Annotated in this window: 50 protein-coding genes and 1 riboswitch; of the genes, 13 read left to right on the top strand and 37 right to left on the bottom strand. The window is 58.0% G+C overall.

Translation table 11 applies throughout. The annotated features are described in order from the left end of the window. Window positions 1–200: 200 nt before the first annotated feature. A complete protein-coding gene (locus tag VLY20_01640; GenBank protein ID HUK55343.1) occupies window positions 201–1,298 on the top strand; it encodes an aminomethyltransferase family protein in 1,098 nt (365 codons plus the stop codon). A gap of 24 nt (window positions 1,299–1,322) precedes the next feature. Here the strand turns inward: VLY20_01640 and VLY20_01635 are convergent, their stop codons facing one another. After that, window positions 1,323–1,724 (bottom strand): nuclear transport factor 2 family protein, encoded by a 402-nt coding sequence (locus tag VLY20_01635; GenBank protein HUK55342.1) that lies wholly within the window; start codon window positions 1,722–1,724, stop codon window positions 1,323–1,325. A 205-nt stretch (window positions 1,725–1,929) separates the two neighbouring features. Here VLY20_01635 and VLY20_01630 point away from each other — a divergent pair, with 205 nt between their 5' ends. From VLY20_01630 to VLY20_01620, 3 genes are read left to right on the top strand one after another with little or no spacing between them, the layout of a single operon-like run. Further along, window positions 1,930–3,048: a tRNA-dihydrouridine synthase gene (locus VLY20_01630; GenBank protein ID HUK55341.1), complete on the top strand. Its 1,119-nt coding sequence runs from the start codon at window positions 1,930–1,932 to the stop codon at window positions 3,046–3,048. Further along, window positions 3,039–3,668, top strand: a complete 630-nt coding sequence (locus tag VLY20_01625) for a nucleoside triphosphate pyrophosphatase (GenBank protein ID HUK55340.1) — start codon at window positions 3,039–3,041, stop codon at window positions 3,666–3,668. The genes VLY20_01630 and VLY20_01625 overlap by 10 nt, the downstream gene beginning before the upstream one ends. 25 nt (window positions 3,669–3,693) lie before the next feature. Then, window positions 3,694–4,851, top strand: a complete 1,158-nt coding sequence (locus tag VLY20_01620) for an MFS transporter (GenBank protein HUK55339.1) — start codon at window positions 3,694–3,696, stop codon at window positions 4,849–4,851. Between the two features lie 2 nt (window positions 4,852–4,853). Here the strand turns inward: VLY20_01620 and VLY20_01615 are convergent, their stop codons facing one another. Beyond that, window positions 4,854–5,267 (bottom strand): nuclear transport factor 2 family protein, encoded by a 414-nt coding sequence (locus VLY20_01615; protein ID HUK55338.1) that lies wholly within the window; start codon window positions 5,265–5,267, stop codon window positions 4,854–4,856. Between the two features lie 76 nt (window positions 5,268–5,343). On the opposite strand from VLY20_01615, the gene VLY20_01610 reads away from it, so the two are divergent. From VLY20_01610 to VLY20_01600, 3 genes are read left to right on the top strand one after another with little or no spacing between them, the layout of a single operon-like run. Continuing rightward, window positions 5,344–6,267: a TIGR01212 family radical SAM protein gene (locus VLY20_01610; protein HUK55337.1), complete on the top strand. Its 924-nt coding sequence runs from the start codon at window positions 5,344–5,346 to the stop codon at window positions 6,265–6,267. A 1-nt stretch (window position 6,268) separates the two neighbouring features. Then, window positions 6,269–7,423, top strand: a complete 1,155-nt coding sequence (gene mutY / locus VLY20_01605) for an A/G-specific adenine glycosylase (GenBank protein HUK55336.1) — start codon at window positions 6,269–6,271, stop codon at window positions 7,421–7,423. A 22-nt stretch (window positions 7,424–7,445) separates the two neighbouring features. After that, on the top strand, window positions 7,446–8,288 hold the full coding sequence (locus VLY20_01600) for a DNA-formamidopyrimidine glycosylase family protein (protein HUK55335.1): 843 nt from the start codon (window positions 7,446–7,448) through the stop codon (window positions 8,286–8,288). Window positions 8,289–8,316: 28 nt separating this feature from the next. Here VLY20_01600 and VLY20_01595 read toward each other — a convergent pair whose 3' ends face one another. Next, window positions 8,317–8,985, bottom strand: coding sequence for a lysophospholipid acyltransferase family protein (locus tag VLY20_01595; protein HUK55334.1), 669 nt, complete (start codon window positions 8,983–8,985; stop codon window positions 8,317–8,319). Window positions 8,986–9,075: 90 nt separating this feature from the next. Between VLY20_01595 and VLY20_01590 the strand changes: the two genes are divergently transcribed. After that, window positions 9,076–9,369, top strand: coding sequence for a 4a-hydroxytetrahydrobiopterin dehydratase (locus tag VLY20_01590; GenBank protein HUK55333.1), 294 nt, complete (start codon window positions 9,076–9,078; stop codon window positions 9,367–9,369). Here VLY20_01590 and VLY20_01585 read toward each other — a convergent pair. The 5 genes from VLY20_01585 to VLY20_01565 form a co-directional block, all read right to left on the bottom strand. Next, on the bottom strand, window positions 9,366–9,815 hold the full coding sequence (locus VLY20_01585; GenBank protein HUK55332.1) for a hypothetical protein: 450 nt from the start codon (window positions 9,813–9,815) through the stop codon (window positions 9,366–9,368). The two genes, VLY20_01590 and VLY20_01585, sit on opposite strands and share 4 nt — an antisense overlap. Further along, window positions 9,802–10,593 carry a tetratricopeptide repeat protein gene (locus tag VLY20_01580; GenBank protein ID HUK55331.1) on the bottom strand — a complete coding sequence of 264 codons (792 nt, stop codon included), beginning with the start codon at window positions 10,591–10,593 and terminating at the stop codon, window positions 9,802–9,804. Before VLY20_01580 ends, VLY20_01585 begins: the two co-directional genes overlap by 14 nt. Window positions 10,594–10,637: 44 nt before the next feature. Next, the gene (locus tag VLY20_01575) at window positions 10,638–10,883 is read right to left on the bottom strand and encodes a hypothetical protein (GenBank protein ID HUK55330.1); all 246 of its coding nucleotides are present in this window, start codon (window positions 10,881–10,883) and stop codon (window positions 10,638–10,640) included. A gap of 334 nt (window positions 10,884–11,217) precedes the next feature. Then, a complete protein-coding gene (locus VLY20_01570; GenBank protein HUK55329.1) occupies window positions 11,218–11,610 on the bottom strand; it encodes a DUF393 domain-containing protein in 393 nt (130 codons plus the stop codon). Then, window positions 11,607–11,894: a YciI family protein gene (locus tag VLY20_01565; GenBank protein ID HUK55328.1), complete on the bottom strand. Its 288-nt coding sequence runs from the start codon at window positions 11,892–11,894 to the stop codon at window positions 11,607–11,609. The genes VLY20_01570 and VLY20_01565 overlap by 4 nt, the downstream gene beginning before the upstream one ends. Window positions 11,895–12,076: 182 nt before the next feature. Between VLY20_01565 and VLY20_01560 the strand changes: the two genes are divergently transcribed. Beyond that, window positions 12,077–12,274, top strand: a complete 198-nt coding sequence (locus VLY20_01560; protein HUK55327.1) for a hypothetical protein — start codon at window positions 12,077–12,079, stop codon at window positions 12,272–12,274. A gap of 151 nt (window positions 12,275–12,425) precedes the next feature. On the opposite strand, the gene VLY20_01555 is transcribed toward VLY20_01560, so the two are convergent. From VLY20_01555 to VLY20_01545, 3 genes are read right to left on the bottom strand one after another with little or no spacing between them, the layout of a single operon-like run. Beyond that, window positions 12,426–12,758: a DUF971 domain-containing protein gene (locus VLY20_01555; protein HUK55326.1), complete on the bottom strand. Its 333-nt coding sequence runs from the start codon at window positions 12,756–12,758 to the stop codon at window positions 12,426–12,428. Window positions 12,759–12,763: 5 nt separating this feature from the next. Further along, entirely contained in the window at window positions 12,764–14,131 is a 1,368-nt protein-coding gene (locus tag VLY20_01550; protein HUK55325.1) for a CCA tRNA nucleotidyltransferase, read from the bottom strand. Further along, window positions 14,124–14,363: a cold shock domain-containing protein gene (locus VLY20_01545; GenBank protein ID HUK55324.1), complete on the bottom strand. Its 240-nt coding sequence runs from the start codon at window positions 14,361–14,363 to the stop codon at window positions 14,124–14,126. Before VLY20_01545 ends, VLY20_01550 begins: the two co-directional genes overlap by 8 nt. A 159-nt stretch (window positions 14,364–14,522) precedes the next feature. On the opposite strand from VLY20_01545, the gene VLY20_01540 reads away from it, so the two are divergent. The 3 genes from VLY20_01540 (at window position 14,523) to VLY20_01530 (ending at window position 16,443) form a co-directional block, all read left to right on the top strand. Beyond that, the gene (locus VLY20_01540; protein HUK55323.1) at window positions 14,523–15,113 is read left to right on the top strand and encodes a uracil-DNA glycosylase; all 591 of its coding nucleotides are present in this window, start codon (window positions 14,523–14,525) and stop codon (window positions 15,111–15,113) included. 44 nt (window positions 15,114–15,157) lie between these two features. After that, window positions 15,158–15,838 carry a deoxyribonuclease V gene (gene nfi, locus VLY20_01535; GenBank protein ID HUK55322.1) on the top strand — a complete coding sequence of 227 codons (681 nt, stop codon included), beginning with the start codon at window positions 15,158–15,160 and terminating at the stop codon, window positions 15,836–15,838. Between the two features lie 149 nt (window positions 15,839–15,987). Beyond that, window positions 15,988–16,443, top strand: a complete 456-nt coding sequence (locus VLY20_01530; GenBank protein ID HUK55321.1) for a hypothetical protein — start codon at window positions 15,988–15,990, stop codon at window positions 16,441–16,443. 69 nt (window positions 16,444–16,512) lie between these two features. Here VLY20_01530 and VLY20_01525 read toward each other — a convergent pair whose 3' ends face one another. The 26 genes from VLY20_01525 to VLY20_01400 all read right to left on the bottom strand — a co-directional run bounded on the left by VLY20_01525 (window position 16,513) and on the right by VLY20_01400 (window position 39,505). After that, window positions 16,513–17,538, bottom strand: coding sequence for a hypothetical protein (locus tag VLY20_01525; protein HUK55320.1), 1,026 nt, complete (start codon window positions 17,536–17,538; stop codon window positions 16,513–16,515). A 45-nt stretch (window positions 17,539–17,583) separates the two neighbouring features. Beyond that, a complete protein-coding gene (locus tag VLY20_01520; GenBank protein HUK55319.1) occupies window positions 17,584–18,411 on the bottom strand; it encodes an SDR family NAD(P)-dependent oxidoreductase in 828 nt (275 codons plus the stop codon). Between the two features lie 6 nt (window positions 18,412–18,417). Continuing rightward, window positions 18,418–18,735 (bottom strand): Rieske 2Fe-2S domain-containing protein, encoded by a 318-nt coding sequence (locus VLY20_01515; GenBank protein ID HUK55318.1) that lies wholly within the window; start codon window positions 18,733–18,735, stop codon window positions 18,418–18,420. Between the two features lie 16 nt (window positions 18,736–18,751). Then, a complete protein-coding gene (locus VLY20_01510) occupies window positions 18,752–18,964 on the bottom strand; it encodes a zinc ribbon domain-containing protein (protein ID HUK55317.1) in 213 nt (70 codons plus the stop codon). 101 nt (window positions 18,965–19,065) lie between these two features. Further along, a complete protein-coding gene (locus tag VLY20_01505; GenBank protein ID HUK55316.1) occupies window positions 19,066–19,635 on the bottom strand; it encodes a hypothetical protein in 570 nt (189 codons plus the stop codon). Beyond that, the gene (locus VLY20_01500; GenBank protein ID HUK55315.1) at window positions 19,632–20,579 is read right to left on the bottom strand and encodes a hypothetical protein; all 948 of its coding nucleotides are present in this window, start codon (window positions 20,577–20,579) and stop codon (window positions 19,632–19,634) included. The genes VLY20_01505 and VLY20_01500 overlap by 4 nt, the downstream gene beginning before the upstream one ends. Then, complete coding sequence (locus VLY20_01495; protein ID HUK55314.1) at window positions 20,576–21,478, bottom strand: ParA family protein; 903 nt, start codon at window positions 21,476–21,478, stop codon at window positions 20,576–20,578. Before VLY20_01495 ends, VLY20_01500 begins: the two co-directional genes overlap by 4 nt. Window positions 21,479–21,574: 96 nt before the next feature. Then, on the bottom strand, window positions 21,575–22,069 hold the full coding sequence (locus VLY20_01490; GenBank protein ID HUK55313.1) for a MerR family transcriptional regulator: 495 nt from the start codon (window positions 22,067–22,069) through the stop codon (window positions 21,575–21,577). A 191-nt stretch (window positions 22,070–22,260) separates the two neighbouring features. Further along, a complete protein-coding gene (locus VLY20_01485; protein ID HUK55312.1) occupies window positions 22,261–23,004 on the bottom strand; it encodes an HAD-IA family hydrolase in 744 nt (247 codons plus the stop codon). After that, on the bottom strand, window positions 22,985–23,533 hold the full coding sequence (locus VLY20_01480) for a DJ-1 family glyoxalase III (GenBank protein ID HUK55311.1): 549 nt from the start codon (window positions 23,531–23,533) through the stop codon (window positions 22,985–22,987). Before VLY20_01480 ends, VLY20_01485 begins: the two co-directional genes overlap by 20 nt. A 315-nt stretch (window positions 23,534–23,848) precedes the next feature. Next, entirely contained in the window at window positions 23,849–24,508 is a 660-nt protein-coding gene (locus VLY20_01475; protein HUK55310.1) for an AgmX/PglI C-terminal domain-containing protein, read from the bottom strand. 314 nt (window positions 24,509–24,822) lie between these two features. Beyond that, window positions 24,823–25,179 (bottom strand): hypothetical protein, encoded by a 357-nt coding sequence (locus VLY20_01470; protein ID HUK55309.1) that lies wholly within the window; start codon window positions 25,177–25,179, stop codon window positions 24,823–24,825. Further along, entirely contained in the window at window positions 25,176–25,820 is a 645-nt protein-coding gene (locus tag VLY20_01465) for a tetratricopeptide repeat protein (protein ID HUK55308.1), read from the bottom strand. Before VLY20_01465 ends, VLY20_01470 begins: the two co-directional genes overlap by 4 nt. Next, the gene (locus VLY20_01460) at window positions 25,817–28,624 is read right to left on the bottom strand and encodes a tetratricopeptide repeat protein (GenBank protein HUK55307.1); all 2,808 of its coding nucleotides are present in this window, start codon (window positions 28,622–28,624) and stop codon (window positions 25,817–25,819) included. The genes VLY20_01465 and VLY20_01460 overlap by 4 nt, the downstream gene beginning before the upstream one ends. Further along, on the bottom strand, window positions 28,621–30,519 hold the full coding sequence (locus VLY20_01455) for a tetratricopeptide repeat protein (protein ID HUK55306.1): 1,899 nt from the start codon (window positions 30,517–30,519) through the stop codon (window positions 28,621–28,623). Before VLY20_01455 ends, VLY20_01460 begins: the two co-directional genes overlap by 4 nt. After that, window positions 30,503–30,949: an AraC family transcriptional regulator gene (locus VLY20_01450; GenBank protein ID HUK55305.1), complete on the bottom strand. Its 447-nt coding sequence runs from the start codon at window positions 30,947–30,949 to the stop codon at window positions 30,503–30,505. Before VLY20_01450 ends, VLY20_01455 begins: the two co-directional genes overlap by 17 nt. Window positions 30,950–31,047: 98 nt before the next feature. Beyond that, window positions 31,048–32,079: an FAD:protein FMN transferase gene (locus VLY20_01445; protein HUK55304.1), complete on the bottom strand. Its 1,032-nt coding sequence runs from the start codon at window positions 32,077–32,079 to the stop codon at window positions 31,048–31,050. Next, window positions 32,045–33,208, bottom strand: a complete 1,164-nt coding sequence (locus tag VLY20_01440) for a DUF3570 domain-containing protein (protein ID HUK55303.1) — start codon at window positions 33,206–33,208, stop codon at window positions 32,045–32,047. The genes VLY20_01445 and VLY20_01440 overlap by 35 nt, the downstream gene beginning before the upstream one ends. Then, the gene (locus VLY20_01435; protein HUK55302.1) at window positions 33,205–33,414 is read right to left on the bottom strand and encodes a DUF4266 domain-containing protein; all 210 of its coding nucleotides are present in this window, start codon (window positions 33,412–33,414) and stop codon (window positions 33,205–33,207) included. Before VLY20_01435 ends, VLY20_01440 begins: the two co-directional genes overlap by 4 nt. A gap of 17 nt (window positions 33,415–33,431) precedes the next feature. Further along, window positions 33,432–33,932: a TlpA disulfide reductase family protein gene (locus tag VLY20_01430; GenBank protein HUK55301.1), complete on the bottom strand. Its 501-nt coding sequence runs from the start codon at window positions 33,930–33,932 to the stop codon at window positions 33,432–33,434. Between the two features lie 10 nt (window positions 33,933–33,942). After that, entirely contained in the window at window positions 33,943–34,581 is a 639-nt protein-coding gene (locus VLY20_01425; protein ID HUK55300.1) for an outer membrane beta-barrel domain-containing protein, read from the bottom strand. 11 nt (window positions 34,582–34,592) lie between these two features. Beyond that, window positions 34,593–35,351 carry an SH3 domain-containing protein gene (locus VLY20_01420; GenBank protein ID HUK55299.1) on the bottom strand — a complete coding sequence of 253 codons (759 nt, stop codon included), beginning with the start codon at window positions 35,349–35,351 and terminating at the stop codon, window positions 34,593–34,595. 5 nt (window positions 35,352–35,356) lie between these two features. Continuing rightward, window positions 35,357–35,821: a hypothetical protein gene (locus tag VLY20_01415; protein ID HUK55298.1), complete on the bottom strand. Its 465-nt coding sequence runs from the start codon at window positions 35,819–35,821 to the stop codon at window positions 35,357–35,359. Further along, on the bottom strand, window positions 35,818–38,274 hold the full coding sequence (locus tag VLY20_01410) for a hypothetical protein (GenBank protein ID HUK55297.1): 2,457 nt from the start codon (window positions 38,272–38,274) through the stop codon (window positions 35,818–35,820). The genes VLY20_01415 and VLY20_01410 overlap by 4 nt, the downstream gene beginning before the upstream one ends. A gap of 41 nt (window positions 38,275–38,315) precedes the next feature. Next, window positions 38,316–38,407: riboswitch (cyclic di-GMP riboswitch) on the bottom strand. Between the two features lie 267 nt (window positions 38,408–38,674). Beyond that, window positions 38,675–39,025, bottom strand: a complete 351-nt coding sequence (locus VLY20_01405) for a rhodanese-like domain-containing protein (GenBank protein HUK55296.1) — start codon at window positions 39,023–39,025, stop codon at window positions 38,675–38,677. A gap of 117 nt (window positions 39,026–39,142) precedes the next feature. Then, window positions 39,143–39,505 (bottom strand): hypothetical protein, encoded by a 363-nt coding sequence (locus VLY20_01400; GenBank protein HUK55295.1) that lies wholly within the window; start codon window positions 39,503–39,505, stop codon window positions 39,143–39,145. 890 nt (window positions 39,506–40,395) lie between these two features. Here VLY20_01400 and VLY20_01395 point away from each other — a divergent pair. Further along, window positions 40,396–40,617 (top strand): DUF2283 domain-containing protein, encoded by a 222-nt coding sequence (locus tag VLY20_01395; protein HUK55294.1) that lies wholly within the window; start codon window positions 40,396–40,398, stop codon window positions 40,615–40,617. The last annotated feature ends 468 nt before the right edge of the window (window positions 40,618–41,085 follow it).

Raw genomic sequence — 41,085 nt, 5'->3', positions numbered from 1 at the left:
ACTACGGCGGATTCCCGAGCTGAATCACCTTCCGGTTCTGGGCTACACGAACCACACGCAGGTCCCGAACTGGGAAGAAAAAATAAAAGACAATAAAACAAAAGTGGTACCAAATTCATATATATCGTCAAATATAAACAGCATTGTGGGACTTATAGGTCTATTTTAATGATAGAATATGAGTCATTGTGGGATTATTAATGAAATCGCCATTGCACGAGGCTCAGCAGGCATTGGGTGCCGCTTTTAAGCCGTCGGGTGGGCTGGAAATGGTCCGTTCTTACGGAAATCCGACGCTTGAGCATCAGACCGTCCGGAAACACGCCGGCCTGATCGACCAATCCCATCGCGGAAAACTTCGATTGAAAGGAAAGGACCGCGCCGACTTCCTCCATGGAATGGCTACAAACGATATCAAGAAGCTAACGCCCGGAAGCGGCCTGTACGCGGCCTTCACGAATGATAAAGCCAAGATGCTCTCGGATGCCCGAATCTATTGCTTATCGGATGCGTTCTGGATCGATCTCGAGCCCGAGGCGACGGAAAAGACACAAAAACATCTGGACAAATATACCCTGGCCTCGGACGTGGTCATTGAAAACCAGACCGAGTCCTACGGACTCCTCTCGATCTATGGACCGACATCTCACGCGATCATAACTCATATGATCGAGTCCCAAACCCTGCCGACCATGGAGTATTCGATCGCTTCATTTTCAATGGACGGCGTCCCGGTCCTCGCGGCGCGAAACGAGATCACGGGCGAGCCGGGTTATGACTTATATATTCCGGTCGGAGCGATGGCAGCGGCTTGGAACCGTTTGATGCAGGCCGGCGGACCCCACGGTCTTCGACCGGTCGGGCTGGACGCATTGGACTCGCTCAGGATCGAAGCCGGCATTCCGAGGTACGGGATCGACATGGATGATTCAAATTTTCCGATGGAGGCCGGGCTGGAAAAAAGGGCGATCAGTTACACCAAGGGCTGCTACATCGGACAGGAAACGATCGCGCGGGCGGACGCCCTGGGACGGATGAACAAACGGCTGATGGGACTGGTGCTGACCTCGCCGTCCGTTCCGACGGCCGGACAGCCGATCCTGGCCCCGCCGGCTTCGCCGGGAGCCCCGGATCGCGTGATCGGAGCGGTCACGAGCGCCGTCCTGTCACCCACGCTGCAAAAAGCGATCGCGATGGGCTACCTCCATCGCGATTTCACCGAGCCCGGAAAAGACGTGGTGATTGAGGGAAGACCCGCGAAAGTGGTTTCGCTTCCCTTTTACAATCGACCACACTGAACATGCTTTCGGATCGTTCTCCGGTCACTTTTTAGACGTCACGGGCAGGTTGGCGGTATCGGCATACTCGCGAAAGCGGGCCACTTTGCCGTCGCGCAGCGTAAAGACCATCGCCCATTCGGCCTGAAGCAGGCGGCCGGAGGCTTTCGACTTGCCGCTATAATAACCAAGTGCCACGACCTTGTCCCCCTGCGCAATGAATTCCTTCGGCTCGAATTTCTGGATATCGGTCTCCGCGGCGACTTTCTCAAGAAACCGCGCCACCTGGTCCCGGCCCCGATGCGGCCCCGTGTGAGGAAGCTCCTTGAGACCGAACATCTGCCAATCGATGTCGTCCGTCACGGCGTTCAATATGAACGGGATGTCCCCTCTCCTAAAAGCCTCGTAGATCTTCTGAATAACGGATGTATTCTCTTTTTCGTCCATGCGCCCCCTCTCTCCTTCCGGCCGCTGTCTCCCATGCTTCCTTGCGGAAGACGTCAAGATTAAACACGTCCTTACGGTAGCAAGTCCGAGCGGCTCTGTCAATGCGATGCGCCTGAGGCGAAGGCCCGGCCTCTTTTGACTCGGGAAGGATCCGATGGTATGATGATGGGTTCAAAGGCGGAAGGGTGTGAGGAAGGAACGGTTCATGGACGAAAACTTGTTTTGGAACAATCTCCCCCGGCCGATCGTGGGCCTCGCCCCGATGGACGGCGTGACGGACGCCGCGTTTCGCGCCATCACGGCGCGGCATGGAGGCCCCGATCTCAGTTTCACCGAATTTGTATCGATCGACCGGATCGTTTCGGGCTATGATCCGGATCTGGCCGAGCTCCGCTACGCCGAGATCGAGCGGCCCGCGATCGCGCAGGTTTTCGGTACGGACCCCGAGGCCTTTTACCGCGTCGCGCACCTCATCGGCGAGCTGGGTTTCGACGGCATCGACATCAACATGGGCTGCCCGTCCAAGACGGTCGCACGCGCCGGGGCCGGAGCCGGATTGATCCGCACGCCCGAGCGGGCGCGCGAGATTCTTCGACGGACACGGCAGGGAATACGGGACTGGGCCGCCGGTCAGGCGATCGATCGGATCGGGCTTCCGAACTCCGTCGTGGAGGACGTCCGACGCGCGAAGGCCCGATGGTTCGGACCCTTCGTTGAACCGGCCGTGGAAACTCCACGGCCGGTCCTTCCGGTCTCCGTTAAAACACGCCTGGGATACGGCCAAGTCGTCATTGACGACTGGATCCCTTCCCTTCTTTCGGAGTCCCCGGCCGCAATTACCCTTCACGGTCGAACCCTGGCGCAGAATTATGCCGTCGAAGCCGACTGGGAAGCGATCGCGCGCGCGGCCGAGATCGTCCGGCCCAGCGGCACGCTGATCCTGGGCAACGGCGACGTACGATCCGCCGCAACGGCCGTCCGCCGGATCCGTGAAACCGGCGTCCACGGCGTTTTGGTCGGTCGGGCCGCGTTGGGCAACCCATGGTTCTTCAGAACCGTCGATTCGATACGCTCCGCGGCGCGATCCGGAGAGATTCCCCCGGCCGATCCCGATGTTTCGATCGCCGAGAGAGTCGCCGTGGCGCTCGAGCATGCGGAGCTCTTTGACCGGTATCGGGGCAAGCTGTCGTTCCGAAACGCGCGCAAATACCTGGCCGCCTACTTCTCGGGATTTCCGGGCGCCTCCGAGCTGCGTCGGCGTCTCGTCCGGGTCGAAAGCCTTCGCGAGGTTGAATCCATTCTTCAACCGGTCGCATGCGCCTGATCCTCGCCTCCAGCTCTCCGCGACGAAAAGAGATCTTAGCGTTGCTCGGCCTGCCCTTTGAGGTCGTTTCGCCAGGCCTGACGGAGGTTTTTCAGCCGGGCCGGACCCCTTCCGATGAAGCCGTTTACTGGGCGCTTGAAAAGGCCCGCGCGGTTCATCGGCAGGCTACGGACGCAATCGTGATCGGAAGCGATACCGTGATTGATCTGGATGGCAAAACCATCGGCAAGCCGTCCGATCAAAATGACGCGGTGCGGATTTTATCCCTTCTGGCCGGCCGGACCCATGCGGTCGTTACGGCCGTGGCGGTGGTCTTCCCGGACCGGAATGAGCGCGTCGCGGTCGAAACCACGATGGTGCGGATGCGGCCGGCTTCAAAGGAAGTTCTCGTCCGGTATGCCGCGACCGGCGAACCGTCGGACAAGGCCGGCGCCTATTCGCTTCAGGGCGAAGGCCGGAAACGGATCGCGTCGATCAAGGGCGATTATCTCGCCGCAGTGGGCCTTCCGCTGCGCGCCTTGGCCGGAATATTGAGCGAGGAAGGCATCCCGCCCGCGGCGGACGTGGAACGGATCTATCGCGCGCGAACCGTCATGAACTGGAAGCGCTATGAGGCGTGAGCCATCCCAATTACGGATCTTGGGATTGCCTAAAAACATCTTCTTGCTCGGTCTCACCAGTCTGTTCAACGATTTTTCTTCCGAGATGGTCTTCTCCGTCTTTCCCGCCTTCTTCACGTCGGTTCTGAAGGCCGGCGCCGAATCGCTGGGGCTGGTCGACGGAATTGCGGAAGGATTATCGAATCTATTCAAAATCTATTCCGGAACTCTCTCGGACCGGTTTCAGCGCCGGAAACCGCTCGTCGTATCCGGATACATTCTATCGGTCCTGACACGCCCCTTTTATATTTTCGTCTCCACGGTCGGGGGCGCGCTCGGGTTGCGGGTGCTCGACCGGACCGGGAAGGGCCTGCGGGATTCCCCCCGGGACGCCCTCCTCTCCCTCTCGAGTCCGAGAGAAGAGCTGGGGAGGTCGTTTGGATACCACCGGGCGATGGATACGACCGGGTCCATACTCGGCCCCCTGATTGCGTACCTCATTCTGCGCCGTTTTCCGTCGCGATTCGATTGGGTGTTCATGACCGCCTTCCTTGTCGGGATCGCCGCCGTTTTGTCGCTGATTTTCATCTCCGATGTGATGCCGGCTCTTCCGCGTAAACGCGCGAGCCTCGCTGAATCTTTCAAGCGTTTTTCTCCGCGTTTTAAGCTTTTCCTTCTTTCCATCCTGATTCTCTCAGCCGGCAGTCTTCCCGTTGCGGTGATGCTTTTAAAAACCGAATCGATCGGGTTGGTGATCGCCGATATTCCCCTGTTCTATATGATCTACAGTCTCTCCTACGCGGGGTTTTCGATATCGGCCGGAAGGATGAGTGATCGAGTCGGGGCGAGATCCGTTATTTTTATCGGTTACATCATTCTCATCGCGAGCTATTTCTTGCTGTATGCCGCGCAATCCCTTTGGGCCTTGGCCGGAAGCTTCTTCGTCCTCGGCCTCTTTCCCGCGTTGACGGACGGGGTGCAACGGTCTCTCGCCGCACAACTCTCGGTCGAGGAACGGCGCGGAAGCGCGTTGGGTTTACTGAACGCGGCGGTCGGCATCGGAGCCTTGCTCGCGGGGATCGGCGGGGGCTACTTGTGGCAGGCTTACAGCCCGGGTGCGGCTTTCCGGGTCGCCGGTGCCGTCATCGCCGTCGGCCTGCTTTTATTTCTCTTCTCGTCATGGCGGGAGAAACCCCGGCCCTAGACTCATCCATCGGCCTTCCCGCCGAAGACGGGCGAGCCGTGGTGATGCACCATCAACCACCCCTCCGCACGGCGGAGATAGAGATTCGTCGCCAGGATGCGGCTGAGCTGGGATTCTTCTTCGGTCTCCATCCGTACATTTTCCATGCAGGTCACCCAGGCCAGATCGCCGCTCACGGCGATCTCCACGTCCGTCACCTCGAAGCGGATCCCGGCGGTATGATTGAAAATCAGGACCCAGCTGTCCCGCACGGCCGGCCAGCCGGACCGAATATCCCATCCGGGGTGGATGCACTTGACCGGGCCGTCCATGGCCCAGACCGCTTCCATCTTATGGATGTCGAGACTTTCGAAGGCACGGTAGAACCGCTCGTTCGCCTGTTCGACCTCCAACTCCTGATTCTCCAGAGAAGACATGGCGCAGCTCCCGGACGGTTGCAATCGTCCTTCACCCTTGTGATATAATACCACCGCTTGCATCATCGGACAACCCGTGAAACTCTACTACCGCTCCTACAACAGCTTTCTCAAAGAACATTTCCCAGGAAAGGTGTTTAAAGTTCCGATTGACGCGGGATTCAGCTGTCCCAATATCGACGGAACGGTCGCGTACGGCGGCTGCAGCTACTGCGACAACAAGAGCTTCTCGCCCAACTCCCGCGCCGCTCCCCGGCCGATCCGCGACCAGATCGCCTCCGGGATGGCGTTTTACCGGAGACGCTTCGGCGCCGACAAATTCGTCGTCTATTTCCAGGCCTTCACGAACACGCACGGACCCGTCGACCGCCTGAAGCGTCTCTACGACGAGGCCCTGGCCTTCCCGGACGTGGTCGGCCTTTCGATCGGGACTCGACCGGACTGCGTCCCCGAGCCCGTGCTGGATCTCCTGTCCGATTATCATGCCCGGACGCATCTCTGGGTCGAGTACGGCCTCCAGAGCATCCATGACGACACGATGGCCCCGCTCAACCGCGCCCATTCCTACGCCCAGTTCCTCGACGCGGTCGAACGGACCCGGCGGCGCGGACTTCGGATCTGCGCCCATGTCATCCTCGGCTTGCCGAGCGAAACGCCGGCGATGATGATGCAGACGGCGGACGAGGCCGCCCGACTGAACCTGGACGGGATCAAGATCCATCATCTTTACATTTCCAAGGACACGGCGCTGGCGAAACTCCACGAACGGCGGCCGATCAAAACACTGTCGCCGAAGGAATACATCCCCCTGGTATGCGATTTCCTCGAACGGCTCCCGCCGACGATGGTCGTCGAACGCCTCATGGGCGAACTGAACGAGGAATACGTCATCGCCCCCCGCTGGGGTCTGAGCAAATCGACGATTCTGGACCTCGTCGATCGGGAATTCGAACGCCGCGGAAGTCGCCAAGGAAGCCGCCGCCTCACCCCCGTGACGTGATATGCCGCTCCGACCCGCCCGCCGCGACGTTCAGGAGAAGCTTCGGAAGCGGCTGACGGCCTGGTATCATCGGAGCAAGCGGGACCTTCCGTGGCGCAAGACCCGCGACCCCTACCGGATCCTCGTATCGGAAATCATGCTTCAGCAGACCCAGGTCGCCACGGTGATTTCCTACTACCGTCGTTTCATCAAAACGTTTCCGACGGCGGCATCGCTGGCGCGGGCCCCGCTGCAAAAAGTCCTGAAGCTCTGGGAGGGACTGGGCTACTACCGCCGCGCCCGGAACCTGCACCGGGCCGCACGGGCCATCCATGAACAATGGAACGACCGGGTTCCGTCCGCCGTCGAAAGGCTTTCCTCACTGCCGGGCGTCGGACGCTACACCGCGGGCGCCGTCGCCAGCATCGCGTTCGACGTCAAGGCGCCCGTTCTCGACGGAAACGTCCGCCGCGTGCTCTGCCGGATCTTCGCGATACGTAAAGACCCGCGACAGGCCGCCGTTCAAGACCGGCTCTGGGAACTCGCGGCCGAGCTCCTGCCGGACCGAAACGTCGGCGATTTCAACCAGGCCCTGATGGAGCTGGGCGCCACGGTCTGCCTCCCCCGAACGCCTTCGTGCCCGGTCTGTCCGGTGCGGGAATCCTGCCGGGCCCGTCGATCGGGGCTTCAAGATCGGATCCCGGTCCGGACCGAAAGACGAGCCGTTCCCCACGATAAAATCGCCGTCGCGCTGATCCAAAACCGCCGCGGTCTGCTGATCGGCCCGAGGCCGGAACAAGGACTCCTGCCCGGACTCTGGAGTTTTCCCGAAATAGAGGCGTCGGAAGCGGCGACGACGCGACGGATCGAACGGGAAATCGAGAAGCGCTTCGGACTGAAACCGAAACTGCTCCGGCCGCTCGATCCGGTGGCGCACACGTTTTCGCATAAACGGATCACCTATCACCCTTTTCTGTTCAACGGCGACGCCGCGTTCGAACAGCCCCCGGAGCCGTGGCGATGGATCCCGGCTGAAAAAATAAAAACCTACCCCCTCCCGACCGCGACCCGTAAAATATTCGATCAAATCGCCGTGAATCCCCAAATTGCGAAGCGAGCGACGCCCCTGCCGCTCGCAGCCGAACGGGCGACTGTTTATCGCAAGACGCCGAAATAAGCTTCGTGGAAAGTGAGACCGTATGCCGGAGATTCCCGACTTGGAAGCGATCATGGCCGTGCTGCGGAGACGGATCATCGGCCGCGCGGTGCAGGCCGTGTCCGTTTATAAACCGTTCGTGATCCGCTCCCTCGCGGGAGAAGAGATCCGACAGGCTTTATCGGGCCAAACCATCGCGGCCGTTCATCGCCGGGGAAAGTACCTGATCTTCCGTCTCGATCGTCATTCCCTGGCGATCCATCCCATGCTCGCCGGCCGGTTTCAACTCAGCCAGCCGGAAACCCGACGGTCCTCGGACACGATTTTCATCTTAAGCCTCTCTTCGGGCGAAGAGATCCGCTATCTTGACGACAAAAGCATGGGAATGGTCTATCTCGTCCGCGACGAGGCCACCGACTCGATTCCCCGCTTTTCGGACCAGGGGCCCGACGCGCTGGACCCGGACCTGACCTACGAGACATTTTATACCCGCCTCAAGCGACATCACGGAGAGATCAAGGGCATCCTGACCGACGCCCGCTTCATCGCCGGCATCGGGAACGCCTATGCCGATGAAATTTTGTTCTCGGCCGGGATCTATCCCTTTCGGAAACGGAAAACCCTCACAGAGGACGAGACCCGGAAGCTGTACCGTTCGATCGGAGAAGTCCTTCGGGAAGCGACGGCCATCGTCGAAGCGCGGATGGGCGACGATATCCATCTGAAGATCCGGGATTTTCTGAAGGTGCACGGGAAGGCCGGCTCGGCCTGTCCCCGCTGCGGAGGCCGCATCGCGAGCGTGAAGGCGAAGCAACGCGAGACGAATTTCTGCCGATCCTGCCAGCCCGGCTTGCTGGTCGACCCGCAAGCCCAACTCCGTTTGTAGCCGGGCAGCCGGACGGATCCGCCCGGCGTTAAAGCAACGCGTACAACCCTTCGATCTCGGCCATGACGGCGTCGATGATCCGGTGCGATGTTTCAACGCCGGCGGGTTCGTCATAGAACCGGCGAAGGTCCATCGGCGGACCGTAGGCGATCTTCGCCCGATGTCCGACGCGGGGAACCCAGGAATCCCTCGGGAGGATTCCGTCCGTTCCTTTGACCGCCACCGGAACAATCTTCGCCGGGTGGGCGTCGTAGATCACCTTGCCGACGCCCGAACGGCCCGGGAGCAGCTTCCCCGTCGTGGACCAGGTCCCTTCCGGAAAGACGACGAGCACGTCCGTCCGGAGGGACCCGACCATCCGATCCATGGATTCGACATCGTGCCGCCGCCGCCGGACCGGAAAGGCCCCGACCAAATGCATCACCGCTCTCGAGAACGGCGTGGTGAAAAGCTCCTCCTTCGCGGCGGCGCGCCACCAGACGGGCGAGAAACGCGGCATGGCCGTGATCCCGATCAGGAACGGATCCAGGGCCGAGATATGATTGGACAGGATCAGCACGCCCCGCTCGCCCCGCGCCGGGATGTTTTCACGACCCGAAACCTCGATCCGATTGAGAACCCGGAAAAGAATGCCCAAAAGGCCGATGACCGCAAAATGGATCAGATTGATCAAAAACCCGGGACCGCTTCGTTTCATGATTGCTTTATGTATTCTTCGGGGAATAAAATGTCAACAGACGCGCCGCACGCGTCCGGGATAGGAGACGGCAACCCACGGGGGAAAAGAATGGCCGAACGATTATCGACGACCGAAATCCAAAAAAAACTGAAGGAGCTGGATCTTTGGGAACTGGCCGGGAACGCGATCAAAAAGCAGTATGTCTTTGATTCCTTCATGCCGGCGATCCGGTTCGTGAACCGGGTGGCGGACCTCGCCGAGGCCGCCGACCATCATCCCGATATCACGATCCATTACCGAAAAGTAACGATGGTCCTCTCCACCCATTCCGCCGGCGGACTGACCCCAAAAGACTTCGCGCTGGCCCGGAAGATCGACGGCGCGGCGGGCGGACCGCGCTAAGGGGCCGGCTCCTCCAGCGCCAGAAGGCACCGGGCCACTTTATGCGCGACCTGTTGGGGCGACGACAGGTCCAGGACCGCCTGGAAGACGATGGCGTAGTGATCCGAGGTCGCATCGACGCCCTCCTCCAACCCCTCCCGAAGAAGCGCCGCCCGGTATCGGTCCACGATCGGTTTCAAGTGGTAGCGGGCGACCCGGACCAGCTCGTCGTCCGCCATGTCCTCCGTCTGATCGCCGGTGAGGAGATTTCTCATCTCTTCCATGTCGACGCCGAACTGGCAGGCCAAGCGCCCGTCCCCGAAAAGCTCCACCAGGCAGTCCGCTTCCGGAAGGTTCAACAGCAACGATCCGCCTCCCGGGCCGTCGAGCCGTTCGTAGGACCATCCCGATTTTTTAAAGGCCGCCTCAACGCCGTCCAGAAGCGGGCGTTGTTCAGTACCGGACACGGCTTCCATCCTTTCCCGATTGTCTTAACCGTTCCAGGCGCATCCGGTTTTCGTTCAGCTTGGGGAGACGGTATTTTTCGTCGATTTCCACCACCCGCTCCAGAAGCCCGATCGCCTCTTCGACCCGTCCCATGCGCTCGTATACCCAAACCAGATGGTACCAGGCCGAGGCCATTCCGAGCTCGTCTCCAAGCCGCCGGCTGATCCCCAGGGCCTCTTCGGACTGCCGCAAGGCCTCGTTCAAGCGACCCTGCATGAAATAGGTCTTCCCTAAACTGTTGACGGTTCGGGCCAGCTCCGGACTGTCTCCCAGCTGCCGGAGCCGACGGAAGGCCTTTTCAAAAAGCCCGATCGCCGAAGAGAGATCGCCCTCGTCACGGACCGCAAGAGCCAGGTTTCCGTACAGCATCCCGAGCCCCCGGACATCTCCGGAAGGCTCCAACAGATCGATCGCTTCCAGATAATAGGCCTTGGCCTGTTCGGTCTCGTGCCGATCGGCGTGGAGATTGCCCATGTTCGCCAGCGTGATCCCGACCACCCGGGCGTCCCCCAGCTTGCGTTGAATTCCGAGCACCTCCCGGTAACAGGTCAGCGCCTCTTCATTTTTGCCGATGCTGGCGTAGACGTTGGCCAAATTCCCCAGCGTCGCGGTCAGGTTCCAGGGATTTCCGGTCCGCCGGTCCAGATCCAGCGCCCTCTGATAATAGGAAAGCGCCTCGCCGTACCGCCCCTGCTGAAACAGCCGGTTCCCTTCCTCGTTTAAAGTCGAAGAGGACATAGCATCCCTGCACGGCGTCGGAAGACGGAGGATTCGGTCGTCGGTTACGGTTTGAGTTCCGAGATGGTCTCGCGCACGCGGTCCTCGACCTCGTCATGGATCAAATCGTCCGAAACGAGGTCTACCAAATCGTCTTCGGAGACCGTGATGAACTTGCGGGCCTTTCCTTTGGACAGCGAGATTAAAAACAGACTGTTGCTGGCCGACGTCGGGATGACGACGGCAACCTGGGGATCGACGGCCTTGACCATTTCGATGAATTTTTGTTTGCAATCCTCAAGCTCCGACATCGTCCCCTCCATCTTCGCGCCTTGCTTTTCCCTTTTCAGCCTGCAGTCTATAGGCAGCAGCCCGCATCTGTCAAGTAGTTGCACCCCCAGCAGCAGGTAACCAGCGCGCAAAGCGCGCGACCTGCCTGCCGGCAGGCAGGGGAAGGACCTCGACGAGACTTCGGCGAGCTCGGTCGAGTCGCTCCATCCGGCTTGGCCGGTGCAGCAAGCGAGGGTCCGGCTTCGCCGGTCCGAGCGCGGGGTGTGGGGACATCGGAGGATTCGCAACGGCGAACCGCACGGGCCCCCACATGAGATGCCGGCGACGCGAGCCCCCTATACATCGATCGCCCGCTTAAGGAGTCGGTCCGAATAATCGGTAGCGATTTCGGGCCAGCCAATCATAAAACCGGCCGGCCAGCCACGACACGCCCGGAAAGTAAAACAGCCACGCCAACAGCCGCCCGCCCGCCAGCCGGGGCAGCATCGCGCGGAACGCGTCCAGTCCGATCCGGAGTCGTCCCCCGTCATCGATAAACAGCATGGCCCGGGGCGCTTCGCCGTGCGGCCATACACCGGCCGAATCGTCCCGGTTAAGCTCCGGAAACCATTCCGGAAAGCGGGGGTCTTGAAACGCCAGATACCCGATTCGCCGGCGTCGGTCCCACCGAAGGATAAGACCCTGGGCCCACCGGCACAGCTCGCATTCACGGTCATAAACCAGCGTGTTGGCCGGCCGCGCGTTCACGGTCCTTCATCCCTTTCCGGCAAGACCAAAGTAAACGGCCGGATCTCCACTTTTTCGAACACCCCCTGTTCCACATAGGGATCTTTTTGAATAAAGGCCCGCGCCTCTTCGATCGAGTCGGCCTCGATAATGATCAGGCTGCCGCTCTGGTCCGCAAAAGGACCGGCCAAAACTAATTTTCCTTCCGATTCAAGCCGCTTTAAACGTTCGAGGTGGGCCGGTCGAAGCTTTTTGCGCTTGGCCCGGCCTTCCGGTCCGTCCGTGCCGATAATGACGAATTTCATCCCGCTCGCTCCATTCCCGTTCAGGTATTCCACGGCATAGGCCCAATGGCCCATGGCCCCTGTTCATCTAGGTCTTCTGCAGTCTCGATTCGGGGCTTCCGGCGGATTGTTTAATCCACGGAAGCCGTTTAAAGTGGAACTTACCTGACCCGATATCCCGGGTGTTCAAAAGGAGGTGTCCCATGACATGCCCGCGTTGCGAAGGATTGATGGTGGAAGAGCGGCTGGAGGATCTGCGCGACGATACCGGCCAGATCTTCTTCCACGCCTGGCATTGCATCGCCTGCGGCGAGATCCTGGATCCGGTGATCCTGTCCAACCGGCAACAGAATCCCAAGCCGATCCGCCACGGAAACAGAAACCTGCTGGTCTATAACTAACGCTGAAATTGCAGGGGCGCGTATCGCCCCCTCCATCCGAGCTTGCTCGCCGCACACCCCCGAATCGTGTGTGCGGCGAGACTTTGTACCTTCAATCAAGCCGGATGGAGCCCCCCTCTTCCCCTCGCTGAGTACTCCACGGCGGATTGGATTACGGTCGGACGGCGCGCTCGGCCGCGCATTCCGGACACGGGCAGATCCTGCGAAGGAGATCGAACGCGTAGATCCCCGTGGAATGCCCGTCGCTCCATTCGATATGAATGGCGTACTGCCCCACCGCGCTGATCCGCAGCGGCCGGATGTCCGGCGGGATCATGTCCGGACGGATCATCTTTCTTCCCGACCATTCCTCGATGCAGGCCGCACAGTGGCACTGCTCCCGCAAATACGCCGCGGGATAGATCCCTTCATGGCCGTCGCTCCAGCTCACGCGGATCGATCCGTCCGCCCGCCTTTCAATCTCCACCGGTTGAACCGCACCCATGCGTCTCACCCGCCCTGCGATGATTTTAACGGAAACCGCCGCCGCAACCATCCCAACGCGTCGTCGCGGCTCGTAATCGATCCTTCCAGCTGCGCGTCCTCCAAAAGCGTGAGGATGTTGGTAAAAAGGGGTCCGGGTTGATAACCGATCCGGATCAGATCGTCTCCGGTCAGCAGACGCGCCGGCCGGATCTCTTCCGGACCCAGCTCGGCCAATTGCTTTCTGCAAAATTCCCAGTTCGTCAGATCGCCGTGGCTGGCCAGGCAGTCCAGCCGATGAAGCTCCAGGTGGTCCGAAAAATAGGGCTGCCGGAGAAAACGCTTGAGCGTGCTCTGCTTCATCCGCTGAACGTCCTTGAAGCGGAGATGATCGCGGACCAGGTCGACCACCCGCTCGGTCTGCTCGTTCGAGAGACGGAGCCGGCCGCAGATCGCCTCGGTCATCCGCGCGCCGACCTCGCAATGGTTGTCGAAGCGGATCCGCTCCCGGACCGTAAAGGTCGGGGGCTTGCCGACGTCGTGCAACAGGGCCGCCAGCGCCAGCTCGAACGACGGCCGTTCCAGGTTTTTGAGCAGGAGCATCGTGTGCGTCAACACATCCCCTTCCGGGTGAAATTCCTTCGGCTGCTCCACCCCCGCCATGGCCGCCGCCTCCGGAAGGATCGCGTCCAGCAGGCCGGTTCGGTGAAGAAGCGAGAAACCGCCGGACGGGTTCGGCCCGGTCAGCATCTTTTTGATCTCGTCCCGGATCCGCTCGGCGCTGATCTGCCGAATCTGTCCGGCCAGGTCGCGGATGGCCGCTTCGGTCCCGGGCTCGATGGCGTACCCGAAACGGGCCGCGAACCGGACGGCCCGCAGGAGGCGGAGCTTGTCCTCCTCGAAGCGTTCGCGCGGGTCGCCGATGGCCCGGATCACGCCGGCCGCGATATCCCTCCGGCCGTCCACGTAATCGATGATCTCCTTTTTCAACGGGTCGTAAAACATTCCGTTGATCGTGAAGTCCCGTCGCGCGGCGTCTTCCCGGTCATCGGAGTAATGCACGGCCGCCGGGTGCCGGCCGTCGAGATAACGGCCGTCCGAACGAAAGGTGGTCACCTCGAACTCGAACCCGTTTTCGATCACCTTGACCACCCCGAAGCTGACGCCGACCGGGACGGTCTTGGGAAAGAGCTTCATCACCTGCTCCGGCCGCGCGTCGGTCGCCACGTCGTAATCCTGGGGTTCATGCCCCATCACCAGATCGCGGACCGACCCGCCGGCCCAGTAGGACCGAAAACCCGCTTCCCGGAGGACCTTGACGATCTCTACGGCCTTGTCACCCATCGCGCTCATGATGATATATTCTACTGCAACCGCGACGGGATTGTCACCCATCCCTTTTTCCTCCGCCGGCCGGCCTGACGATCGTCGCGACGGGGGCTTTGGGCGTGGTGGGCCCCCGAAACTCGTCGAATTCGAATTCCACCTCATCGCCCGAACGCAATTTTTCGAAATCCAGCCCTTCCAGACGGCTGCGATGAAAAAAGAAAACCCGGCCGTCCGGGACCTCGATTAAGCCGGACCCGCGACCGGCCTCGATTTTTTTAATTTGGCCTTTCAACCGCATCGGCTGCAAGCCCCGAAAGAAACAACCGAACTACCCGCACAGATCATCCTATACGCCCATAAAAAATATCCGTCAAGACAAAATTATTGACGCAGTGGATGCCCGGGTTGATTTTAGATTCAAGATGCAGTATCCTTACCCGAAATTTTGGATTGCCGGATGACTCCCCTTCAACAATTCAACGAAGAGATTAACGATTGCCGTAAATGCCGGTTATGCGAATCCCGGACGCATGTGGTGTTCGGCGAAGGCAACCCCAAGGCCGAGATCATGTTCGTCGGGGAAGCGCCCGGCGAGAACGAAGACCTCCAGAACCGGCCCTTTGTGGGAGCGGCGGGAAAGCTCCTCACGGACCTCCTCGGCGGCATCGGCCTGAAGCGCGAGGACGTTTATATCGCCAACGTGATTAAATGCCGCCCGCCGGAGAACCGCGACCCTCAAACGGACGAGATCAACGCCTGTCTGCCGTATCTTTGGAAGCAGATCGAGATGATCAAGCCCCGCGTGGTCTGCACCCTTGGAAATTTTGCGGCCCAGGCCCTCCTGGAAAAAAAAGTGTCGATCACCAAAATTCGCGGCCAGCATTTTCAAGTCAAGAACTTCCTGGTTTTTCCCATTCTCCATCCCGCCGCCGTGCTGCACCAGGGGAATCTGCGTCCGGCGCTTTCGGAAGATTTTCAGAATCTGAAAACGTTCCTGGCCAAAGGAGTCCAGCCGACGCCTCAGCCCGAACAAATGGGTTTTTTTTAAAAGAAAAGTAGAGACGTACGACCGTATCCCCTACAAGAGCCTCGTTGAAAACCCGTTCATTACATTCCTGGAACCTCTCTCCGAAAGAAGCGATCGAGATCCAAAAACGACTGGCGGCCCGGGTGATTACCCAAAACCGTCTCGAATCGGTGCGCTTTGTGGCCGGGGCGGACATGGCGCTAACTAAAAACCCGCCGCGGGCATATGCGGGCGTGGTGGTCTTGAGTTTTCCGGACCTGAACGTCGTCGAGGAATGCGGGAGCGTGTCCGACCTGACCTTTCCCTATATTCCCGGTTTGCTGGCCTTTCGCGAGGCCCCGGCCCTTTTGAAAGCCTTCGCTCGGATCCGGCAGGAACCGGACCTGGTGATGATCGACGGCCAGGGCTTGGCCCACCCCCGGGCTTGCGGCATCGCTTGCCACATCGGATTATGGCTTGATAAACCGACGATCGGATGCGCCAAGTCACGCCTTTTCGGAGCATATCAGGCGCCTTCGATAAAACGAGGGAGCTGGACTCCCCTGACCGGCAATCAAGGGGAAGTCATCGGGGCGGCGGTGCGGACCAAGGACAAAACAAACCCCGTATTCGTCTCGGCGGGGCATAAGATCGATCTGTCGTCGGCCATCCATTACGTCCTGGCCTGCTCACAAGGCTACCGGATTCCGGAACCGACCCGACGGGCGGATCACTTCGTCGCGCGTTTGAAGCGGGAGAACCAATGATGACGAGAACCGCAACAAAATAAATCAATTAGACCGCTCAAGGCCCCGCCCGATCACCCCTTCATGGGACTTCATCGCGGCCTAAAATTATTGTTGACAATTATTTTGTAATTGCATACAATTTGCTTCCCATGTGTACGAAACGCCTGATGTTAGCCTTCTTTTTGGCGGCGGTCGTCCGGTCTTCCATCGCTCTGGCCGCCGAGGATGCCCCAAGTACGGCCGACACGTCAAAAGCCGCCGCGGCTCCAAAACTGATCAGCAATCCCGCCATCAAAGTGGACGTGCTCGACTATTCCTGGAAAAAGGGGTACACGTGGGAAAACTTCAACCGAACCGAATGCACATGGTCGGCGAAGGTCAAAAACAACAACCCGGAAGCCCGTCATATCTGCCTCGATTATGAATTTCTGGACGAGGACAACCTGCTCGTTTTTCACAACGGAAAATGTGAAGTCATTCAGGGCAAGTCGGAGGGAATCATCACGAGCAGCATCATGGTCCAGAGCCGCTTGGTCGACGATGTCAAGAAAAGCACGGTGATCCCCCTGGAAGCTCACCCGCTCCATTCGTTCGTCCCCGTCCCGCCTGTTGCTCCTCAGTAAGGAACGCCAAACGACGCAGCCTATCCGTTTCCAGCCATTCGAAATCGCCCGCGATCCTTTGTCTAGATCCTATCTTTGGAGCTCGCGGACCGGCGGAGGGGAGGATTCGGGCATCGGCTTTGAGTCGGTCGGAGCCGTTCCTGCGAAGGAAAACTCCACGTTGTTCTCTTGCAGGGGAATGGGGGACGAGAGGCGCATTTCGATCTTCCCGTTCTTTAAGTCTTGAACGCTCTCAAGCTTGATCGGTTGCAGGTCATGAAGAAGAGAGGCGTTCCCGCGATCTTCCGCCCGCAACAAAGACTGCAGATCGATTTCCATCTTATGAATCAGGGGACGAGTCAGGCCCCCGGATAGATCGACCACCACGAGGTAATCCTCATCCCCGACCCGGTCGCCGAACGCGATCTTCCGGTCCTGATCAAACCAAAAAAACCCGTTCGGAATAATGGCATGCCGTTTGTTTTCGTCCGGCACCCAAACCCGATAGTGCTTCTTGCCGGCATTGTTTTCCGGATAGATGGGATGGCCGACCTCGGTCAAGCGCCCGATGGGATCGTTGCGATAAGCCTCTTCCCCCCGCGCCCGATTCCCGTCCGCGGAATCGGCCAGATCGTAAACCAGGACCAGATCGCTCATGGCGGGAGGCTCGGCCGTCTCCGGCGGATAGAATTTTCGATAACAAAGAAACCGGCCCGTTTGGGATTGCGCGCTTCCAAAACCGATGAACGAATCGATCTCGCCGCGGTTCTTCAGATCCATCAAGGTTGTAATGGGCGAGTGGAGGTTTTCTTCCTCGCCCAGGATAATCAGTTTCCCTTGAAAGATGGAAAGATTGGAAACCGCGGCCGTCACATTATCTAAATACACCGGGTATTGTTGGTGGTTGGCCTTATCGGTGACCGTAAAGGTGAACTTAACCCTGCCGCCCGTCTTCGGATCAAACCAGGGTTCCCCCGCGCCCGCCAAGACCACACGGTAGTCTCCATCCTCAGCCGCGACGGACTTTGGTGGGCCGTCCTCCGCATGCGCGTTGATCGCCGGATAAAACAACAAGACGACCGACAACCCAAACACGATTCGTGAAAGGGAAGACACGATTTCGCCCAAGCCCGGGCCAAAGCCATGATCGCGCGAGATCATTTACGGTTGCGGGACGGATTTTGCAATTAACTCGGCGATTCGGTTGGTGCGTTTCCGGATGATCCAGTCGGCCCATCGGGGCGCCACGCTGTTCAACCGGACGACGAGTTTGGTCGAGAGCGGGAGAATCGACTCGACCCGTTTTTCCGTCACCATTTGGAGCAGATGCGATGCAATTTGATCGGCCGAAAGCGGACGGACTTCCTTCCGGATTCCGGGAAGGTTCAGAAAATCACTCGACATGGGCGTGTCCACGATGCCCGGACAAAGAAGGGAGACACCGACACCCGTGCCGGTCAATTCCACACGCAACGCCTCTGAAAATCCCACCACCGCAAATTTGGACGCGCAGTAGCCGGTCTCCATCGGGAATCCCCTTCGTCCCGCGATCGAGGCGATGTTCACGATGTGACCGCTCCGCCGTTCCAGCATCATCGGCAAAACGGCCCGGATGCAGGCGGCGGTCCCCAAATAATTTACGGACATCATCGCATGCAGTTCCTCGGGGCTCAACTCCAAAAAGGGCTTGAAGGAGATGATCCCCGCACCGTTGATCAAATAATCGATCCGACCGTAATGATCCGTCGCCTTTTGAATCCCCTTCTGAACTTCAACAGGGGAACAGACATCGGCCTCCAGAATAAGGCTCGCCCGATTATACCTGGATTCAATTTCGGCGGCCAGGACGCCCAAACGGGTCCGGTTCCGGGCCAGGAGCGCCAGGCAGGCGCCTCGGCTCGCAAAAGCCAGGGATGTGGCCCGACCGATGCCGCCGGAGGCGCCGGTAATCACCACGATCTTGTTTTTAAATTCTTCCGTCGCTCCCACGCGAGTCTAGTCAATCACCATGCCGATCCGGACCTGCTCCCCTTCAATCTGCACGGGATAGGTTTTAACTTGAATGGCGGGATTAATCGGTGAACAACCCGTCTTGAGATCAAATTGCCATCGGTGCCAGGGACAGGTCAGAACCATCCCCTGGACGGTTCCGGCCACCAGCGGACCCCCTTCATGAGGGCAGAGATTGTCGACGGCGTAAAAAGCCCCTCCAAGGTTAAACAAGGCGATCTCAACACCGTGGACATAAATAACGCGGGCACGACCGGAATCAATCTCGGTTGTTTTGGCCACCGTAAAAAACTTCGTCTTCAAGCGGACCCATCCTTTCTCAGGCGCAACCGCAACCGCCCGATCCGCACCCGTGGGAACCGCCGGCCGGCGCAGGACCGCCGCTCCCTTCAACTTTCGAGGCAAACGTTGAAAAGAGACGCTGAATTTTTTTCGTTCCGCAATGGGGACAAATGGTCTCGCCGGATCGGACATGAACGCTTTGCAAGAGGGTGAACGACTGGTCGCAGCGTTCACACTGATATTCATACATGGGCATGAGGTGAACCTCCTTCTCGCTGTGTGGGATAATTTTAATATGGGTCCGTTGAAATTACAAGACCAAAATCGACGGTGCTTGGAATCAACCCGGATTTAAGTAGGCAGGCTTTTTGGAAAAAACCCTTCAAAAAACTTCCGTTCCGTATCCGTCAACTGGACCTGGGAATGGGGATCCTGAAGCCTCGGCGCAACGGAACCGATCGGTGCGGTTATCTTTCGATCGGGAATCGGTACGGAATCGAAGAGCAGGGCCTGCTCCTGATTCAGTTCCACCGCACGATACTCGTAAAGCTCGATGTCGATCCCGATGAAAGCGAGGGCCTCCCGCAAGGTCGCCGAGAAGGACGGAGCCACAAGGATTGCGCGCGGCGACGGCGCGAACTCCGCCCCCGGTCTGGAAAATATCCGAACCAGCAGCGGATGCTGACGGACGAGCCAGCTCAATTGTCCAAGGGCCTTCAAAAGAATCGCATCGTTTTCAACAAGGGAGGGCACCAACAAAACAAACCGCCGGGCCTTGTCGATCCCGATGCAGATCGAACCCGTTTCGAAATTAAAGTTTTCCTCCAGCAGTTCGATCTGGCCCGGAAAATCGCCGAGCTGGGCCAGCATCAGTTTCTGAAGAATCGCGCTGTCCTGAAGGACAATCCGTTGCAGTTTCATGGTTCCTCCACAATATCCGCGGGACGTTGAAGCCGATCCACAAAGGAATACGGAGCCAGGGGCGGATCGGAGATCGGTCCCTTTTCCTGTTGAAGATTTTGAACGGCGATGGCAAACCCTTCGGAGGCCTTGGAAGTCCGATCAAGCAGGGCCAAGGGAACCTTGGCCGTGAGGGAACGATCAATCAACGGTTCCTCCGGGATGATTCCGTACCATTCCAATGCTTTTCCCAAGAAGCGCTCCGACGCGTCGCTTAACTTATCCATGCATACCGTCAACGTCTCCCGGTCTTCTTTTCCAAACGCAAGAAGTCCGATTCGTAGATCGGGGGCAACCCGATACAAATATTTACAGGCCTGGTAGGTCTGAAGAATCGTATCGGCGTTGAGCTCCGCGGATAGAATGACGCCTTGCCCGAGACTCGCCAGCTTCTCAAAGGAAGGGTTCTCTTCATAAACGGCGTGAATCAGAATCTGCTCGGCTTTCTCTTCCTCTCGCCGTAAAATCTGGGCCAGAATTTCCTGCTCTTCCGCGGCAAACCCTTGGAGTTCGTCCGGCCGCAACCGAAAACTTAAGACCTTGATTCCCATCGGGCCGTCCACGACGATCTGTTTTTGCGGCTGCTCCAACAGATCGTTGAGGGACGGTTGAATCTGGACGGTTCCAAAGACTTTGTCCAGCGAGGGCAACGGCGCGGTTTCGATCAGCAAAACTTGCCGGCCGCAACGCGCCAACTCCACGGCCAGGTTGGCCGTAAAAAAGGCCGACGGCAAGCGGGGAACAAGACTCAAAACCAGCCATGTCCTTGTTTTTAAATTCACGGCCTCCCCGAATTTTCGAGGCGGCAGGTTCATCCGATTCAGCGCCGGAGCGGCCGCGGGAGTCGAGAGAAAAAGATGCGAGACATCCTCGAGACCCTTTCCCAATCTTTTTTTGGAGTTCATCCGTTGGCCCCCGATTTCAAGACGGATCGCTTGGTCTGATCCGGAAGGATTTCTTCGATGAGGATCGGTCCCAAAAATTTCTGCGCTTCGATCTCGGGAATTCTTGGCGCCGCCGCGGTCGCCGCAGCCTCGACGGAGACACCGGCCTCCGGCTGGATCACCTCTTGAGCCAGGGACATGTAATCCGCGGCTCCGATCGCATGAGGATCGTATTCGGTGATCGGCAAACCGTGACTGGTCGCCTCGCGAAGCCTGACATTGTTGCGGATCATCGTTTTAAACGTGCGTTCCATAAAGTGCCGTTTCACTTCGTCCAATATCTCCTGGGTAAATCGCGCGTGACGGTTGACCATGGTCGCCAGGGCCCACACCGCGACCTCGTGGCCCGTATGTCGCGCCACCACATCGACGATCTCGATCAACTTCGCCAGTCCGTGAAGAGAAAAGAAGCCCATATCGACCGGAACAATCGCCTCGTCGCTGGCACGCAACGAGTTGAAGGTCAACAGGCCCAGACTGGGCGGCGAATCGATGATGACGTAATGATAGGACCGCCGGGAAGACTCGATCGCGGAGAGCAACCGCTGTTCCTTCTGTGCGGCCGAAGCCAAAAGCTGTTCCGCCGAACTGAGCGTAATGTTGGCGGGGGCCACGTCCAGATTGGGGCAGATCGATTCATAAACGACGTCATCCAAGCAGGCTCCCTGTGTTAAGACTTCGGTCATCCCTTTTGTCAGGTCCTCCGGTCTGAGGTTCAGGCCGAGAGAAGCATGCCCCTGGGGGTCCAGGTCAATCAATAGCACACGTCGATTCAGTTTTGCAAGAGAGGCGGACAGGTTGATGGCCGTTGTTGTTTTACCGCATCCCCCTTTTTGATTAATGATTGAGATCGTGCGCATATACTCCTCCTTTCAACATCGGTGAACACACCTCTTCCGATGGAAACAGAACCTCAACCGGCGATCGGATTCCCACCGCCGATCGGCAGAAAAGTATTATGACGCCTTATCAATCTGTCGTGTCGAGCCATGACCCTTGTGAATCTTCCGGTACCGGCTAAGCTCCCGGACGCGTTTTTGCCACTTGTCAACGGCCGATTGGACTTCGGACACCTCGACGATCCACTGCTGTCCGGAGATCGCTTCAAATACGGTCCCCTCATAAAACACGACGACCATATCGCCCGTCGCGACAAGCGTCAGTTCGGCCAGCGGCCGTTTGACGGTCGGCAGAAGCTTTAGGAGTTCACCGATGCTTTGACGTATGCGCTGAAGCGAAACGCCGGCGTCCAACAATTTTTTGGCTGTTTTGAAAGCGACGAGATCCTGGAAGGTATAGCGGGAGTGTCCCCCGGCTGTGCGCGAACTCGGTCTGATAAGATCGCTTTGATCCCAGTGCTGGATCTGACGCCGGGTCAGACCGATGATCTCGCCTGCCTCGTGAGAGGTGAAGAAAACTTTCTCATCCTTGCTATTGTTGCTCTTACTCATCCCTACTCATCAAATTCTCAAGGAGCCACCCTTATCTTTATAATACGGCTCAGAAGAAAAGTCAAGAAAAAAGCACATTTTGTTCATAAGATGTGTAAATTTTCCGGGATCGCATGACAACTATTTGATTCACTTAAAATTATATGGAAAAAGATTTGCACAGGATTATGTGAATTTGCTCGAATCGGCGCTTATAGAGGTTTAACCAAAGACAGAATCTCGGTCAGGTTCCCAATCGAAATAACGCCGCCGGGAACATCCGGATGACGACCTCGGCCGAGATAGATCGGTTTGAGCCCCGCGGCGGCGGCTCCTTTGACATCGTCTTCCAAGCTATCGCCGATATGCACCGCTTCACGGGGCAGGAGGTGATGGTGACGCAACGCTTTCAGAAAGATCTGCGGATCCGGCTTAACCGCACCTTCCCGACTCGAGACGCGGATCGAATCCAGATACTCAAAGATTCCCAGATCGGTGCAGACCGTCAGGATTCGTGAATCGAAGTTTGAGATCACTCCCAGAATAAAACCGGCTTTCTTAAGATCATGAAGAGCCTCACGGGTTTCCGGATAGAGTTCCCATCCCCGAATGCCGGCAAAGGCTCGAAAGACCTCATCAAAATACTGATCAAAGTTTCGGATCATTCCGACTTTACGGAAAACCTTGAAAACGATGCCGTACCACCACTCCTTCTCCGACCGTCTGAGAAGACCGGATTGAAGTCTTGAAAAAGCCAGCGGAGGAGCGTTCGAAAAGATTTCCTGAAACGCGTCTTCGATCGCCTCCGGCGTTGTCCGCACCCCATAAGGTCTTGCAATCTCCCAATAGACCTGCCCCACGCCTCCCCGCACCTGGAACAGCGTTCCGACCGCGTCGAAAAAAATAGCCTTCGCATAAATGGGACTGGACATGTCTTTATAAACGGGCCAGGACACCCCGGTTGACTTCCTCCATTTTTGAACGGCCCTCCAAAATCTCCACCAGTTTCATGGCAAATTCCATCGCGGTTCCCGGAGAACGGCTTGTGACAAGATGACCGTCCACAACGACACGATCCTCGCTGTACTTCACCCCCGGCAGATCTTTTTCAACGGACGGGTGACTGGTCACGTTTTTCCCGTCGAGCAGACCGGCGGCCGAGAGCACCATCGGAGCCGCGCAGATGGCCGTGATGTAACGGCCCCGTCGTTCCATTTCCTGAAGAATTTTTTTGACCCTCGGATCCTTCTTTAAATTCTCAGTGCCGTCGGATCCTCCCGGCAGAACGATCATATCGAACGGATGGGCCGTGACGGCATCGAGCGGAACATCCGAAGCCACCCCGATTCCATTCCGGCCCTTAATCTCGCCCGCAACCGTTCCGGCGATCGTCACCTCAATTCCGGCGCGACGAAGGACGTCGATCACGGTCACGGCCTCGATCTCCTCAAACCCCGGAGCCAACGGAACCAATACCTTTTTCATCCTCTCTCCTCTCCCGCGGTGCTATTGTATGAAGCCGGGGGTATCGGTGTCAATCAAAACGAGAGGCCCAAGCTCTCCGAAGAGAACCTGGGCCTTCACGTTGGGCACGCAAGGGTCACGCGGGGTCTACGCGTGAGAGATCCCATCGGATCTCCTTTGTAAAATTACCACGAAATCTCAACTTGTCAATAAGCATAAGCGGCTGATAATAAAAACATTTACACGAAACCCGTCGGCAAAAAACCGTTGGACAGAGCCGCCGCAGCGAAGGGTTTTTCCACCACCATGATCGATGACCCGATGAGCGAAGGTTTCTTACACCGGGAAAAAAACGAAAGGATAGGTCACGACAATGACCCCGTCGTAGAGGTGGGGAAACTTCCACATCTTGATCCGACCGGCCAGCGCATTCTCAAGAGGCGCATAATCCATGGTACTCGTCACGACACGGGTTTCAATGACTTTTCCGCTCCCGTCAATGGAAAACTCCACCGTAATCGTCCCCTTCAAGGTGGGGTTGAGTCGGAGCTCTTTGTTATATAGATAGATGAGGCCGCCCTTGTACTGTTCGACCACGCGCGCGATGGCGTCATAATTAACAGAGGCATTCCCCGTCCCGGAGCCGCCGCCCGTTAGACGGATCGATACCCCGTTTCCGGACCCGTCTCCACCACGACCCGACCCGCCGCCGCCCCCGGGGCCTTCTTGCAAAGGAAGCATCGCAACCTCGTTCCCTTTCTTAAGCTTCACCCGTTCCTCTTCTTTAAGTCCGCCGATACGCGCGATCTTCTGATCGGCAAGGTCCGTCTTTGTCGTCACGACGTTCTTGATCGAAGAGCGCCTTGACCGTGCCGTCGGAGCGGCAATCAGGTTCGCGGCTGAGAGGGCTTGATCTAATTTCCGGTCTTCGACCAGCGCGCTCAATGTCCTTCCGGTTTCTCCCTTGTTCAAAGAACCCAAGAGACCGCTTCTCATGACAATTTGCCTTCTGATGGGAGGAGCCTTGCTTGTCGGTTTGGGTCCGCCTTCTTCGGGGTTTGATTTCTCGGGAGACGTTTTGTCATTCGGTTTAACCACTTCCGGGCTGGGGGGCGGCGGAGCGGGAGATTTCAGAATCAACTTCGCCACACGGCTGGGCAGGTTCTTGAAATCGGGCTTCTCCGCATGAGGGAACGGGATCAGCGTTATGGCCGCCGCGCATGAAAAATAAAAGACGACGCACCGCAACAGGATTTTTCTGAAACGCGCCTCATTCGAATCTTGAAAATAAGACATCCCTTCAATCGTCCTTATTTGGGATTGCGTGAGAAACTTTCCCATTGACGCTGAAACTGCTCCCGGTCCACCGGTTCCAGGATCTCGTTCCTGAAGCTTCGGTGCAGTGGAACCTCTTCTTCCACCCCGGACGGGAGGTCCTTCCAAGGGATAACATATACCACATGAGGTTTTTCAACCGTCCCCTGGATTTCGGTTCCCTGCATGAGCAACTGTTCGACGTCCTTTGATCCTTCCTCCTTAAACTGTCCCGGGGTCTTTTTTTCAGATCCCGCAGCTTCTTTGGAGGGAAGATCGGCCGGGAAGACCGTGGCCCCGATCAGGAAAATTCCGATCAGAGCGCAAACCCGTCTCCATAGAAGCGGTCTCATGGCGACCTCTTCGATTCGTCGGTTCTTTTCTGAAGAGCCGCGATCCAAATCTGAATTTCTTTGGGATCCCCGCCTCCCAATTCCAGAAACCGTTGGTAGTGGCGGATGGCCTCGTTCGGCTCGTTGAGATAGAGGTCATAAAGAACGGCCAGGTTGTAATGAGCATCCATAAAATCCGGAGAGATCGCAAGAGCGGTTTTGTAGGCCTCCTCCGCTTTGCGGAACTCCCCCTGCTCGCGCAGGGCGATGGCCAGATTGTAATAAACCTCCGCGTCGCCTCTTTCAATTTCGAGGGCCCGTTGATAGGAGGCCACGGCCTCCGGAATGAGTCCGAGACGTTTATAGGTCACACCCAGATCTTTATAAATAACACTCATCTTTGGATAGGTATCCCGGAGTTTTTCAAACAAATGCCGCGCTTCGTCGTTCTGTCCGTTCTCGAGAAGCTGCACCCCTTGCTTGAACTGGAGAAGGGGCCCGCCCGGTTCGGTGCGACGGGACAAATCATTCCGAGCTTCCGGAGCCGCCGGTGCAGGAGCTTCCGGACGAGCGACGATCGCGGAAGTCCGCATGCATCCGACGGATGACATCAAAAGGACGAGAAAAAGAAATCCTTTGATCGGACCGAAGCGTCGCATCATCGGGCCTGCACCATTCTCCCGCGGGAGTCTTCAGGGGTTTGAGTCGATAACTGACGTTGATCGACGACGGAGACAATCCGTTCCGTCCTTTCCGGCCGGCGGTACAGCGCGGGCCTCAGCTCGGCCAGGCGGTTGAAACTTTTTTTGATCCATTCGTTGTAAGGACTGTTCTCGTCCCGGATCCGGCGCACGTTGCTGAAATAGGCTTCCACCGCCTTCTCCTCAAAAGGAAAAGCCTTCTCCTCCAGTTGGAAGCGGTACTCCTCCTGCTCGTCCTTGGTCAGGTTTCGAGGGGGTTCCGCATCGAGAAGAGACGACTTGAAATTTTCAAAAATCTCCCCCAGTCGGTAAGAAGAAGCCGTGACCACATCGGAATACCGGGTCTGGATCGCCTTGGTATAGAGGGCGACCGCCCTTTCCATGGCCTTGGCCTTTTTTTTCAGGTTTTTGTTCAAAGGTTCCCGCAACCGTACGGCTTTAAAATTCTGGTAAGCCTCCTCGCCGATCTGAAACAGAGCCTCCGCGGCAAACGGCGTTGCGGGGAATTGCTGCTCCACTTTCTCAAAAAGTTGCAGCGCTTCCCGGGTCTTTTGTTGTTTTTGTCGGGCGTTGGCCATTTTGAAAAGCGCTTCCGCCGCGTCCGGGTTTTGTGGAAACCGCCCGGTGAACCTTGAGAAGGCGTTATAACACTCTTCCCATCGGCCGCTCTTTTCGTAATAGAGACCGGCCGTAAAAAGGAGATGGGAAACAAGGCTCTCATCCCGGATATTTCCGGCGGCGGAGACGTAGGCATCCGCGGATGGGACCCATTCCCCCTCTTGTTCATACAGCAAACCGATCTGCACCTGCGCTTTTCCCGAAAGCGTGGAATCGGGAGAGAGGAGAATCAGCCTCTGATACATTGCGATCGCGTTTTTGATTTGCTTCATTCCCTCACGGATCTGGCCGGCTTCAAAAAGGGCCTGGGGGGCCAGTTCGCTCCGAGGAGCCTCCTCGGCCACATCCTCATAGAGACGGACCGCTTCCTCCGGCCGGTTTTCCCGCTGGCGACTTTCAGCCTGTTTATAAACGGCCGCGGCCAACAGATCGGCGATCTCCTGGCGCCCCTTCGTATCCGACGGGGGAAGCAGGGCCAGCGTCTGACGGTAGGCCTGACGGGCCTCTTCAAAACGTCCCAGCTGCATCAGGCTGTGCGCAACGAGTTTTTGCGCCGTCGTCGCCCCTTCCTCCTTGGGATAACGGCCCGGAAAGTCTTTAAGGACGCCGAGGGTTTCGTCATAGCGCTTCGCCTCAAAGAGAATCTCTCCGGCTTTGAGCAAAAGCGCCGGGGTCTTGGGGTCCTGAGGAAAAATCGCGGCAAAGCGCTTGGAAAGATCGATCACTTTGTCGCTGCCCTTTTCTGTATCGACCTTCTGATAGGCCACGACCGCGTCATAGGCGGCCTTCGAATTCGCGCCTTTCTCCGGATAGCCGTAGGCGGCCGTCTCATATTCCTCTCCGGCTTGGGCGAACTCGCCCAACGCGAAAAGGGTCTCGGCCAGAAAGAGGTGGACATCCCGCGATTCCTTCTGGTGGGGAAACTCGGCGAGAAATTGCCGGTACCATCCCGCCGCCTCACGGTAATCTTCCTGGTTTTTCCCGGCCTGCGCACGGGCATGGGCCGAGAGGGCGAGGCGATAGAGCTCCGACTGCACGATCGGCCGGGAACGGGAGCGGGCCGCTTCATCGTTGGCCCGGTACCATGGGCTCTGCGAGGAATACGTTTCGACCAACTGGACCCTGGCCTTTTCGGCCGACGGCGGGTCCTTTTCCTTCTCATAGACCTCGATGATATACGATAAAAAAATCGGCGCCATCGGATGCAGCGGATGTTGACGGATGAACGTCCGGTACGTGTCGACCGCCGACTGAGGATCTCCGTCCGACAGAGATTGGTTTCCGACCATCAGGTAGAGATCTTTCTCATAGGGAAGAGATCCGTTTTTTTGGAAGTACGCCGAGAGAGGAGCCGCTCCCCCGAGAATCCGAAACGAGGTCGCCACATAGGTCATCGCTTCCCAGACCAAGGAGCCTTGCTCGAAGGGGATGTCCCCTTCCGCCGTCACCTTCTGATTGACCAACCGGAGAAAATGATCAATCGCTCGCGGGTATTGTTTCATGTTGAAGTACGTCCAACCGAGCTTGTACCGCGCCTTGTCGAGGAAAAAGGGGTCTTTCAAGGCCAGGGACTGCTCATAGGCTTCCGCGGCTTTTTCGTATAAACGTTGATCAAAATAATACTCGCCCAAGCGAAACGAGGCCTCCTGTCGATGCCGGTTCCGCGGATAGTCCTTCAGAAGACGTTCGAGCGATCCGACGGCCATCTCCCGGTTTCCGGTCTCGGCATAGGCGCGCGAAAGGGCGTAGAGGACCTCGTCGTTTTCCGGATATCCCGGATCGGAACGAAGAAGCTCTTCGTAGGTCGCGATCGCCTTTCGATCATCCACCAGCGGAGGCGGCCCCTCCGGATGCGCTTCATAGGCTTCCATCGCCTTTTGGAAGCGCTGATTCGAAGTTTCGAGATAGAGATCCCCCAGGCGCTTCAGGGCTTGTGAGGTTAAAGAGGGGTCGACCCGATCATACTGCTTTAGAAAATCCTCGTACGCCTTCACCACGGCTTCCTTCCGAGCGACCAGCGGCTCTTGGCGAAGCGCTTCGATCTCCTTCGTCGTCAACGACGGGGGCGCTTCGGGGCGTCGGGAATCCCGGCCCAGGCTGCAGCCGCCGAGCAATAAAAGGCAAAGCCCGATCGCGATCGGTTTCATGGGCGACTCTTTAGATCCAGGATCTGGATCCGGCTCAGTTTCGCCACGGCGGCCAGATGCTCGATCCGCCCCTGTTGTTTATCAAGGGCCTGCAATAGCAGAACCTGCAAAGGGGGAAGGAGTTTTCTTTGAAGATCGAGCGCCGTTTCTTTTTCTTCCAGCAGGGATTGACGGGCCGTGCGTATTCTTTCGCGAAACCGTTCGAGATCGTTTTCCAGGGTCGGGGCCGAAGCCGTCAATCGCGCCCGCCGCCCGGACAGCGCATCCAAACCTTCCCGGAGTTGTGCCTCGCTTCTTTGAAGATCATCGATCCGACCGGGGGCCTCGGTGACCACCCTCCAGAGGAGTTCGCCTCGAAACAGGGCCAGTCGACGGTTGGCCGCTTCGATCTGTCCCTTCAGCTCCTGGAGATCCGGCGAAGCGGCCCCCATCCGCCCGACCGCTTCCAGCAGCTCCCGCCCTTGCGATTGCGCCCGGGCCAATTGATCGAGTTTCTCCCTCTCTTTGGTCGTTGCGAGGGCCTCCACCCGTTCCGTTCGCGTCGCCTCTTGAAGACGGGCCTGAAGGAGCCGTTCTTGTTCCTGGAGCGCCTTGACCGGATCGTTGTCCAGAAAACCGCGGAGAGTCGGGAGGTGCCCCCGGAAGACCTCTTCCCGGTGATCGACCATGATCTCAAAAACGCCCATATCCGCCGCCTTCCGGTCGAGATAGGCCGCGAGAGAAGAAAGCTCCCGGTACCGGTCGATCCGGAAGCGAAGCAGGTCTTCGTCGAGAAAAGGGATCAAGCGGTCTTCTTGAGGGTCCTCCGGTCGGCCGAGCCAATCGGCCAGCCGTTCCCGGTCCTGGATCAACGTCCTAATCTCATGGATCTCCTTCCCTTTCCGCTCATAAACATCAAGGGCCTTTCCATAACTTTGAAGGGCCTTCGCAAACGCGCCCAGCTTCCGATAACTCCCCCCGATCGTATTCAGTCCTTCCAAAGCGTAGACATGATCCGGATATGCTTCCGACAATTCCTGAAAATAAGGAAGGGCCTCCGAATAACGTCCCGCATCGAAATCGGCCCATCCCGCCCCGAAAAGGGCGTCGGGATAAAACGGACTCGCCGACGGAATGGACGCGAGGACCGGACGGGCCTCCTGAAACCTTCCCAACTCGATCAGGAGCAGCCCCAGGATCAGACGGGTTTTCTCGGCGAAGGCTCCGAGGACGGGATCTCCACGATGATCGGTCGCGATGAGTTTTTTCAGGAGCGCGATCGACTTTTCGAAATCTTTCAGTTGGACATAGGACTGGGCCACGGCCAACTGGGCGAAGGGAAAGTATCCGCTGGATGGCGGAACGGACTCCAGAACGCCGATCCCTTCCGGAACAGAGCCCTGGAGGTAATCGCTCATACCGGCCAGGTAACAGGCCTGGTCCATCAACGCGAAGGCCGAGTCCGGCGATAGCCGTTTAAAGGTGTCGATCGCGGACTGATAGAGCGCGCGTTGATACTGCAGCCGTTCGATCAGGAGCAGGAGCTGGTTCCGGCTGCTCCCCGGGGGAAACTGTTCGACCCATCGGTCGAACAGAGCGGCGGCCGGACGATACATGCCCCAGGCGATGTAAAGCCCCCCCAGGAGAAGACGGGTGTCGTTCAATACCTTTCCATCTTTTTCGGCCGACTGTTCAAGCAGCTTCAGACGGGTCGCCGACGTGAGGTAGTCTCCCAGGAAGAAATCGTAATAGGCCTCCCGTTGCAGGGTCTCCGCCCTTTTTTCGATGTCGATCGAAGGCTCGGCCGCCCGCGCCGGCGGGGCGGAAAAACCGAGCAGAAGAGCCCACGGGATGATCAGCAAAAGCCGGCCGGTCCGGCGTATGGCCCTCCCGCCCTTTTCAGTTCCATGTTTCATAGGCAAACTCAGGCTGCTCTTTCTCCGAACTGTCCCGTATGATGATCTTGATAAAGGCGGCGCCGTCCTTCTTGGTGAATTGAACCGTTTCCGCCCGTTTGTAATCCTTTTCCTGCGGGCCTTTCCCCGTGAAAACGGCCACCAGTTGATGATCGCCGGACTTCACGTTTCCCATGTAGAGCCGTTGAATCCCTCCCTTTCTCAGGGCGCCGACTTCCCGGTCCGTGTAAAGGTAACTTGTGACCATCGTGTTGTCCAGGTTCAGCTTGACCGAATCCAGCGCGAAGTAATTCCCTCCTTCCACCGCCAGGAAGACCACGACGGAGGAGTCCTCGGGAAAAAGAAGATCCTCCTGGAGCCGGAAGAGGAGCGTGTTCAGGTTCAGGATCTTTTCCTTGAGGTCTTGAATCTGGCCGTCCAGGTTCTCCATTTGCTGTTGAGGCGCATTCGCCGGTTCGGCCCGGGAAGCACGACATGGAAAAAGAGAAAGGACAAAAAGAATAAGGATTACGATTCGGCTGCGCATGCTCATCCCCCGTTTTTCGCTCCTTCCAATTTCAGAGAGGTCAACCCGGAAGAAAGGTGCATCTTTCCCCGGGCGTCGATGATGATCGCGTCCACCCCCCCGATCCGCTCGATGAGCGCCATCCCCCGCTCGGGACCGAGGATGAAAACCCCTTTGGTGAGGCCGTCGGTGGTGGTCGCGTCCTTGGCCAGAAGCGTCACGCTCCGGCAGAGCCTGGCCGGGTAGCCCGTCCGGGTGTCGATAATATGATGGTAGCGGACGCCGTCCTTGATGAAGAACCGCTCGTAATCCCCCGAGGTCGAGACGGCCTGATCCTCCAACGGCAGGACCGCCAGGATCTTATTCTTGTCGTCCGGATCGCGAAGCCCGACCCGCCAGAGATCCTTCCCTTTCTTCCCCTTGACCATCATGTCCCCCCCCGCCATGACGACCGCGTCGCGGATTCCGTGCTTCGTCAGGACCGCCATGGCCCGGTCGACGGCGTAGCCCTTCCCGATGCCCCCCAGGCCGATCTCCATCTCGGGATAGGGAAGGAACACGCTCGAGTCCTTTTCGTTCAGCCGGATCTTCCGATAATCGACGAAGGGAAGTTGCCGCGCGATCGCCTCCGGCGACGGCAGGATTCCCGCGCGGAAATCCCAAAGTTTGCCGACGGAGGCGAACGAAATGTCGAACGTCCCTCCGGTGAGTTCGGAGAAATGCAACGACTTTTGGATCACCGAAAAAAGCTCCCGGCTGACCGGAACCGGCGCCTTCCCGGCCTGCTGATTGATGCGCGAGAGCTCGCTGGTCGGGATAAAGTTGCTCATCATCCGTTCCAGCCGTGAAATTTCGTCGAAGGCCTCCTGGACGGCCCGCTCCATTCCGGGACGGTCGTCCCCCACCGCCTTGATGATCACCTCGGTTCCCATGAGGGCCCGATTCTCGCTGACCAGGTAGCTCGGAGCCTCTTCGCCGTGGCTCGGCGGGACACAAAGCAACCCATCCAGGACGAGAACGCTAATAATTAAAACCGAAACTCGTATGGCCGACATAAGCCCTCTGGGAATAAAGCGCGTCGGTGCGCGGATCGGTAAAGTCGTCATAATGATAGATCATCAAACTGCTGTCGATTTGGACGTAGGGATTGCTGATCAAGCCCCAGGTCGTCTGCTTGAGTTTAAATTTGAGCGTCAACCCGATCCAGTGATCCTGATATTCCGAGAGGTCCCTGTCCCGAGCCTTGTATAACTGATTGGTGGGCAGGCGGTCTCCGTAAAAACTGGCCGCCCCCTGACGGTAATACTGGTAGAAAATTCCCCCAAGCCAGTCCGGAGCGAAGTAGCGTTGCAACGTGACCTTGGCGGTATTGGATACAACATTAAAGGTATCCCGGTAGTAGCGGTAATCCATTTGAACGGAACCCCCCAGGCCGCCCGGCCCGATCGCGGATGAGCCGGAGGGAAACCCGTAACTGGTCCGGATGGCCCAGGCCTGTCCGGTGCGGGCATCCGGGTAATTTTCAGGCACCAACGCTCCGTCCAAGGTCATGGCGCTGCGATACGGGTTGTTGATGAGGCCCGCGTCGGCGGTGAGTTCGTAATTGAACTGGATCAGCCAGCGGGGCGTCAAGGATTGCGTGATCCCGGTCGAATACATCGTCCGGTTGAAATCCTTCCAGCCGAACGAGGGATCGTTGTTCCGGCCGACCAGATTCCAGGAGCGGGCCACCTTCATATTGAACGTCACATTTTTATCAAAGAGGTCGTGCGCCGCTCCGATCGACAGCGTATCGGACGTGTAGTCCGATTCCCGGCTGTCGATGTAATCCATCCCGATGAGGGTGTCGCCGCGCAGGATGTCCGTTCCGAGGCTGTATTCCTGTCGCGTCTCTCTATAGGGGCTGGCCTGGGTCACCACATCGATGGAGGCCGAGCTGACCATATCGACGCTGTAACCCGCTTTTAACGACGCTCCGTCTAATACATTCTTCTTCACGATCACGGCCGGTCCCTGAACGGTGACTCCGGCTCCATTGTAATAATTATATCCGGTCTCGACTTCATCCTGGGCGGGCTCGACCGCCCAGGACGGCCCGACGGCGATGGAGACCAACGCCAGGATGAGAACGGACCCGAATCGTCGTCCGGGGCCGCAGGCCCGCCCGCCCTTCGCGCGGGTCACCTGCAACCGCAACCCCCGCCGGTCCCGTTGAACCCGCCCCGCCCCCCTTCGAAGACCTCCCGCACATGCTGTTGCCATTCGGCCTTCAACGGGTCGGGATCGAACTGCATCGTCTCGTCGGCCAGGTATTCCCTCTGCCACGGCTGAACCGGGGCGCACCCGGTCATCCCGGCCCAGACCGCCGCTAGGCACACGAAAACCAACATCCTCCGTCTCATTTCCGTCACTCCTTCAAGAGGCTTTTGATCTGAGAATCATACCGGGCCGGATCGTCGGGCCCGAACCCCCAGTGGACGAAGCGGATCATCCCGTCCTTTCCGACCACGAACGTGGTCGGCATGCTCCGGATTTGATAGAGATCGAAAAGATGGCCGGAGGGGTCCGGGACGACCGGGAACGTCAGACCCAAGGCCCCGCTCATCCCCACGGCCTGCGCCGTCACCTTGTCCACGTTCACGGCCAGAATCTCGAGGCCGACCCCCTTATATTTCACGTAAAGACGGTTGAAGTAGGGAAGTTCCTCTTTACAAGGGGCGCACCACGTCCCCCAAAAATTAAGCAGCACGATGCGGCCCCTCAGTTCGCTGAGCTTGACGTTTCCCCCCCCGAGGGTTTTGCCCGTGAAGTCGGGCGCCCTGTCCCCCGGCGCGGCCCCAAGGGCCGGACCCGCGGCGACAAACACCAACGCCAACAGAAACGAAACGATCTTTCCCCTTTTGTTCATGACGCACCTCTTAGAAATAGACCGCGAAGGCCGCGGTCCCTTCGATGTTGTCCATGATCTGTTTCTTTCCGGTCAGGTCCGTTTGAAGGATGTGGGTCCGCATCTCCATCCGAAGGTCGAACCAATCCACGATAAAGATTTTGTAGCCGGTGCCGGCGTCGAACGTGAAGTGGGCCTGCCGATCGATCCGCGTTTGACCGAGGCCTCCGATCAGATAGATCGTCGAGTTCAGCGTCTTCTTTCGGGTCAGGAAGAGCTGACCCGGAAAAAGATTGTAGGCCGCGCCGGCGTTCCAGGTCGTGACTTTGTCGTCGGCCACCAAAAGACGCCCCGTCAGGCGCCGGAAGGTCTCCTGCTCAATCCGGGTTTCCCCGTACGTCCCTTCAAAGAAGACATCCTCCGTCAGATGATAGGCCAGCCGGAAACCCAGGACGCCGGAGGTCCCGAACCCTTCCATGGCGTACAGGCCGTAATAGGGGCCCATTTCCAGCGACTCGGTGTCGATCTTGGCCTCTTTCAGCGGGTGTTCCTCCGACGGCGGCGTGACGGCCGGTTGGTCGCTTCGCGGAAAATTTTCGGACTGGGCCAAAGCCGGGGCTCCTCCGAGCAGAAACCCGAGCGTTCCGACCGCGAATAAAATTCGTTTCATCCTCACCCTTCCTAAAACCGAAACGAGAGGCCCGCGCTGTATTCCCGGAACTCCCGGATCCGCGCCTGGCCCATGAACACGGTGTAATTTCGAAAATCGCCCCGGGCGAACAGGTTCCGGACGAGAGGGATGGAAATCCCGATGCCGCCGTGGGCTTCATGGAACATCTTCCGGGTGACGTCCACGAGGAGACTCGACGGCGTCGAATAGACGACCCCTCCACCGACGGTCCCCGACAGCGAGAACCAGGGCGTTCTCCACGGTGTGATCACCATCCCGGCCTGAAAGAGGTCCGTGCTGCCCAGGTTGCTCGAGACAAAACCGGCGCCTCCCTCCATGGACAGGGCGCCGGTCAGAAGATAGTTCATGCGGAGGAAGAGGGACGCGTCTCCTCCGAACGTCCCCGCCTCCCATCCCATCTCCAGCCGGCCGGCGATATGGTCATCGTAGATCCGGTCCATCCAACCCTTTTTCCGTCCCTGGGCCAGCAGGGTCTTCTCGATCTCGTTCCGATGGACCCACCCTTCCTTTCCGTTGGCCAGGCGGACCCGGTACCAGTCCGTCTGGCGCTTCAGAAGGAGGATCTCCTCCCCCCGTTCCGCGATGTAAAAAACCGGATAGCTCCGGCCCGGTCCGGTGTGGATCTCGAGGAACGGTTCGACCACCGACGCTTTCTGGACCGTCTCCTCTCCCGAGGCGGCTCCGGCCGTCAGAAAAAACTCCAGGCAGAGGAGGATCCATAAAAATCGAGACCGGGTTTCTCGACCCATCGTTCTCAATTCGGACTCTGGATCCAACTCAGGATCGTGAGATAATCCGGATCACTCGTATTCGGGAAGATATCCCCTCCCAGGTGCTGAATGCCGCCGGCGGACACCGCCAGCGGCTTGAGCAGAATCTTGCTGCCGGCCGGATTGGCAATATCGGTCATGCCCGAAGACGAATCGTAGTTGGCACGGGATTGATCCTCCGAGCAGGGATCGGCGGCGCAATTATAGATTCGGAAACTTCCGCCGGGACCGCCGTTGCTGGGATTGGCCTTGTTCCGGTAGTGGCATCTCGAGTTCGAGCAGCCCCGCCGATCCAGGACGGGCTGGACGTTGGCCTTGAACGCGTCGTAGTCCAGGCTTCCGATGGTCGGGTCCACGCCGGGATCGACCGAGCCGCATCCGCCGCCCGACCACAAGAAAATTCCCGTCATCAAGACCGTGACGATTTGTGTTAAGAGCCACCGCGTCACTGCGCCGCCGTGATCCAGTTGAGTATCGTCGTATAGTCCGGATCCGAAGGGGAAAGCGGCGGAGGCGCGACCGCCGTTCCGTTCACGAGCATCGGGATCGTTCCCGTCGCTTTCAAAAGCAGGATGCTTTGAGCCGGATCGGTCACGTTCACACGGGCCGCCGTCGCGTTGAAATCGCCCTCCTCGGTGTCCCCGGTCAATACAAAGTTGCTGTCGCCGCCGGCCACATGGCATTGGCCGCAGCGGTTGAGAAGAATCGGCTGGATGGCGGACGTAAAGACCGTCGTGTCGAGCCGCTTACGGCCCGGATTGCTGACGACATCTTCGTTGCTGAACTGCGCCCCCAGATCGATCCATTCGACCAGGGTCTGTTTTTCATCCGGCGTCAGCATCTGGGCGTGATTGTTCGGATCCGAGGCCGGCAGGGAACGGACGGCCCGGATTTCCTGGCCGAAAACCCGTTCGATGAGATAACTCTGCTGCGATTCCCCGGGAAAGACCAGGTCCGAGCCGTTCATATTGTCTTCGAGAAGGCTCGAGTAGGAGATCGGGAACCCGGTGCCGGCCTGATCCGAGCTCAGGTCAAGCCCGCCCGCCGGGCTGTCGAGGACTCCGTCAGAATTTTGATCCGAGATCGAATGACACGAAACGCATTTGGCCGTGAAGATCGGCTGGATGTTCGTATTGAAGGCGATCACCGGAATCGCGGGCGGAACCAGGGTCGAGGGAGCCCGGTTGAGCGCGATGGAATCGGTCGCCAGCCGCTGGGGAGTTCCCCGGCGCGGCGAATGACAGCCGTTACAGGTCCGATTCTCTCCGGGCCGGACCGCCAGCCAGTTTTCCTTCACTTTGAACGAACGGCTTTGGGAGTCGACCACATTGAGGGTCAGGCTCGTATCGGCCGGCACGGTGACGCGGAAGGAGCCGTCGCACTCGACCGGCGCATAGCCGAGGATCCTCTGGCGCTCGAACTCGGATAGTCCGATGTCTTCCGTTCCGACCCCGGCCTGGCTCGGAACCGCCTGGATGATCCGGACCTGTTTGACGACCTGCAGGCTCGGGTCGCTGCAGAGGGCGTTGAAATCGATGATGCCGTTGGCGTCGCGCGGAATGGTCACGCCCAGGACCTCGTTCGAGAGGGCCCGGTTGGCTTCCGAGTCGTAGACGCTCGCGGCCGCGAGCACCCCTTGCGTCCCCAACGAACTCCGATTGGCCGCCTTCTCCGGCTTGGCCGTCGGGATCATCGCGGCCGGGACCGGCATGAGCGGGATCGGCTCGAGATAGGCCTGGCGGCTGTTGTCACCCGGAACGAGGATCGGTTTGAGCGTCCCGTCGCTGTTGTTCAGCATCCAGAGGCCGTAATCGGGTTCCTGCACGATTTTATTCTTCGGGTCGTTGATCACTTTTCCGGTCGAGTAGGAGGTCAGGTAGCGGAGACTCCCGTCCGGAATGGGATAGACGTTGTGGTACCGGCCGAAATTGGATGGCGTCATGTCGGCCGGGATGACCTGGGAACCGGTCAGCTGGAGGGAGGCCGTATTAGGATCGTCGACCTCGTTGACGATATCGAGATGCCCGATGGCGCCGCCCTCGTAGGTTCCGCTCAGCGGCATCATGGTGGCGACGAGGCTGCCGTCCAGCTGCTCGCGAAGATCGAGAAAGGTGTTCACTCCGGAATGCGAGCCGTATTTGACGAACGTATCCGTCCCGTCCGGCTCCATGAAGAAAATGGCGAACTTGTTCACCGTTCCGAGATGCTCCCAACGGCTGTAGAGGATCGTCCCGTCCCGGAGGACGATCGGGTTCCGGTCGTGGCTCTGGTTGAACGAGATCTGGACGACCTCGCCGGAATCGCAGGAGGGCTGGCCGGCTTGGACCGTCTTGGTTCGGTCGAGAATATGAAGAACGGTCGATTTCCTCCGTTCGTATTCGTCGAGATAGCCGGGACGGTTCGAGGCAAAGACGATCCGGCCGTCCGGAAGATAGGCGGGGGCGAGTTCGTCCGAATCGCCGCAGGTCAGCTGGACCGGCGCAGTCGCCCGGCTCCCGTCCTCATTGATCTGGACTTCATAAACGTGCCAGTGATCGCCGCTCCCCTTGTTCATCGAGAAGACCAGCCGGAACGGCCCGCCCTGCGTCTGCGGAAAGATTTCCGGGTCGGAGACGTCCCCCGCGCCGTTCGTCAGGTCTCCCGTGATATTCCGCAGCTTTCCCGACGGGGTGCCCGGGACCAGGGTATAAAGATCGCCCCCGGCCTTGAATTCGATCGGATCCAGAGGATTGCCGATCGCGTCGACCGACCGCTTGACGAACGCCACCCCGGGCAGATCGTTCTCGGACACGGTCTGGTTCGAGGAGCTGACGCACGACGTGAGATAGTAACCGAAAGATAAAAGAAAAAGCCCGCTGATCGTCCATCCGACGATGCGATTTTTTCTGTTCTTGGTCTGCATGGGAACCTCCTCTGCACAAAAAAAGCCGCCAAAGAAATTCCTTCGGCGGCTCGGCGGGCATGGGAGAGAACGTTTCTCCTTTAGCCCCGTTGCTCTGCGTCCCAGAGTTTCCCCTGGTTTGCTCTGATCAAAGGAGCAATCGTGGTACTTCGTCTAATTGAAAGTTTCCGGCCATCGGGCCGCTTAAATCGACGCCTCTCGGGGAGGCACACTCCATTGACAAATTTAGCATGTTTTCGACCAATGTCAAGTCTTCTTTTCGTGCATTATCCGAAGATTGCACGGCAGTTTTCGCGTTTTTCTGTTCAAAAAAATCGGGATCGTTGGGAAGGGACCGGACGAAGAAAAATTTCAAGATTGCGGCCGAAAAGGGACAGGGATGGAGGCGGGAGACAAGACCTTACCGGTAGCGGGGAACCTTGGGGTCGACCTTGAGCGACCAGGCATCGATTCCGCCGGCCAGGTTTTTTACATTTTTGAACTGCTGGTCCTTTAGAAAACGGGTCGCCTTCAGGCTTCGGACGCCCATATGACAATAGACGATGATCTCGGCCTCGGGATCGAGCTCCGTATGCCGCTGGCCGAGCTCGGCCATCGAAATGACCACCGCGCCGTTTAAGCGGTTGATCGCCACTTCCCAGGGCTCGCGGACGTCCAGCAGAACGATCTTCTCTCCGCGGTCGAGCTTGGCCTTGGTCTCTTCCGGCGAGATGTTCAGGGACGGGTCGGATTGAAACATATTGAAGAACATGTTTTCATCATAAGATAGCCGTTCGGTCTGGTCAATACTTTTTTGCGACCAAAAAAAGGCTCACCCGAACAGGCGTGAGCCTTTTTTTAAAACCGCACGGGACGCTTTTAATGCACTTTACTTCGTCAACTTGATCACGCCGGCCTCTTTTTTCCCGTTGTGATCCCAATAGCTCACGGATACTTTCGATTCCGGCTGCAACCCGTCCAGTCTCAAACGCTCCCGTCCCCGCTTGAGCTGCGTCTCGGGCGAGATCACGAAACTCTGCTCCCCGCGGCGGTTCTTGATGCTGAAGGTATGGGCCGTCAGGTCCACGTCCTTGACCGTCCCGGTGATATGACGCACGTCGGCCGTCTTCATTTGTCCCTGGGCCACCGGCCTGACCACCAAAGACGTCGAGGCCAGCTGTTGCGCCACCACCGTGCTGACCAAAAGAAAACTGACAAAACCGGAAGCTAAAAACGCTGCGATTCGAAACATCGGCCACCTCCTGTGGTTGTTGGATCGTTCTGAATTTGTCCCGTGCGCTCGGACCAGATTGCAGGGCCTGTGCCAAACCTTCCGCGCTTGGCAATGGGATGGGGAACGATCATGATTTAAGATTTATACGAAAAGAGGATTGCAAGACAGTCAACAGGCCGATCGATATGTCTCCTCATTCAGGTTGGATGGTTGGATGGTATACCGCGGTTCATAATATGTCTATGATTTGCATTCGCAGCAACAGCCAATACGCATCGGCGCGCCCCGGCCATTGCTTCCGAAAGCTTCAATATATTCGATCTGCATCATTATATATAGGGGTCAAAGGGGGGTATTTCCTCCATTCTACTTAATCCTTTTGCATCCCGGGCTGACACATAGGTCAGCCCCTACGGGCCATTTAATCCATGCGCTCTCTGCCCCTTCCCCCCTCACTCCTTACTCCTCACCCCTTTTTGACTCTTCCACCATAAAACGGTATAATCCCCTGCATCATTCCTCCGGGGCGGGCCGTTCTTGCAGTCATTGATTCTTACAAGCTGTTTGCGTAAATAAAGTAACGTTTGTAAACGGGCCGGCCTATAGGTTATGATCGTTACGTATTCGAAAAACGCGGTTCCCATCCGAATCACCCGAGAAAGATGGAGTCATATCACGCGACGGCATCCGGAGATGCGTGATCAACAGGGTAAAGTGATCGAAACCATCTCAAGCCCGGATTCAATACAGGAAGGCGACTTTGGCGAATTGCTGGCTGTGCGGTTTTATTCTAAGACACCTCTGACCCAGAAGCATCTCATCGTGGCTTATAGAGAGCTGTCAGGTCAGGATGGCTTTGTTCTGACGGCCTATTTTACGGTTACGCCTTCAAAAAGGAGATCAACCATATGGAAGCCTTAAAAATTCTCGAGGGTAAACCGGCGCTCAACTGGGAGTTTGACGAAGAAGCAGATGTGCTCTACATTTCGGTCGGCAAGCCTCGCCCGGCCGTTGGCACCGATATCGGCGAGGGCGTGATTGTTCGTTATGACGAAAAGAAGAAAGAGGTTGTGGGCATCACCATCGTTGGTTTTCGAGTGCGAACCCTGAAAAGTTTAGCGGCGAAATAGAATCGAAAATGAGAAAACAATATCGAACAAAGCGGCGGTCCTGCGCCCTCTGCAAGCCCCACAAGATGGGTTGGGCAAAAAGGTGGAAGGCCAAGGAACTGGGAAAGTTCCGCGCAATGATGAAAGAAGCCGATTCCCGAATCCTTATCTCCTGACACCTTACTCCTCACTCCTCACGCCTTTTTTCCCTTTGCCTTTTTCCTTTGAACATTTTATAATCCCCTCCATCATTCCTCCGGCCCGGGCTTGCCCTCCTTGATTTAAATCCTTTGGTCACATCCGCCGGAGAGAGCATCGAGGCCCCATGCTCCACATCGGTTCGTACCTGATCCACTTGAAGTTTTGGTAGGAAATGATTCGAAAAAGCGCTTATCCTGGCCGATTGGGACATCAAGAACAACTGGCAGAAATATGTTTCAGGGTACTACAAAAGGAGGAGGTGAATTCGATGGAGAGTTATAAGAAAAT

The sequence above is a fragment of the Nitrospiria bacterium genome (assembly GCA_035517655.1).
Taxonomy (GTDB): Bacteria; Nitrospirota; Nitrospiria; order JACQBZ01; family JACQBZ01; genus JACQBZ01.
Note: the sequence above shows the minus strand (reverse complement) of the source record. Positions and strands in the feature narration are given on the sequence as shown.

Bases quoted from the DNA above. Each gene is read 5' to 3' on its own strand.
- VLY20_01450 (HUK55305.1), bottom strand. From the start codon at position 30,949: ATGGAGAACCTGGACGGCCAGATTCAAGACCTCAAGGAAAAGATCCTG.
- VLY20_01540 (HUK55323.1), top strand. From the start codon at position 14,523: ATGACTCCCCTTCAACAATTCAACGAAGAGATTAACGATTGCCGTAAA.
- VLY20_01470 (HUK55309.1), bottom strand. From the start codon at position 25,179: ATGAGACCGCTTCTATGGAGACGGGTTTGCGCTCTGATCGGAATTTTC.
- VLY20_01455 (HUK55306.1), bottom strand. From the start codon at position 30,519: ATGAAACATGGAACTGAAAAGGGCGGGAGGGCCATACGCCGGACCGGC.
- VLY20_01560 (HUK55327.1), top strand. From the start codon at position 12,077: ATGACATGCCCGCGTTGCGAAGGATTGATGGTGGAAGAGCGGCTGGAG.
- mutY (HUK55336.1), top strand. From the start codon at position 6,269: ATGCCGCTCCGACCCGCCCGCCGCGACGTTCAGGAGAAGCTTCGGAAG.
- VLY20_01435 (HUK55302.1), bottom strand. From the start codon at position 33,414: ATGTTGGTTTTCGTGTGCCTAGCGGCGGTCTGGGCCGGGATGACCGGG.
- VLY20_01405 (HUK55296.1), bottom strand. From the start codon at position 39,025: ATGTTCTTCAATATGTTTCAATCCGACCCGTCCCTGAACATCTCGCCG.
- VLY20_01595 (HUK55334.1), bottom strand. From the start codon at position 8,985: ATGAAACGAAGCGGTCCCGGGTTTTTGATCAATCTGATCCATTTTGCG.
- VLY20_01510 (HUK55317.1), bottom strand. From the start codon at position 18,964: ATGTATGAATATCAGTGTGAACGCTGCGACCAGTCGTTCACCCTCTTG.
- VLY20_01555 (HUK55326.1), bottom strand. From the start codon at position 12,758: ATGGGTGCGGTTCAACCGGTGGAGATTGAAAGGCGGGCGGACGGATCG.
- VLY20_01545 (HUK55324.1), bottom strand. From the start codon at position 14,363: ATGCGGTTGAAAGGCCAAATTAAAAAAATCGAGGCCGGTCGCGGGTCC.
- VLY20_01425 (HUK55300.1), bottom strand. From the start codon at position 34,581: ATGAAACGAATTTTATTCGCGGTCGGAACGCTCGGGTTTCTGCTCGGA.
- VLY20_01630 (HUK55341.1), top strand. From the start codon at position 1,930: ATGGACGAAAACTTGTTTTGGAACAATCTCCCCCGGCCGATCGTGGGC.
- VLY20_01565 (HUK55328.1), bottom strand. From the start codon at position 11,894: ATGAAATTCGTCATTATCGGCACGGACGGACCGGAAGGCCGGGCCAAG.
- VLY20_01420 (HUK55299.1), bottom strand. From the start codon at position 35,351: ATGGGTCGAGAAACCCGGTCTCGATTTTTATGGATCCTCCTCTGCCTG.
- VLY20_01500 (HUK55315.1), bottom strand. From the start codon at position 20,579: ATGAACTCCAAAAAAAGATTGGGAAAGGGTCTCGAGGATGTCTCGCAT.
- VLY20_01505 (HUK55316.1), bottom strand. From the start codon at position 19,635: ATGAAACTGCAACGGATTGTCCTTCAGGACAGCGCGATTCTTCAGAAA.
- VLY20_01575 (HUK55330.1), bottom strand. From the start codon at position 10,883: ATGTCGGAGCTTGAGGATTGCAAACAAAAATTCATCGAAATGGTCAAG.
- VLY20_01495 (HUK55314.1), bottom strand. From the start codon at position 21,478: ATGCGCACGATCTCAATCATTAATCAAAAAGGGGGATGCGGTAAAACA.
- VLY20_01530 (HUK55321.1), top strand. From the start codon at position 15,988: ATGTTAGCCTTCTTTTTGGCGGCGGTCGTCCGGTCTTCCATCGCTCTG.
- VLY20_01445 (HUK55304.1), bottom strand. From the start codon at position 32,079: ATGTCGGCCATACGAGTTTCGGTTTTAATTATTAGCGTTCTCGTCCTG.
- VLY20_01635 (HUK55342.1), bottom strand. From the start codon at position 1,724: ATGGACGAAAAAGAGAATACATCCGTTATTCAGAAGATCTACGAGGCT.
- VLY20_01460 (HUK55307.1), bottom strand. From the start codon at position 28,624: ATGAAACCGATCGCGATCGGGCTTTGCCTTTTATTGCTCGGCGGCTGC.
- VLY20_01550 (HUK55325.1), bottom strand. From the start codon at position 14,131: ATGGGTGACAATCCCGTCGCGGTTGCAGTAGAATATATCATCATGAGC.
- VLY20_01640 (HUK55343.1), top strand. From the start codon at position 201: ATGAAATCGCCATTGCACGAGGCTCAGCAGGCATTGGGTGCCGCTTTT.
- VLY20_01580 (HUK55331.1), bottom strand. From the start codon at position 10,593: ATGTCCTCTTCGACTTTAAACGAGGAAGGGAACCGGCTGTTTCAGCAG.
- VLY20_01410 (HUK55297.1), bottom strand. From the start codon at position 38,274: ATGCAGACCAAGAACAGAAAAAATCGCATCGTCGGATGGACGATCAGC.
- VLY20_01590 (HUK55333.1), top strand. From the start codon at position 9,076: ATGGCCGAACGATTATCGACGACCGAAATCCAAAAAAAACTGAAGGAG.
- VLY20_01395 (HUK55294.1), top strand. From the start codon at position 40,396: ATGGAAGCCTTAAAAATTCTCGAGGGTAAACCGGCGCTCAACTGGGAG.
- VLY20_01600 (HUK55335.1), top strand. From the start codon at position 7,446: ATGCCGGAGATTCCCGACTTGGAAGCGATCATGGCCGTGCTGCGGAGA.
- VLY20_01475 (HUK55310.1), bottom strand. From the start codon at position 24,508: ATGAGAAGCGGTCTCTTGGGTTCTTTGAACAAGGGAGAAACCGGAAGG.
- VLY20_01490 (HUK55313.1), bottom strand. From the start codon at position 22,069: ATGAGTAAGAGCAACAATAGCAAGGATGAGAAAGTTTTCTTCACCTCT.
- VLY20_01400 (HUK55295.1), bottom strand. From the start codon at position 39,505: ATGTTTCGAATCGCAGCGTTTTTAGCTTCCGGTTTTGTCAGTTTTCTT.
- VLY20_01430 (HUK55301.1), bottom strand. From the start codon at position 33,932: ATGAACAAAAGGGGAAAGATCGTTTCGTTTCTGTTGGCGTTGGTGTTT.
- VLY20_01465 (HUK55308.1), bottom strand. From the start codon at position 25,820: ATGATGCGACGCTTCGGTCCGATCAAAGGATTTCTTTTTCTCGTCCTT.
- VLY20_01615 (HUK55338.1), bottom strand. From the start codon at position 5,267: ATGTCTTCTCTGGAGAATCAGGAGTTGGAGGTCGAACAGGCGAACGAG.
- VLY20_01625 (HUK55340.1), top strand. From the start codon at position 3,039: ATGCGCCTGATCCTCGCCTCCAGCTCTCCGCGACGAAAAGAGATCTTA.
- VLY20_01480 (HUK55311.1), bottom strand. From the start codon at position 23,533: ATGAAAAAGGTATTGGTTCCGTTGGCTCCGGGGTTTGAGGAGATCGAG.